Below are 56,596 nucleotides of genomic sequence, written 5' to 3' on the forward strand. Positions count from 1 at the left end.
CCTCGCCAACGGCAACACCACCGGCGTTACCTTCAACGTGACCACCCAGTTGGCGGCCGGTGAGGCCCTGGACTTTGTGATCAACCGGGGCGCCGACGGCAATAACTCGTACGACTCGACCGCCTTCGATCCCACGATCACCTTCTCCTCCACCACTACAACGTCCACCACCCCACCGCCCACGACCGGAACCGCGGCAGTCACACTCTCGTGGAACCGGAATACCGAATCGGACCTGTCATATTACCGCGTGTACTATGGCACCAGTTCGAGAAACTATTCGAATTCGGTCGGAGTAGGCACTACGACATCTACAACGATCAGCAATCTGATATCCGGCACGATCTACTACTTTACCCTGACAGCCGTTGACACAAGCGGTAATGAAAGCGCTCGTTCGGTTGAGGTCGCGATCAGCCGATAGAGCACCCAATGTGGTCGATCCTGGATCTCCTTCAGCGTCATCGCCCCGCGCCGACTTGACCCATGTGAGCTTGGCCATGTATAACCACGCCCTACCTCTTGCTGGCTGAGGGCCTTGTCCCTTTTTACCCAAGAGATCATGCGCCCGTAGCTCAATGGATAGAGCATCTGACTACGGATCAGAAGGTTACAGGTTCAAGTCCTGTCGGGCGCACCACTCACTCTTCGCGGCCCCTCCCCTAAATCCATCTCAATAGCCGATCACGGTGGTGATCTTCCTCATTCCCTATTCACGCTTCATGCTTTCTTCTGATCGAGTGATGCCTTAGGATAGACTTATGGCAACCCCTACCGCACTCAAGCAGGACGATCTCGAACGACTTATTGCCGGCACCCATTGGAACCCGCGTGCGATCCTTGGCCCGCATCCGACTACTCAAGCCCTGGTCATCCGTGCCTGGCTTCCGTTTGCCGAATCCGCCCAGATTCTGCCCGCCGGTCAAACCGCTCCGATCCAGGCCAAGCGCATCCACGAGGCCGGCCTCTTTGAAGCCATCCTCCCCCAACAGAAACATGCACACGACTATACGATCCGCGCACGGGCTGCCGACGGCACCATCACGGAAGGCCACGATCCCTATGCCCTACCTCCGTTGCTGACCGATTTCGAGCTGCATCTGTTTTCAGAAGGCACGTTTTATCGAGCCTACGAATCGCTGGGCGCACACGTTCGCACGGCAGAAGGCATCACCGGCGTGCATTTCGTCGTCTGGGCGCCGAATGCCGCTCGCGTCAGTGTGGTCGGTGAATTCAATCGCTGGGACGGCCGTTGCCACCCGATGACTAATCGAGGATCGACGGGACTTTGGGAACTCTTCCTCCCCGACCTCCCCGATGGAAGCCTCTACAAATATGAGATTCGGCCGCGCGGCCAGGATGCCGTCTTGGTGAAGGCGGACCCCTACGCGTGCGCCAGTGAACTTCGTCCTCGCACCGCCTCGATCGTACGTGATCTCTCTGATTTCACCTGGCACGACGAAGCCTGGATGAACGCGCGCGCGCAGTGGAATCCCTTGCGCGCCCCCATCGCCATTTATGAAGCTCATCTCGGATCATGGATGCGGGTGCCGGAGGAAGAGAATCGTTGGCTCACCTATCATGAGCTGGCCTCTCGACTCATCTCCTATGTGAAGGACCTCGGCTACACCCATCTCGAACTCCTCCCCGTCACCGAGCACCCCTTCGACGGATCCTGGGGCTATCAAGCCACCGGCTATTTTTCTGCGACCAGCCGCTACGGGACGCCGGAAGACTTCATGGCGTTTGTCGATGCCGCCCATGCAGCCGGAATCGGAGTCATCATGGACTGGGCCCCCGCGCATTTCCCTGACGATCCGCATGGCCTCGCGTTTTTCGACGGCACTCATCTCTATGACCATGCCGACCCGCGCCTCGGCTATCACCCGGATTGGCACAGCCGGATCTTCAATTATGACCGTCCGGAAGTGCGCAACTTTCTCCTAAACAGTGCGCTCTTCTGGCTCGACCGGTATCACATCGACGGAATACGCGTAGACGCCGTCGCCTCGATGCTCTACCTCGACTACGGGCGCAAAGCCGGCGAGTGGATTCCCAATCAGTTCGGCGGCAATGAAAACCTCGGCGCTGTGACGCTGCTCAAGGAACTGAACGTCCTCGTTCATCGGGACTTCCCCGGTGCCATGACCATCGCAGAAGAATCCACTTCCTGGCCGGGTGTCTCACGCCCCACCTATACCGGCGGCCTGGGCTTTACCTTCAAGTGGAACATGGGCTGGATGCACGACACGCTCGACTACTTCGCCCACGAAGCGGTGCATCGGAAGTTTCATCAAAACCAAATGACGTTCGGCTTGCTCTACGCCTTCACGGAAAACTTCGTCCTGGTTCTCTCCCACGACGAAGTCGTTCACGGCAAGCGATCATTGATCGGGAAAATGCCCGGCGATCCCTGGCAACAATTCGCCAATCTCCGCGCCCTCTATGGCTATATGTACGGCCATCCGGGAAAGAAAATGCTGTTCATGGGGAATGAGTTCGGACAGTGGCGGGAATGGAACCATGACACCAGTCTGGACTGGCATCTTTGTGAATACCCGCCCCATCACGGGTTACAGCGTTTTGTAGGGGATCTGAATCATCTCTACCGGCAGGAGCCGGCGCTGCACAGGGTCGACTACGAGTGGAATGGATTTCAGTGGATCGACTTCAACGACGCGGAGAATTCGGTCATCGCCTTTCTGCGAAAGGGCGAGGATGGCTCGGAATCCATTCTCTGCATAGGAAACTTTACCCCGGTTCCGCGGCATCACTACCGCGTCGGCGTTCCGACGGCGGGGCACTATCGAGAGCTGCTCAACAGCGACGCCGAACTGTACGGGGGCAGCAACATGGGGAACTCCGGCGGTGTGCGCGCCGAGGCCAGCCCCTGCCACGGCCTCCCCTATTCACTGAGCCTGACGCTTCCGCCCCTCTCCATGCTTTTCTTCAAACTGCAGCCGGAGTAGCGGCTCTCGCCTACTTGGTCTTGGCTTCTGCGCGGATCTCCAGAATTTTAACGTCGAAGTACAAGGTCTTCCCAGCCAATGGGTGATTGAAATCCAGCACCACGGAATCTTCCTTCACTTCCGTCACATGGGGAAACAATGACTGCCCTTCAGGCCCCCGCGCTTCCAATTCGGCTCCGACCTTCCACGCATGCTCCGGCACCAGGCTCTTCTTCACTTCCTGAATGGCTTTCTGATCCACCTCTCCGTAGGCATCCGTGGGTTTGACGGCGATGTGCTTCTTCTCCCCGACCGTCATGCCCTCCAGCGCTTTCTCCAGTCCAGGAACAATTTCTTCCGCGCCGTGCAGATAGGTCATCGGTTCACCACCGACATTCGATTCCACGACCTCTTTCTCGTTCAGCTTCAGCGTATATTCCAGCGAGACGTGCTTTCCCTTCGCGACGACGACCTTCGCGGCCCCGTTCGTCGTCTCAGCATGAATTACCGGCGCATCGACCATCGCACCCAGGAGCACCACCAGGCACACACATCTCAGCGTATAGAGACGAACGATCATACAATCCTCCTCCAGAATAATAAGTCGCTACAGGTGGGAACAGGACACGAGGATACCGCGATGGAGGCACAAAAACTACTGGCTCTTACCAGGACCGGAACGCCCCGGAATCCAGATGCACGAATTTCGAACGGGGATAATAGCCGATGCCGCCAAAGCCCAATTCAAGGGCGGCCTGTCGAATGACTTTGGGATGAATGCCAGGAATCTGTATATCGATCGCCTGACCCTGCATATGCAGGCTATTCTTCGCCGCACGCCGGCCGGCACGAACGAGTCGCGCGTTATACTCCGGAGAACGATAGCCGGAGATGATATGAATCTCCCGATCGCCGCCTAACTTCTTTTGCACCAGATTGACGTGTTCCAACACTCGCACATCAATCGCTGAGACTTCCCCGGTCGCATGGCAACGCAGGATATGATTGACGTCATCCAATGCGTCCAAATCATATTCACCGGCTTCATTGCGATACGTCACATCCAGCCGCTCATCGGTCCACACATTTAAGAACGTCAACCGAGCCTCCGGAAGCGCCTGCGCCGCCACACGCTGGGGCCGTAACCCCGGCAACACAGCGAGGGCTAAAGCCATCGCGGAAGTTTGCAGAAACGTACGTCGGGTCCAGGCCCAATGCGAATCAGTTGTCACGAAATACTCTCCGAAGAAGGTGCGTTGCAGAGAACCGGCAGCAGATGAATCGAGTTTTACCAAAAAGGATCGGATCGGTCAATGAATTTTCGTTCGATGAGTTCTTCGCTCATCTCCGTTCCAATCCCATACGCTGATTCGCGTGGTAGGCCCAGGTGAGACCGTCCCTATTCAGGCCGATCGCCAACCATTTTCTTCCTAGACACACAGCGGACAGACGGGTAAGATCGCACTCATAGATTAAGGAAAACCATGGCTACGATTTTGATTATCGACGACGAAGAGTCCATCCGCCATCTCCTCCGCGAGGTGTTGGAAAAAGCCGGACATCAGGTGCTTGAAGCGTCCAATGGACGCGAAGGGCTTGAGATCTATCAGAAGCACCCAGCCGACCTGGTCATCATGGATCTGCTGATGCCGGATACCGACGGCTTGGAAACCACGCTCCAGCTGACTCGTGAATATGTGGACGCCAAGGTCATCGCGATCACCGGCGCACAAGGCGATCGCAACTTCTTAGACGTGGCCAATCTCTTTGGTGCCAGACGGACGTTCCAGAAACCCTTCGATCTCAACAAACTCCTTCAGGCCGTACAGGAAGAACTGGCAGCCAAGTAGCCTTCCTTCCCCACCCACGAATAATCCCGGCACTGCCTCCTCCGATATCGTTTCCCGGTCGCACCCGATCCATTCCACCTCAAGTTGACAGTCTGTTGTGCCGATGAAGAAGGACAGAAGCCCCTTATCGCGAATCGGTATGCGTAGCACATTGAACTCAACTCCGGCAGGTTTGTCAGCATGGGATATCATCGAAAGAGTCCGCGATTCGACGTCAACTTCGGGAGCACCTTTGCCGGCGAAACGCTCGCGGGCCAGGGCACTATTACCAATCTGTCCGTAGGCGGCTGCAGTATCGAGTCGAAGATATCGCTACCGGCCCAAAGCGTGGTTGGACTGAAAATCCAGCTCCCGGATTCCCATTGGCCATTGGAAATCACTGAGGCTATCGTCCGATGGGTGCGAGGCACTACATTCGGTCTGGAGTTTCAAACTTTATCCGAGCCGGACGCCGCCCGGCTTCAGCAGCTGCTTTTTGACCTCGATCAGGGGCCGCTGGTGGTCATGCAACGTCCCGCACACTGACATGCGAACCAGGACCAAAATACTGATCGTCGACGATAGCCCGGACTTCCAACTGCTTGTGAAAGCGTTTCTCTCTGAAGAAAGCTATCTCGTCCTCTCCGCCGGTGACACGCTCCAAGCCACCGGATCAGCTCTCCGCGAAAAACCCGCGCTCATTGTGGTCGATATCGGCCTGCCGGGCGGAGACGGCTGGATGCTACTCGATCGACTCAAGACGAATGCCTTAACCAAACACATTCCCGTCATCGTTGTGACGGGACAAGGCAAGATCGGTCTCGAAGAGAAATCGAAATCTAAAGGAGCGGCCGGGTTCCTTAAAAAACCCTTCGAGAAAGCCATATTCATCAATACGATCGATGCCCTCCTCAACCCTTCAACTCCCAGTCCTGCTCCGTCAATCACCACAACCCATGCACCAGCGTAGCCCTTCCCACATGACATCCGGTCGGCTTTCTCTGAGACATGGAGGTCTCCGGGCTGCAGCACAGCAGACAACTCGCTCGTAAAACGCGCCACGACAGAAACAGTATTTACTGGAAGTCTTTCCAGAGGATCTGAGAGGATCACGGAAGCCGACAGTGATGGGACCCGCGATGTGGCAGGAGAGTGCTCGACGCTTATGTGGCTGACGTTCTGGATTCTGTACAGCTTCCTCATCCTCGCCAGTGGCGTTTACGGGTCCGACTTCGTCGGCCATTCCCATTGGGACTATGTCATTTGGATTCCACCGTTCGACGAGATACGATCACTTCAATTCTGGCTGGACATTATTGTGAACGTCGCCCTCTACGCCCCCTTGGCCGTCCTGTTCCTCCAACATCGGAATTCGAACAACCGATCAGCCCTCCTCACGGCCGTGATTGTGGGCTTACTCCTTTCCTGTACCGTCGAACTGTATCAAGTGTACTCCCACAATCGCCGCCCTTCGCCCTTGGATATTGTCTGCAACCTCAGCGGCACCATCCTCGGAGCGCTACTCTGGCAGGTTTGGCGAAAATCTCTCGGGCAACCCGCTCAACCCAAAGCGCCAGCTATTCCCATCCCATAGGCTCATAGCCGCGCTCCTGCAGGCAACGATTCACAAACTGCTTGAACGCCTGACTGGGCGGCGACTTCCGAAACAAGCCACGGAGCAGTCCGCCGGTTGCCCCGCTCGCCGCCCCGACCATCGCACCGCGCCCGGGATGTCCGACGACCGCCCCGCCCACAGCGCCGGCCGCTGATCCAATCGCGCCACCCGCCGTCGTACTCCCGGCCACGTGGCCGCTCTTCCCTTGGCTCGGCGTCGCTCCAGCTTCTTTGGCCATAGCAGAACAGTTCTCGATGTCCTGCTCCGCAGCAGACTCCCCGACCTGACGCAAATGGGCATTGGGATAGAGTATCGGCTTAGGCGCCGCGCACCCGGAAATCAGAAAGAGGCAGGAGCACAGCAACAACAACTGGCGTGATGGTGAGGTCATCTCATGAGCTTCAACGATCTGACTTGGATTCCGTTTACGACTCCACTAGCGTCCGCCCGATAGTTCTTTCCGTACAAGCCCCCGCATCATCACGGGATCGTTGTAGGCGACCTCGCTCAGCGCATCCAGGATGTGAATGCCCTTGGCTGCGGCCAGGTCCTTCGCCTTCAGGTAATTCTTCGCACCGAACCGCGCCACCGACGACTGGCCGTTCACAATCTGGCAAGCCAACACCTCCGCACCGACGTCCAACGTGCCGCCCTCTTCGATCAGATGCTTGGCTTGCGCCACCGCAATCCCGTGCAACTGCGCAAACTCCTCCAGTCCGCCCGTCTCGACCAGCCGTCCGTCCGGCATGATGCAGAGCCGTTTGAAGTGCGGCGACCAGTCCTTGCGGAAATCGATGTACTTGATATCGCCGCCCTTCGCCACGGCCCGATCGATCATGCGGTAGTCTAACCCCAGATTCTTCTGCTCCAGCTTTTCCTTCAACTCATCCGGCAACGTGCGATGGAAAATCTCATAGGCCGCCTCAGCCATCGAAAGCGACCGGGCACGAGCCAAATGCTCCGTCTCGGCAAACTGCATCAAATCCAGGACAAACGTTCGCTTCGGCAACAGACCCGTCGGATCGATCACACAGGCAAAGAGCCCGCGGGTCAAGAGTCCACCTTCCGCAGGATAGACATAGACCCCGCCCTGAGTCAGCAACTCCGTCATCGTCGCCAGCGGCACTCCATAGCTTTCGGACAGAATCTTGGCATGGCCGGGAAGATCTTCAGGAAGCGTCGTCGCACAAGCCGTGACGTTTCCAGGGGCATCGAATTCCGAATAGTCCTCGATGACGTTATAGAGGACCGGCAGTTTCGGCTTCTCGCTTTTCTTCTTAATCTTAAACATCCAAGACGTCCGTTCAAGCTATTGGTTTTACTGAATGCATGCCGCTATCGACTCAGATGGTGGTAGGCAGCCAATGTCATCATTCTGCGATCCTCCACCGGTCCGCCGATCGTAAAGTGATACAGCGATTGAAAGGACAAACCCTGCACGCCCAGCATCTCATGAACCGGGTCATCGAAGAAACAGCCGATCCCCGTCCCTCGCACCCCGGCCGCCTCCGCCTCCAAATACAATACCTGGCCAAGCAATCCGGCCTCCCAGAACAACCGAGGATAAAACCAGGCCCCCGCCTGACGCAAGCGTCCTTCAAACTCAGCCAACATGCCCAGCGAGAACGCGCTGTCCGCGGCAATCTCTTGATGGCAACTCACCTGCGCCGCCGCACGCTTAGCATCACCCTCGAGCAACCAATAGAGCGCTAAATCATCAGGGCATCCCGGCGGCTGCGTCCAGACCAGCTCCGGATTGAGCGACTGCTGAACCAGCGGCAGCTTCGCTCGATCCCGCACCAGGACATAGAGACCGGGCGCCAGCCCCTCGACGCGATGCACAAAGATCATCAAATGAATCGCCGAATCATGAGGCCACAGATCCCAGGGCATCGGCCGCTCCAACTGAGGACGTTCGGCGCGCGGCATTACCCGTTGCAGCATGCGAAAGAAGACCGCCGACGAAATCGATGTCCGTCCATCAAACGACACGGCGCTTCGACGCTGACGGATGATTTGGCCGGCCGGAGGCCCGGCGTCGCCCGTCACTCCTGAAGCGTCGATCGTCCCAGGAAGAGGACGCGACAACACCGGCTGCTCCTGCGACAACTTCCACGAAGCATCGGCGACCGCGTCGATCGCCTCCCAATGAACTCCGTGCTCCCCGCTCAGTCGATTCGCTTTCCCCTGCCAGGACACATTTGAGAGATCCTTGACCAGAGCCGCATCGAGAGAGAGGGGGATGTCTGAAGACCAGGGCTCCTCGGTCTCGCGTGGCCACAGCACACAGAGACAATCCGGATGCTCCGGTTCGACCTCGGCAAAATCATCCGGGCGATTCGTGCCTAACAACAAGGCCACACAGTTCTGCTCCACCCCGTCCAGCAGCGCCATGTTCCATCCCAGCGTCGCCGCTGCGACCCGCGCAGACCCAAGGGCATGCCCGATGTCGTGATTGCAGTAGCGAAACGCCCTCTCGCCATACTTCCAGGCTTCCCGCCAATGCACCGACGAGAGACCGAACAACAGTGCTTTGCGAGGAAACGGAGCGAGCAGCCGCGCGAGCAGCTCAGCCGGATATGCCGCCCGCCGCTCCAGCCCATGTTCTTTCGGCGCATAGTGGTAGAGCCCCGGCTGTATGTCGAGTCCGCCGATCTGCGGCAGGACCACATAGCCTTCCGTCGGATGGAGATTACCTGAAGAGGGATTGCTCCGCAGCGCCCATTCCGTCTCTCCGCCTTTCTTCCAGGCAGACAGGGCCAGGGCAAATTCAAAAAACCGGGAAAGCGAACGCAGGGTGACCGGCTGAGAGGGAACCGCCCCCTGCTGATAGATCGCGTCATAGGCCGGCGAGATGGGCTCCTCATCAGGCTTCAATAAGGGTAACGGAATCAGCTCCGCCCCGGCGAAGCGCCGAAAGGGATTAGGCTGATTCGCCCAATCCAGATACCCCATCGACCGGGCATAGCGATTAAAATGATGCTTCGTCTGGATGTGATAGCGGATAACCTGATCGACCGGATCAGTCGAAGCGAGATCCGCAGACGGAGGGAAAGATGGCTTCTCAGTACCCATGGTAATCGTAAAGGCAGTCTACAGAGCAGCGGGAAGGAAAGTAAACGCGCCGGGCCCTTGCCCTTCTTCGCTCAACTCATTACATAGGTTGGGCGCTGCCGTTTTTGTAAAGTGACAACCAGCCTTCTCTTGGACCATCGCCAGCTGCCATTCAAGACAAGATACCTAAAGACTTCTCCCTCCCCGTCCGATAAGGGTCTGTCGAATTCTATTCTATTCTCATCTCATGGAGGCTTTATCATGTCCGGACTCATTCAGGAATTGAAAGAACAGCATACCCAGCTTCTCTCGATCCTCCATCTGGCGAAAACCAACGGCTTCGCCACCCCCGAAACACGGGAGCTCTTGCGCTCGGCACGAACGGGCCTGCTGGATCATCTGCGCAAAGAAGACCTTGAACTGTACCCGGTGTTGCACACAGCGGCAGTGAAGAACTCCTCTATCAAAGAAACCTTGGACACATTTGCGAAGGATATGGCCGAGACGTCGAAACTAGCCATTGGCTTCTTCAAGAAATGCGATCAAGGCGGAACGGATCACGATCTGTCGAAGGAGTTTGGCCTGCTCCTGGCCAAGCTGCGCAGTCGCATTCGCCGTGAGGAAGAATTACTCTATCCCCTCTACGAACAGATCTCCGCTAAAAGAGCTGCATAGATACGGCGAACGGAAACGGCGTCATTTCGCTGCCCCTCTGACGGTTCCACCGCCACTCGCACCACGATGGCACGGACCCAGACTTCCATTTGATACTGCAACCGATACTGAGCTTCTGGTTGGAATCGACTGACTGACCGGCCACGACTGCATCGCTCGCCGGGGATCATTGACCTCCCTTTCTCTCCCCACGTATCCTGGCCCAATACAATGTGAGGTCTACCCATGCAATTCGATGCAGCTCTTGCCGCGCAGGCGGCGTTTGAAGAAGCAGAACCTGAACTCGGGTCCGACTGGGAGACGGCCACTGAACTCGAAAAAACCTTTTCATCCAACGCCGGATCGACCGCGCGCGAAGCTTATGAGGGATTGCTCTCGCTGGCGACCCGCTATCCGCAGGCCCATGCCTTTCAAGCCTTCTGCATCTACATCACCTGGCAACAGGTGACGGAACAAACGATCGCGCACCATTTCGAGACAGGCATGCGGCTCTCCGAATCCTACCTGGCTTCGCGCGACGGGAAAGATCAGCAACACCTCGGTTACGTCACCGAACTCCTGGAATCGTTTCGCGCTGGACTGGGCCTGGACGAGGAAGACGACATTGTCGTCGAGTTCAGAAAAGACACGCCGAAAGGCGGCGACTAACCTCAGCTCACGCCTTACCGCTAACACCTCACCGCGCAATCATGTCAGACGACGATAAACACCGGGCCAGGATTTTTCTCCACCGCGGGCAGTTGGCTCAAGCCAAGGCTGCCTATGAGCAAGCCGTTGCAGACGATCGCCTTGCCGACAATCCCCGCGAACTCTCCGCCTCGCTCGGCAATCTCGGCAATGCCTGCGCCTTGTCCGGAGACCTTGAGCAGGCAGAGACCTGCTATCGCGAAGTATTGACGATCCAACGGACCGAGCGCGACCAACAGGCCATCGCTCACACGCTGGTGAATCTGGGCAATCTCCACATCGGCGCCGGCCGCCCTGAGAAAGCCCGCCCCTACTATCTTGAAGCCCTCGATCTACTGAAACCGCTGCACGATGATCGTGCGCTCGGGATTCTGTATCACAACCTCGGCATGGAAGAGGCGCGGCAAACCCACTGGGATCAAGCCATCGCCCACTTCACTGAAGCGCTGGAATGCCATCGCCGCATCGGCAACGAAGAGGGCCTGGCGCTGACCTACAGCCAACTCGGCAACACCTTCCTCGATTCCGGCGCCTTGCGTCAGGCGGAGAAATGCCTGAACAATGCCTCGGAGCATTTCATCAAACTGGGCAACCCACCGGGGGAAGCAGCCGTCCTCCGGCTACTGGCCGCACTCTATGTGCGCGAACGCAATTCCCCCTCGGCGATTCGCTGCCTCGAACGCGTCCTGTCCCTCGATCAGCACTACCAGCTCCCGGAACAAGCCAGGGACCGCACGTTACTCACCGAGCTTCGTCAATCTATTTCCCATCCGTAGCCAGGCCCTCCGCTCCGCCTGCACTGACATTTCTCACATCTTTCTGGACAGATACAAATCCTCTGCTACCGTAGGATCGTCACAGCGATTGCATCAAGTTTCTCCCTCGCACAACCGACAAGATACTGACGTACACATGGAGAAGAAGGTGAGATCGTGCTGCTGCGTGCCCTTTGGTTGCTCCTCATAGTCGGCGCCATCGCCACTCCGGCACAGGCGACGGAATCCGTGGCTCCTCAGATCACGGTCGGCACCCAGGAAGTCGGCCTCTCCGCGGGCTACCTCCTCCCGCACCGCCTCACGCAAGATCACACGACCAAGCAGCAGGGCGTTGCCTTGATGCCGTCCTGGATGATGACCGTGACCGATCCCATGGGCGACAGCTGGTACCGCGGACAGATTTCACTGGGCGCCGAGGTGGTCTACATCCAGTTTCAAGAACCCTTTCTCACGCACGGCATGGGCTTTACGCCCAAGATCAAGTACACCATGGTCGCCCACGATCGTATTCATCCCTATGCTGAATTTGCCGGCGGTCCGTTCTGGACCGACCTCGCCGGCAAGATTCCCGAAGAATCCTCGCGGTTCAACTTTATTCTGACCGCGGGATTTGGCTGCTCGTTCTTCCTGACGCCCCAGACCTCACTCAACATCGGCTATCGGTTCCACCATATTTCCAACGCCGGCACGCGGTATCCCAACTTGGGGCTCAACTCCAGCTTGCCGTTCGGCGGATTTTCGTTTTACTTCTGACGAAGGGATTGTACATCATGACGCAGCGCACAGCTCCCGGAATCCTCGCCGCCTTGCTGGCAGTAATTACACTATCAACCGGCTGCAACCGTTGGATTGATGTCCTGCCGTCAGCCGCCTCCCGCGCCGACAGCGCAACCGCCTCCATCGCGAGCATCGACCGCGTCCCGTTGATCCTCGACCAGGTCACGATCCGCCACAACGGGGCGCCTCAGAATCCCTCCACGGAACTCGACCGGCGCTTGCTTGGTTCGTTGCAGAGCCTGAACCTTTTTTCTCAACTCTCTCTGGCCGAACAGGGAACGTCAACCGTAGCCGACAAAACGGTTGTTGCCCGCATGAGGATCGATGACGCCGTTGACTCTCACCCCGGGGAGGCCGCATGGAAAGGGATCGTCATTGGCACCTCCATGTTTCTCCTTGCTCCGGTTATGGAACTGCACTACGACTACGGCACCACTCTCACATTAGAGCTCGAACGCTGGGATGGAACCGTCAAGACCTATCATGCCGAGTCATCGGGGATAGCCCGATACAATCTCTTCAGCGCCAGCCCGTCGATGATTGCAGAACTGAAGGGCCACGTGATGGAAGCCGGCATCACTGACCTCATGAACCAACTCGTCAAAGACGCGACCTTCTACAATGCCAGCAGCGCCCCCGTCACCGAACGGACCATCCACAGCGTCAGTATCCGATCAAGGCGTCCCACACCGGCGGCGATCACGATATCCACGACCGCACCGAACGAACCTCGGTAAGCGCTGCTCGTCCCGCTCCCCCGGACAACCCGCACATCCCCCATCGGAGATGGCCTGGTCTCCCGCCGGTGCCTAATGCTATGATGCGCCCCTCACAGCGGAGCACACATGGACATTGAAGCCTTTCGTCAAATGGTCGTCAAAAACCCCAAGGGGTTCCTCGGGCGCTACGGCCTGGGCAATAAAATTCTGCAGGAAGGCGGCAATCTGGAAGAAGCCGTTGAACACCTGCGCGTCGCCGTGCAACTGGATCCGGTGCATGTCGCGTCCCACCTGGCCCTCGGACGTGCCCTGATCGGTGTGGGACGGCCGGACGAAGCCAAGCCCGTGCTACAAGCCGGTATCGACGCCTCCGCCTCCGGACGAGCCAATGGCGGGCGCGACCTCGTCCCTGAAATGCAGATGATCATCCAAGGGCTACGCTAACCACGGAGACCTCCTATGACGTTGGATACAGCCAAACAGCGCATCGAATCGGCCATCGCACAATTCGGACCGCGCGCGGCCCCCATGATCGATCTGGTGATGAATGAAGTGCGCTCAGATATGGGCGCAAAGGCGTTCAACGAACTCGTGGACGAGTTCGATCTGGAGTTGGAATACAACATCGCGCCGCTGGAGTCCGATTACTCCAACAGCTAACCCGTCACGAGCGACCCTTCTGTGCCACTGATCTGGTCAGCCATTTCCGCCCACGGCTACGGACACGCCGCCCAAGTCGTCCCCGTGCTGAACGAACTGGGCAAGCGGATTCCCTCGCTCAGCGTCATTCTCCGCACGAACGTCCCCCGTCACTTTTTCGAATCGCGCATGACCGTGCCATGGGAACTGCTGCCAGCCCAGATGGATATCGGGTGCCTGCAGCATGGTCCCCTCACGATGGACTGGGACGCGACCTGGCAGGCACATCGGACCTTTCACGCACACTGGGAAGCCCGACTCAAGGAAGAAACCCTCGCCATCCAGGAGGCTCGCCCGGATCTCGTCATCGGCAATACACCCTACCTGACCATGGCGGCCGGGGCCGACGCCGGCATACCGACAGTGGCGATCGCCAGTCTAAGCTGGGATGAGATCCTGCGAGACCATGTCGATCCGGCGCAGCCTTGGCACGCGGCCATTCTTGAGGACATCCGCCGCGCGTATGGACAGGCCCATCTCCTGCTGCGCCTCACACCGGGATTGCCGATGCCGGCCTTTCGCCACGCCATCGACATCGGACCGATTGCCCATCCGTTGCCTCCAGCACGAGCTCAGCTACGTGCACAATTGAATATCCCGAATGAGGATTCGCTCGTGCTCGTGGCCTTTGGCGGGATCCGTTTCGAAGCGCTCCCATTTGATCGCATGGAATCGATGCGGGGCATTCAATTCTTAATCGACGGTCCAGTTCCTCCCCATAATCGTCGCGTCCATTCCCTCTCCGTACTCTCAGAGCGGTTCAGCACCCTCCTATCTTCCGTCGATGTCATCATGACGAAACCAGGCTATGGGACCACGATTGAAGCAGTTGAGGTCCAGACTCCCATTGTCTACGTCCGCCGTTACAATTTTGCCGACGAGGACTCTCTCGTCACCTATTTGCATCGATATGGTCGCGGAGTGGAGCTCTCCCGTGCTGACTTTCTGGAAGCCCACTGGGAACCGGCCATTCAACAGGCGCTGGCGTTGCCGAAGCCAGCCTCCCTTCCGCCTGCCTGTACCGGCGCGGCTGATGCGGCCATGCAGCTCCTGCCGTTTTTGCAGCCATCAGGAAGATAGCCATGCGTCTCCTGGCCATCATCGTCACGGGATGCGCGAAGCTCGTGGGCACGCTCGCCGGATGGCTCGCACAGATCCACATGTTTCTGTATGGCATCCTCCCGGCGCTCTTGCCGCCCGATCAACTCAGCGCACTGATCCGTCGTTACTATGATCGCAGCTACGCGGAGGCCGGTACCCGTATTCCCCTCACCGGCTATTCCTGGTCGTTGGAGGCCTGGGAGGAACAGATGCTGGCGCAACATCTGTCGCGGCCCGATTCCATCCTCATCCTCGGGGCTGGGCTCGGGCGCGAGTCGCTCGTGCTGGCCCAACGAGGCTATTACGCATTGGCGCTGGACATTGCTCGCGGAGGATTACTCATCGGCGCCCGACGGGCCGCGTCGTTGAATCTTCCCGTCACATTCGTACAAGCGGACTTTCTCACACCCCCGGTTCGAGCCGCGTCCGTCGCATACATCCTCCTCTCCGGCGTCATGTACAGCGCCGTCCCAGGGCGTACACGACGACAGGAGTGGCTACGGAGCCTCAGAACATGCCTTGCGCCTGGTGGAAAGCTAGTCCTGAACTTCGTGATCGCCAGAGAACCGGACACGGCGCTCACCCGCATCATCCGGCGATGCACCGGCACTATTCTCTCCTGGCCGGGAACCAACCAGACCTATCAAGACGGCGATACCTGCACCAACGGCCACTTCATGCATGTGTTTCACGATGAGGAAGAACTGCGTGCGGAGGTCGCGGAAGCCGGCGCCACCCTGGTCGAGCTGAACTGGCCCGATGGCTATGCCGTCCTCTCCTGAGCCAGCCCTCCCCCGCCACCCGCGCCCTTTTCCAAGAAATACCGCTGGAAGCCCCTTAGAGGATTTGCTATCCTGCCAGCCATGAATCCTACGGCCGTCTTTGCGAAGCATCCGGATTATGTCCAGCGCGACGTGGCCGGAGAATGTATCCTCGTCCCGGTACGGCGCTCGCTCAAAGATTCCAACAGCATCTACGTCTTAAATGAAACCGGTGCAGCCCTCTGGCAGCGCCTCGACGGAACCTGCACCGTACGGGACATCTGCGCCGCATTTATCGAGGACTACGATGTTGCCCCGGACCAGTTGCATCAAGACTTCGACACCCTACTGGCAGACCTTCTCTCGATCCAGGCAATTCAAGAGGTGGCGGTCGCCCATGGTCCCACAGGTTAAACTCAGCCATCTGCCGGATCGTTACCCCCTCGCCTGCCAGTGGGAGATCACCTGCCGCTGCAATCTCCGATGCGTCATGTGTTACACGGATTGTCGGAACACACCGGAATCCGTTCGCCGCGAACTCTCTACGTCCGAGATCTTTCGCATCATGGATCAGCTGCTTGAGGCCGGGCTCCTTGAGCTCTGCCTGACCGGCGGCGAGCCGCTCGCACGGCCGGACTTCTTTCAGATCTACGACTACGCCGTCTCGCGCGGACTCCTGGTGACCCTCTTTACCAACGGCACACTCATCACCGAACCCATCGCCGATCGCCTCGCGGCTCTCCCGCCACATCGTATTGAAATCAGTCTCCATGGCACGACGACCGAAACCTTCGAGCGCGTCACGCAAGGAGTCGGCTCCCATGCGCGATGTTTGGACGCAATTCGCATGTTGGCCGCCCGACGACTTCCGCTTGTCGTCAAGACCACCGCGATGACCGTCAACCGTGACGAAGTACTTGCCGTCAAATCATGGGCCGCCTCGCTGGGACCGGGGGCCTTTCGCCTAGGGGAGGACCTACGCCCCGAACTTGACGGCGGGGCCGGACCGTTTCGTTATGCCCTCTCGGCACATGAGCTGGAGACATTGAACAGGCAGGACCCGGATCTCTGGAACGAAGCCTGCCGGAAATCCCGAACCGCTCTCCCGCCTTGCAACAGCGGCATGCAGCGCTTTCACATCGATGCCTACGGCGGCTTGCATCTCTGTTCGGGGAACCGGCGGCAGTCCTACGATCTACGACAAGGTTCATTCCGAGAAGGGTTTTATGAGGTGCTTCCGACGTTTGCCTGCGAATGGAAGACGCCGGCCTCGACGAGCCTTATTCAACCGGAAGCGCATCATGTCTGATACCCGCCCGTTGCCCATGATCCCCTACGGGACGTTCAGCCAGCATGTTCACGACCAAGCCGCCACCCGTCACCGGGTCATCAAAGCGCAACTCGAACTCACCTATCGCTGCAATCTCCACTGCCGGCATTGCTACACCGATCCGTATAACGACAGTGCCTACTTTCCGCGCGAGCTCACGTTGACCGAGATTCAACGGCTCCTCGGTGAGATGCGAGACATCGGGATCATCTGGCTGAACCTGACCGGCGGCGATATTTTCATGCGGCCGGACTTTTTCGACATTTACGAAGCTGCAATCGGTCACGGATTCCTATTGCAGCTCTACACGAACGGCACGCTCTTCACCCGCGCGATCATCGAACGCTTGCAGGCGCACCCGCCCTTTTCCATCGACATTTCCTGCCACTCGGTCGATGAATCGCAATTCGACTGGTTCACGCAGGTGCCGGGCTCGTATCGCGCCTTTCTTCGTGGAATCGCTCTGCTGCAGGCCGGCGGCCTGCCCTTTTCCCTCAAAACCAAATTGATGAACTGGAATGCAGGCGAGATGGACCAACTGCGCCGGTTCACCGAATCGAATGGTCAGACCTTCGGCTATACCACATCCCTCTCGCCCCGCCTGAACGGAGACGGCTCCTCTCTCGACTATCGCATCGCTCCCGATGCCATCCACCGACTCCGCTCGAATCGGGATGTGACCCACGAGACTGAGAATTGCCCCACACACGATCCCCTCTCTCCTCCCGCACACGAGCGCCTGTTTCGCTGCGGTTGCGGCACCGATACGATTCACATCAACGCCTGGGGGGAGCTCAGCACCTGCACGTTCCAATATGAAACACGCCTGTCGTTGCGCACTCACACCGTGCGCGAGGCGATCAAACAGACCTTTGCGGCAATACCCGGTCTGACCTACCAGACGGATTCCGCCTGCCGGACCTGTACCCTGCATACATTTTGCGACAAGCAGCCGACGCAAGCCCGATGGGAAACCGGCCATCCGGAATCCCCGATTCCCTATGACTGTGACGTCGCCTTCGCCCGCGCCGAGTCGACCCACCGGCAGCCATTGATTCATCCCCTGCATGGGCACCCCCGTCCTGCGACAGCCGCAACAGGAGTCTCGTCATGAACCAGAAGAAGCCTTATACAACGCCGCAGCTGTTTGAAGTCCCGCTCGATCAGGAGCAAGCCATCTTGACCTCCTGCAGTACCGCCACCATCGCCACATCAGCGGGCGGCACCAACGGCTGCCGTCCACCTACCGGATGTAGCAATTATCCCAACGCCAGTCTGGTTGGTTGCAAACGTTCGGTCATTCCGCTGACCTACATGGGACGAACCTGTCATGACAGCGGCCCCCGCGCTTCATAAGGAATCAGCATGCGCTTTACCCTTGAGATCGGCGGATACCGCATCACGGTCAATGAACCCCGAGACCACCCCGTTCTCCTGTGGCCGCTTCGTCCCTTCGATGCATTTCTGGTGGACAAGCACAGTCCAGCCGATATCGCGGTTGAGGTCGCGGTAGCCTCACCTCTCCCTGACCTTCCGACGGACCGCTTGCGATTCGATTCGGATCACGGACACTGGAAACTCTTTGAGTCTGGCGACCATCTCGTCCTCGATAGCCTCAGTCCGAAAACCGGCGCCTCACGGGCGCGCGCGCGGTTGTCGCCGGATTACCGGCATGTGGAGGTCTGGGTATTGCCGGATTTCCAGAACGGGCAAGTGGGCTGGTCGCCCATGCAGCTTTTCAATCCGATTCTCGAAGTCTCTCTGCTGTCTCTCCTGGCGCGGGATGGAGGCATCCTGCTTCACGCTTCAGGATTGGCCTACCAGGAGACTGGGTTCGTCTTTACCGGCGCATCAGGAACCGGTAAGTCGACGCTGGCCGGATGGTTTGCCGAACGGGGCGCCCGAGTCTTCAGCGATGAGCGCATGATTGTGCGCCGAACCCATTCCTCGGTCATGCTGTATGGCACACCCTGGATCGGCTCGGGAGAGTTTGCCGCCAATGCCTCAGCCCCGCTATTCCGGCTCTTCTGTATCCGCCATGGACAGGACCGGCATCGCTTCGAGCCCCTCCCGCATTCGCGCATCGTCGCGTTTCTCCTCCAACAAACGTTTCTCCCCTATTGGGATCGCACCGCCATGGACGCAACCGTGGACAGCCTGATCGCTCTGACACGACAGATTCCGTGCGTCGGGCTCGCGTGTCTCAAGCATCCGAATGTCGTCGATGCGATCATGGATCATCAGCGGACGACCCCGCTCACGACCGTATAATGCGACACCTCGACGCCCAAACTTTTCTCGACTCCATCTCAGCCCGCTCCGGGCAAGACCGCCGACCGGACAGCGCCGCTTTCGAGCTGACCTATGGCTGCAATCTTCGCTGTGTCCATTGTTTCAATCCGACTCATCGAGCCTTGCCCCATGAACTGACGACCGCCGAGGTCTGCACCATCCTCACTCAGATGGCCGAGCTAGGCGTGCTAACCGTCAGCCTTAGCGGAGGCGAACCGTCGCTACGGCCCGACATCGAACCGATCCTTCGCCACGCGCGCCAGGCCGGTCTGCTGATCTGGTTGTTGACGAACGCCACCCGCATGACTCCGGCGTTTGCGTCGCTCCTCACAGAGGTGCCCATCGCCCATGCGTTCGTATCCATCTACGGCGCGACGATGACCACCTATGAATCGATGACCGGAGTGGGCGGCTCTTTCGCCCATTTTCTTCACGGGCTCGATACGCTGAAAGCCTGTCCGTTCCCGGTAACCGTCCGGATGCCCGTGACCACGGTCAATTGGACGGAAGTCGATGCCTGCCAGGCTCTCGTGGAATCCCGAGGATTCAAGTTTCAATACAGCCTCGACATCCACCCCCGAACCGATGGCGACGCCGCGCCGCTGTCCTATCGGCTGTCTCCTGATCGGAAAACTGAACTCGACCTTCGGAAACTGGGGAAAGCGTCGCCGGATCTAGCTCCTGACGCCTGCGCCGCCAATGAACCCTTCATTTCCTGCGCCTGCGGCCGCAGTCGCTTTGCCGTGACGCCCTACGGGGAGATGAATCTCTGCGTGGCCTTTCCGACACCCAAGTATGATTTGCGAACCGGCACCTTGCGCGAAGGATGGGCCATCCTCAAAGAGACCGTCGACCGGGCGCAGCCCAATACCCGGTACGCATGTCCGACGTGCGACGTCAATCGATTCTGCCGCCAGGGCCGCAGCGATGCCTGGCTGGAGACCGGCGATATGAGTGCCTGCCTTCCGCACTTCAAAGAGTGGGCCACACTGGAGCATCATACCCATGCCCTCCTCGACCCTCGACGATCTCGCTGACGCCTACTCCCGCGTGAGCGCCGGCAATGCCGCTGTGTTCGAACAGTTCCATGCCTTCGCCACGCTCCTGGAACAAGCACACATTCCCTTTCTGGTCCTCAAAGGGCTCGATGTCCTGGTCAGGTGTTACGGAATCCGTGGGACGCGGCCACTGTCAGACATCGATCTGCTCGTCCATGAGACGGACCTTGTGTCGCTTGATAAGATCCTGACAGCGGCAGGCTATAGCAAACAGATCGATGGAAATCCCTGCTATGCGTCTCCAGGGAAGGGACTCGCCTTCGATATCGTCACCAGGCTCTGGTATCTCGACGACCAGAGCCTGGCCGAGTTATGGGCCACCGCCAGACCGCATACCCTCCACCCGCGAAGAGTCTCTCTGCTCGCCGCCGATGATCTCCTGATCCATCTGATCGCCTATGCGGTCATTCATCGCGGTGCGTTCACCCCGGGATGGGAGCAGGACATTCGCTTGCTGCTCTCACGCGAAGCACTCGAGTGGACGGCCGTCACCCGCAAGGCCAGACAGTACTCGCTCTCGATCCCGTTGCTCTATGGGCTCACGTACCTTCGTCACCGCATGCCGACGCTTCCCATTCCGGAATCTTTTCTCCAATCCCTGGCCCCAGGCGGAGGCTCTGACAGAGTCCTCTATTGGCTGCTCCAACGTCTGGTTACCACACAGCCTATCCCCGAACTCGGTCATTTCCTGATCTGGCTGACCAGGCCGGCGGGAAGCAAATGGCGCGACCTGCGCCAGACCTTCTTGCCGTCCAAGACGTTTCTCGGATACCGCTATGGAGCCGCCGCGACGCGCACACCCCTCATCACCCGCTGCCGCCGCCTGATCAGCCTGACCTGGGCCCTACTCACCCTGGCAACCGCAATTGTTCGGCGTCTCCTCCGATCGCCCATGCGGAGCCCCGCATGATCGTCACCCTCACGCCGCGCACCGCAACCCGCTTTGCCGGCAGCGCACTCCCTGAGAACTGCCAGGGAACGGCGTTGCAACATCTGCTGATCCCTCGTGTGGCGTCTTGGAGCATGTATCCCACACTCTGCAAAGGCGATCGCCTTGAACTGGGTCCGGCTGAGCCGCTCCATGTGGGTGACTTAGTGGTCTTCCGGAGACCGTTCGGACTGGTCTGCCACAGGCTGGTCGCACGGCAAGAGCAAGTCCTGCTCACAAAAGGCGATGCCAATTCCGGGGCTCCGGAACCGGTGATGCTCAGAGATGTGCTCGGCATCGTCGTCGCGGTGGTGCGTGGATCGACCCGCGTCCTCATGGCAGATCTGGCAACACTGCCCCCTCCGCCGCCGTGGCGCCGCATCATCGACCACCTGAGCGTAACCATTCTGGATCGCAGTCGACGAGGAGCCCGCCGCCTGATTCGACTGGGGTTACAGCACTCCTGGCTCGGAGAGTTCTTGGCCAGCCAGACGGTCCGATGGACCTCCGTTGAACGCATGACGGCAAGCCCGGTACAGTCGCTCCACGAGGCCCTTGCACCCAATCCAACGGAACCCCCATCAATTCAGGACGGTCGGCCCGATCCGAGGATGATCCTCGGAATTCGCCTTGGCCCGATTCGGCTGGGAACCTTTCACCAATCCACGGAAAGACTGGACATTCGGCCCATCCTGGCCGGCACCAGGCTGGAGTTCACCCTCCGAGAGGCGCTGCGGCATCAGTTGGGCTCCTGACGGCAACCATCCTCCCGGTAATCACTTTCAATTTTGCAGAGTTGAATCACACATCCTTTTGCCCGATCGCTCCGTAGAGTGTTATAGTTGGGGCGTGTTTCAGACCGACGTCAGAATGTTGTTAGCCAACTGATCCACTATGGACCCCTCGTCGCAACACGCCGCCTCAAACATTGACCCAAAGCTGCTGGCCCGGGTGGTCAAGGGAGACCACCAGGCATTCAGTCAGCTCTACGATCAATCCAGTACGCTCTTGTATACGATGGCACTGCGCATTCTCGGCAATCGCGATGAAGCGGCTGAACTCCTCCAGGATGTCTACCTGGAGGTCTGGCGCAAAGTCTCCCGCTACGATGTCGGACGGGGAACCCCTGTAGCCTGGCTGGTCACGCTGACGCGGAGCCGGGCCATCGATCGACTCCGGGCCCGGGCCTCCCGGGGCCTGAATAAGTCGACGGAATCTCTGGACAGCTCATCGGCCTCCCAGATCGCCGATCGAGGTCCCAACCCTTTTGACGCCCAAGCTGATCAGGAAATTCGAACTTTGGTGGGAGGCGCGCTGGCGGCGCTCCCGCAAGCCCAACAACATGCGCTGGAATTGGCCTACTACGAAGGGCTGTCCCACGCAGAAATCGCAGCCCGTCTGAATCAGCCGCTCGGCACGGTAAAGACCAGAATCAAGCTGGGCATGTCCAAGCTCCGGGAGTCGCTCCGGCGCTGTTGGGAACAGGGTGAACACGTATGACCCACGAAGAACTCGAAGAAGCCGTCCCGCTGTATGCTGCCGGCGCGCTCGAACGCTCCGAGCGGCAGGCGCTCGAAGCCCATCTGCTCTCGGGTTGCGTCTCGTGCCATACGGCGCTCAAGGAATTCCAGTCGGTAGCGGCCATTCTGCCGTTCGGATTGAGTTCGACGCCGGCTCCGCGGGCCCTGAAAGCAAAAATCATGGCCGCGCGGACGCCGACCGCCATCGCCGAAGATGCTCAAGACAAGGTCGACGTGAAGCCAAGCCTGGAACCGGGCGAATGGATGAACCATCTCTTCCCTCCGGAATCCGCAACCGCGCCGAGATCGTTTGGGTGGGCCTTAAGCTTCGCCGCATTGGCCATTCTCTCCATCGGAGGCTACCTCGCCTGGACCTCCTACACGCAAAACGTCACCGGCACCGCCGTTGTCCAGCAGCTCCAAGCGGCTTCGGATGACCAGACGAAGAAGGTCGCCGCGCTCCAGCAGCAACTGGACGAGCGGGAGCGCACGATCGTTCAAATGAAGGAAGAGTTGCAGCAACGCACAACCGACTCAACAGAACTGAAGGATCAGCTCATTCAACGCGAGGCGGAGCTCGAAGATCTGAAGTTCCAATTTGCTGCGCGCGGGGGAGTGCCGCCTGCCAACCGTGAACCGGAAGATGAGCTCGCCGCCCTACTCCGCGTTCCGAACGCAAAAGCCGTCTCACTCAATGGATCAGACATGGCCAAGCAAGCGTCCGGCATGCTCGTCTACGATGCCCGGACCAAGAAGGCCTGGCTCTACGCCATGAATCTTCCGGAATGCCCCAACGGCACCACGTATCAACTCTGGGCCATCAATGACAAGCCGGTCAGCGTGGGAACCTTCCATATGGACAGCGGTGAAACTGCGCATCTCCTGGTCAGCCGGGTCCCGGAATTCTCCAAGACCAAAAAGTTTGCCGTCAGCCTTGAGCCTTCAGGGGGCCGACCCACGCCGACCGGTCCGATCTATCTGGTCAGCCAGTCGTAAAGACGCCCGTCACACCGCCCGACCAACTGCACCACCCAGGCCTTGAGCGTCGACAAACGACTGCGCAGATGGAAGCCATACACTCATGACGATCGACCCCGCACAGGACGAAACATTCATGCGCATGGCGCTGAATCAGGCGGCGCAGGCTCCTGCACTAGGAGAAGTGCCAATTGCCGCGCTGCTGGTCCATGCCGGACAGGTGCTGGCGTTGGCCCATAATCTCCGTGAAACAAGGCAGGACCCGACGGCGCATGCGGAGATCCTGGTCATTCAAGAAGCGGCGGAAAAACTGGGGACCTGGCGGCTGATCGACTGCACACTCTATGTCACCCTGGAACCCTGTCCGATGTGCGCGGGCGCCATTGTCCAGTCACGCATTGCCAGGACTGTGTTCGGCGCCTGGGACCCCAAGGCCGGCGCCTGCGGCTCGCTGATGGATATTCCGGCGGAACCCCGGCTGAACCACCGGGTCACTGTGACGGGAGGGCTGTGCGAAATTGAAAGTCAGGCCTTACTGCGAGAGTTTTTTCGGCAACGACGCCGCGAGACTCCCTAACTCATTTTGTCCGGCTGCCCGGCTGTTTCCTGAGGTTCATCCGTTGCGCGTTGCGCAGGGATTGATCGCCCAATCGAATCCTTGCGCTGCAACCGCACCGACCCATCCGGGTCCGCAATCCAGGGTCTTCACGACCCAGGGTACTTGTGACTGTCCTGCGAGTCGCACGGGCACTCCGTCGCGATCCGATCCCTTTGACCAGTCGATTTCACAAGCCTGCAGCGAGGCTAATCCTACCCCTTCGGCTTTCAGGACTGCTTCTTTCGCAACCCAGTAGTGAAAGAACTCCGAACTGCGTGATTCGGATACAGTGGATTGCAAGAGCAGGTGCTCGCGCTCGGAGAAGAATCGCTCAGCCAGCTTGAGCACTTCTACGTCCTCCCTGATCATTTCCAGATCTACCCCAACATCTTGACCCTGCGCGACCGCGACCATGGCTTTCCCATGCGCATGCGAGAGATTGAAGCTCAATATTGCACTCTCCCGCCGGAGACCTCCTAATGTCGGCTTTCCAGTGGGAGTCGAACCGAACTCGATGCGGGCCGGGTCGAGGCCGAGATAGAGCCCTAAGATGAACCGCAACCCTCCGTGAGCCAGCACATACCGCTCGCGGTCCTGCCGTCGAAGAAATCTGGCAGCCCTTGCACGTTCCTGTTGGTCAAGCCAATCCAGACACCGATCGTACTCGATACCCTCACCGGCTAGAGCCAGTGGCCAGAGATCGATCGTCGCGGCAGGAAGCGACCGACAGCGTGCGACAGGCGCCGTGAACAGGTCTCGAATCGGGGAGAATTCCACGCTGACACTCGCCTGCATCCTGACCGATCGTGGGCTCATCTTGTTTTTCAGAGTCACACCCCACCGACAGATGTCAGGAGGATACGACTTTCCCGTTCTCCAGCTTAATGACCCGATCGCCGAGATGGAAATACCGGTCATCATGCGTAATGACCACCACACTCTTCCCTCTCGCACGAAGTTCCGGCAATAGCTTCATATAAAAGACGTCCTTGTACTGCGGATCCTGATCGGCCGCCCACTCATCGAACACATACACCGGCCGGTCTTCCAGATAGGCCGTCAGCAGAGCCAGGCGTTTTCGCTGGCCCTGGGATAAATCGATTGTCGAGAATTTGCGCTCTCTTACCTCCACCTTGTGGTCAAGCTGCAAGCTGGAGAGATACGCGGCCGCCGATGTCCGAATTCGCTCTTCCTCAATGCCTAACAGTTTCTCAAATAAGTGAAAATCAGAAAACACCACCGAGAAATGCTCGCGATACCAGTCGCGGTTGGCATCCGAGATCAAGATCCTATTTAAGGACACCTCGCCCGAGTGCGGAACATACAAGCCGGCAAGCAGCTTGACGAACGTCGACTTCCCGCTGCCATTTCCCCCGATCACAAACGACAATTCCCCGGGACACAGCTTCAGGCTGATGGGACCGAGTGAAAATGGGTCGTTGCCCCGACTGTCTGTCGCATATTGAAACGTGACTGACTCTAATGTCAGGGACTCCATCTTTCCTGCCGTCACCAGTGGAACGACGCTGTGGCGGCTCTCAGCGGATGTGTCCAAGGACACGCCCAATCTTTGAATATTCTCAAACGCGACCTGCCCCCGTTCAACGGTCGGCAAGATACCGATGATTCCCCAAATGGGAGACATCATGTACAGCAATACCACGACATACCCGATCAATGACTCCGTCGAAAGTGGAAACAGCAAGGGAAATACAAAAAGAATGACGCCGATCATGGAATAAAAGGCGAAATGGGACCAGGCCTCGGCAATCGCATATTGTCTGGAGGCATCGATACTGGTTCGCCGGTACAGATCGGCCGCTCCGTGGAGCTCCTGATCAATAAACTCTTTGCGCCTTTGCCTGTGAAGGGTCAACTCCTTGATCCCTTCCGTCAAAGACCGGAAATGTCTGAATAGCTGAGCTCTGGCCTCACGGGATGAGTAGATGGTCGAAAAGGCCCTGGTATGCAACCAATGATATCCCCACGCCCCCAGCAATGTGGCCGTCACGACGAGCAGAAACGTCGGCCAAGACAACCAGAGAAGATAGACCCCGCACCCGAGGACAATAGCCACATTCATCGCCAATTGCGGCAAACATTGGATCGACCACGCGAGCATGCTCACGTCGTCAGTCAGGGTGACCAGAATATTCGCATGACCGTACGCCTCAGTGCGTCGATACGGAGAGGTGAGAATCTTCTCACAGAGCGTCAGGGAGAGGTCGAGGGTCGTGTCTTGAGCAAAGCGCGCCAGGGTCAATTGCGACACAATCTGAGTGGCGAGCTTCCCTGCAACGACTGCGACAAACCCGAACGCCAGGAGAGCTTCCTGATCATGCCGCTGTTGCAGGACTCGATTGATCAAGGCCAGCACGCCCGCGCTGCAGAGTCCGGACAACACACCCACACTGACCATGGCGGCCATCACGGAACGTGAGCGCTGGAACAGAAACGAGACGAACCCTGGGAGGCGGATGTTCATGCGGACTGATTGTTGCGAGCCGGAGTTCCAACTCCTACGGCACGCTCCGGACTCGTCTGGAGGTAATTCTGCAAATGGCCGGCCAGTTCTTCAACAAACGGCGACACGAATAGACGGCCTGAATCCTCGGCTGGAATATGCACGGTGCAACTCGACCTCGCCCCTAGCTCCTGCCAGCGATGCCGAGTGTCCGGAATGACATCCTCGACATGCCGATTGGAAGCCACCACATTCACAACCTCCGCAGAAGTCGGCTCCACATGATACCGGGCCACTGCGAGGAGCGTGGCCTCCGTCAGGCGCTGCACTTGGAAATCCCTGTCCTGGATATGATCCGTGAGGGACTGTGAAAATAAAGACAGCGCGACCTGAGTCTTGCGTGTAAGAGTCACCCACCACTCGTTCATCGGTAGCCGCGAGATGCTTCGGATATCTCCGACAATCTTGCCCAGCACGATCATGGACATGAAGGCTTTCGCGACCAGACGATGCTTATACCTGCGGTAAGAATCAGGATGCCACGTGTCCATCATGAAAAGAGTGACCTGGCAACCCAGCGCTGTGAGCTGCCTGGCCATTTCATAGCCAATCAGCCCTCCGGTACAGACGCCCCCGATCAGATACGGTCCCTCAGGATACATGCGCCGCACTTCCTGCACATAGTGAGCGGCCATCTCCGACACCGAGATGAACGGCGTTTCCTTACCATCGAGCCCTCTCGCCTGCAGTCCGTAGAGCGGCTGGTCCGTCCCGAGAAGACGTGCCAGCTTGGCAAAGACCAGCACGTTTCCTCCAACACCCGGCACCATAAACAACGGCACTCCGGTTCCGCTAGGCTGTATCGCGACCAGAGACTGCCACGGGGGAACCCAACTCGCTTTGGTCAACACAGACGCAAGCTCGGCTATCGTGGGAGCTTGAAACAACGTGGCCAAGGGAAGCTGTTTTCCAAATACGAGTTCCAGCTGATAAAACAGCTGCGCGGCCTTAAGTGAATGTCCGCCGAGATCAAAGAAATTGTCGTGAATTCCGATGTCCTGCATCCCAAGAACCTGTTGCCACAACGCCGTCAGCTGGACCTCCATTCCATTTCGAGGCCCGACATAGGGCTGACCGGCCGTATGGCTCGTCATCTCCGGCGGAGGCAAGGCACGCACATCAATTTTCTTATTGGCCGTCAAAGGGAACGCGTCAAGAAACACAAAGAAGGACGGCACCATATACTCCGGCAGCACCGCCCGTAGGAAGGAACGCAGTTCTTCCGCTCCGGCCTCCTGCCCTTCCTGCAATACCAGGTACGCCGCCAACTGCTTCAGGCCGTGCTGATCGTCCCGTGCCGTTACAACCGCTTGCTTGATCTTGGTGTGGCGACTGAGGATGGCCTCGATTTCGCCAAGCTCGATACGGAATCCTCGGATCTTGACCTGGTGATCGATCCGGCCCAGATGGACAATTTTCCCATCGGTTCGATAGCGTCCGAGATCACCGGTCCGATAGAGCTTGGCAGCGGGATGAAGTGAGAACGGGTGAGGGATAAATCTGTCTGCCGTGAGGTCCGCGCGGCCATGATATCCCCGCGCCACCCCATCCCCTCCGATATAGATCTCTCCGGCTACACCGACCGGGACCGGCTGTAAATAGGGATCAAGCACATACACCTCCGTATTCGCGATCGGACGACCAATGGTGATTTCCGGAATATCCGAGCTGATTCGCTCGACGGTCGACCAGATCGTCGTTTCCGTCGGACCATACATGTTCCAGAGCGCCTTGGTTCGGTCACGCAACGCGATCGCAAGATCCTGCGGGAGCGCCTCGCCTCCACAGAGAGCGGTCAACGACGGACTCCCGGTCCATCCCGCCTCAAGAAGAAGCCGCCAGGTTGCGGGAGTCGCCTGCATGATGGTCGGCTGCACTCGTTCGAGGGTGTCACGAAGCTTATGTCCGTCAGTTGCGACCGCTCGACTGACAATCTCAACCCGCCCTCCGACAAGGAGTGGCAGATAGAGTTCCAACCCCGCGATGTCGAACGACAGAGTCGTGACGGAGAGAATGATGTCTTCCCGAGTACAGCCCGGCTGGCGCTTCATGGACCACAGGAAATTCATCAGTGAACGATGCCGGATTTCCACACCCTTCGGTTGCCCGGTCGATCCTGAGGTATAGAGTATGTAGGCAAGATCATCGGCTGAGGCCGAGGACGGCAGGTTATGCTCATCGTCTGGAGAAAAGACGTGCCCCTCGCGATCAAGGCACCAGGTACGACACGATTGACCACTGAAACGATCGGCTAACGGGCTAGTCGTGATGACGAGCGGGGCTCCGGAGTCTTCCACCATAAACCTGACGCGATCGCGCGGATAATCCGGATCCAGCGGGACATAACACCCTCCCGCCTTCATCACCGCGAGCAACACCGGAACCATATCCACTGACCGCTCCAGACACACGCCGACAGCCACCCCCGGAGAGACGCCGATTGCCCGCAAGGCTCGCGCCAACTGGTTCGCCTTCCCGTTGAGCTGACGATACGTGAGAACGCGCTTATCCATCGAAACAGCAACGGCTTCAGGATGGTCCTCAGCCTGTATTTCAATATGCTCCGGCAGACAGTCCGTGTGTGGATACTCAGCCGTCGTCCGATTCCACTCATACAGGATGCGTGACCGCTCTGTCTCCCCAAGCATTTTCAGCTCGGACACTCGAGCCTGCGGGTTCGACATCGCACTCTCGATCAACGCCAGATAATGTCCGGCAAAGCGCTCAACAGTCTCGCGCACGAATAGCGCTGAATTGAAGGTGAAGTACGCCTTCTTCGCGACTTCCAATTCGATAGACAGACTCAAATCGAACTGGGCAGAGCCAGGCTCGACCTCGAATGGCTCCCACTCCAACCCATAGAGTTGAATATCTCCAATCGGCGCATTGGCCATGTTGAATAACACCTGGACCAACGGGGCCATACTCGCATCACGTTCGATCTGAAGACTTTCCACCAGTTTGTCGAAGGGATAGTCCTGGTTGGCAAACGCACCCAACGCGGCATTCTTGACACGCTCTAGAAAACCTTCAAACGAAGGATTGCCGCTGACATCGACTCGTAACGCCAAGGTATTGACGAACGTTCCAATCAACTGCTCCATCAGCATATGCGTCCGGTTTGCAATCGGACAGCCGACGGCCAGGTCCACCTGTCCCGTATAGCGGCTCAAGAGCAGCTGGAAGCAGGCTAACATCGTCATAAAAGGAGTCACGTGTTGTTCGGCACTGAACTGTTTGAGTCGCTGGATCACGGAATCCGGAATATCTACCGCGCACAACCCTCCCTCGAAGGTTTGGACGGCCGGACGAGGAAAATCTGTCGGAAGGTGCAGGATAGGTAGATGCTCCAGCGTTTTTGTCCAGTACTGTTCTTGAGCCGCTAACACTGCATCCGTCATACACCGGCGCTGCCACACCGCGTAGTCCGCGTATTGGATGGGCAAGGTCATTTCGGGCAACGGTTGCCCCTGACACAACGCATTATAGTATGCGGCGAAATCGCGTCCGAGGATTCCAAAGGACCATTGATCCCCGACAATATGATGAAGATTGAGGACAATCAGATGATCTTCTTGATCGAGAGTGATCAGCGAGATTCTCGCGAGCGGCCCTTTCTCGAGATCAAACGGGCGAGCGCCTTCCTGTTCGGCAATTCGTCGGGCTTCTCCCTCGCGTTGATCCGCTGGAATTCTGCGGAGGTCGATTTCAACCAGGTGAGGAGACTCCCAGGACGCAATTCGTTGCTCCAACCCGGCCCCGGTCATCGCAAAGGTTGTTCGAAACGCTTCGTGGCGTTGGGAGAGCAAATTCACGACCTGCCGAACCACCGGTACACTCATCCCTCCCTTATGTCGAGAGACGAAGAGGAGATTGTACGCGGTCGCCTCCGGCGCCAATTGTTGAACAAACCACATGCGCTGCTGGGAGAATGACAGCGGCAACGACCCGTCACGCGAGACCGGCACGATCGGCGGCAATGGTGACGGAGCATTCCCTCGATGCTGTTCCACTCGAATCAACTCGGCGACACCGGCAATCGTTGGTGACTCGAACATCGAGCGCAACGGAAGCTCCACGCGGAACACTTCACGAATGCGCGAGATGATCTGTGTGGCCAAGAGAGAATGGCCGCCCATGGCAAAGAAGTTTCGATGGATGTCGATCGTCTGCTCTCCCAGCACCTCCCGCCAAATCTCAAGCAGGCCCTGTTCAATCGGATCGCGGGCCCGAACGGAGGCTGTTTCGCTCCGGTTCTCGCCCAGCATATGTTGTTGAAGAGCCAGACGATCAACTTTGCCATTGGGTAGGTACGGAATGGCATCGACTACAAACACGGCGGCAGGAACCATGTAGGAGGGAAGTGTCCGCTTGAGAAGCTCATGAAGATAGGGACTCGTTGATCCCGGCACCTGATCGGACATCACAAAGGCAATGAGGCTTGGCCCTGTCGTCATGTCCTCTCGTACCACCACGGCAGCGGCGCGGACACCCGGTAATCCGCTCAGGGCAGATTCGATGTCCCCAAGCTCAATCCGATACCCCCGCACTTTCACCTGGCTGTCCGCACGCCCGACATATTCGATATTCCCGTCCTGACGCATCAGCCCAAGATCACCCGTCTTGTAGAAACGGGCTCCCGGCACAAACGGATTCGAAAGAAACTTGGCACTCGTCAGTTCCGGAAGATTCAGATACCCTCGTGCCAAACTAGCCCCGCCGATCACAATCTCTCCCACCACCCCGACAGGAACCGGGGACAACCCTTCATCAAGCAAATAGATGGCGGCGCCGGCGATGGGCTTTCCTATTGGAATGCGCCCTCCCAACTCGGTTCCAGTCGTCTGGTACACAGTCGACCACACCGTCGCTTCCGTCGGCCCATACTCGTTATACAGCGCCGCCTCCTGAAGCCGTTCATAGTGCCGCCGCACCAGCAATACCGGGAGACTTTCTCCGGCGGACACCACCACCCGGAGTGACTGCAGTGTGGCTGCTGCCACGTCACGCAGCATCGCCTCGTATAACGACGGCACGAGCACAATGTGAGACACCTGATGCCGGGAGATCAGCGCACCGATTTGAAGCGGATCTCGATAATTGTCTTCCGTTGGAATAACGAGAGTCCCAGCGTGGAGCAGCGTCCAGAACATGCTCGTCACGGACCCGTCAAACGCAATCGGAAAGGTCAGGAGGCAACACTCGACGGGATCTTGATAATACTGCAGTCGTGCCAGAAGGGAATGCAGGAGCGCCCCGTGCGTAATCTCTACGCCCTTGGGCCGACCCGTCGACCCAGAGGTGTAGATCACATAGGCGGCATGGTCGATCCCCAATCGCGGCCATGCCACGTGTGCATCGTGACGCTGAGCTTCTCCTGCGAGCGACTCCAATTCTATAACCGGCCCACCACCGTATGGAAGCGTAGCCCGCAGATGCCGCTGCGTCACCAGGAGCGCGACACCGGCATCCTCGAGAATCAATCTCTGCCGCTGCTCCGGCGCACTGGCATCCAAGGGCACATAGGCGGCGCCGGACTTCAGAATACCAAGAATCCCGATGAGACTTGAGACCGATCGATCGACGCACAACCCTACCCGGACGTTTCTTCCTCCCGTGACTGCATACACCGCACTGGCAAGCTGATCTACACGCACGACGAGCTCGCGATAGGACAGCCGGTCTTCTCCGCACACCACCGCCGTCCTTTCGGGAGCTTGCTTGATGCGAGCCTCGATCATCGGCAGGATGGACGTGGCCTGCTGCACGTCGACCGTAGTCCGGTTCCACTCGACCAAGAGCTGCCGTCGTTCGTCTTGCGTCAGCAGCGGGAGATCGAGCAGCCGCGAAGCGGGGTTTGCAATCAGGCCGTACAGGATCATTTCGATTTGGGCAAGCATGCGATCGACCGTTCCACCGTCGAACAATGCTCGGTCATAGAGCATCACCAGCTCAAGCCCCTCGATCCCATTGACGACCAATAGCGTGAGATCAAGCTCGACCGCCACATCATCAAGCGGGACGTGTCTGACCGACAATCCCTCGAGATGCAACTCGCTGAGAGGATCGTCCTCCCACACGATCATGACATTGAACACATGCGGCGAGTCTGCAGCCCTTCGTCCCTTGAGCGCACCGATCACTCGTTCGAACGGAACATCTTGATGATCGTAGGCATCGCATACGGTCTGCCGAGCGCGACGGAGGAGCTGCTCTCCCGTATCGACATCGGAGAGGTCCATGCGCAAGGCCACGGTATTGGCGAAATACCCCACCACATCCTGCCAGTGCGATTGACTCCGATTCGCCACTACCGTCCCGACGACGATATCGGTCGTCCGGGTGGCGCGTTGGAGCCAGGCGCACAACGCGGAATAGACCGCCATGAATTTGGTCGTGCCCTGCCGGCTGCAGAACGCTCCCAGGTCAGCCACCATCGATTCGGGAAGCGCGCGGATTCTTGATCCTCCCTGGAACAACGGCACACGCGGGCGCGGGCGGTCAGCAGGCAGGTCCAGTACAGATGGCATGCGGTCCAACTGGCGCTGCCAGTATCCCAGCTGAGCGACGTATCGTTCACTCTCCAACTGGTTCCTCTGCCATTGGCTGAATTCAAGATACGATCGCGGCGAATGCGCGGGAATCATCGCCGGATCTTTAGGTCGCGACCTGTACTGTTGCGTAAGTTCCCGGCACAGCAACCGCAAGGACCACCCATCCGAGACAAGGCGATGAACGGTTAGGATGCAGAGGTGCTCCCTATCTTCTATCTCAAGAAGAAATGCTCTGAGCAAGGGAGGGCATCCCAAGTCAAATGGAACAAGGACTTCTTCCCGAATCCTCCGGCGGATTTCTGCGTCACGGTTTGAGGGAGAGAGATCGCGCAAGGAGGCCCGGGTGACCTTCGCGACGGCTTTGGTCGCAGTCGCCTGATAGGGAAGCTCCCCAACTGAGGCAAACCCCATCCTCAATATGTCATGCCGCTGTACAAGCTCCTGGATGCTGGCATCGAAGGCAGTAAGATCTAACTGTCCGGACAGCCTCATCCCGATGGAAATGTGATTCAACGCGCTGCCAGGCTGTACTTGCTCCAAAAACCATAACCGCTCTTGACTGCAGGAAAGCGGAGACCGACCCACTTCCCCGTCCTCTGCCTGGAGGCCTCTCCCCTCAGATTCCGGCCCGCCGGCCTGGCCACGCGAGCTCCGCTCTGGCCCGAAAGCGGCCTCCGAGAGAGCCGTCTGAAGATAGGCCGCGAGATCCCGCACAGTCCCCTGGCCAAATAACTGGCCGAATGAAAGTTCAACCCCACACTCCTGTTCAAGTCGATTCTTGACCAGGCTGGTACCGAGGGAATCCAACCCGATATTGACCAAGGGCATTCCCGCTTCAATTTTGGAGACGGGGAGCCCTGACTGTTCTGCGAATACACGCTGGACATAACTTTCAAGCCCTTCGCCGCGCTTCAACAGGTCGTGAACCTTTCGAGAGCCTTCAGCGATCGACCCCGAACTAGTCACGGCCTCTTCAGCCGGGAGCATCTGTGTGGAAAGCACGGCCAGCGACTGTTCCAGATATGCCTTTCGACAGGCTTGCCGTTGCACTTTTCCGCTTGAAGTCTTTGGAATCGCCCCATGCCGCGCCAGGACAACCCCCCACACCGGCACTTCAAACCGTTCCGCCAGAGTGACGCGAACGGCCGTCGCCACCTCTTCGGCCCGCAGCTCCTGTTGGCGATCGACTTCAAGCACCATAATCAAGCGCTCGACCTCGTCCACTTCGACTGAGAAAGCCACGCATCCACCGCTCCGTGCCATGGGGTGGCAGACTTCAACGGCTGCTTCCAAGTCTTGAGGATAGATATTCCTCCCGTTCAGGATGATCAGATCTTTGAGACGACCGGTAATGACGACCTGCCCCTCACTGAAGAACCCCAAGTCTCCCGTACGGAGAAAATGCTCCTCAGGCCGACCGGAAACCTGAGCGTTGAATGCCTCGATGGTCGCCTCAGCCCTCCGCCAATACCCTAAGGCCACGCTAGGACTGGACACCCAGATCTCTCCGACTTGGCCGGCGGCACATTCGAGTCCACTACCCGGTTCGACGATGATGACCTGCGAACCTGGAAGCGGACGACCACACCCCACAAGCTCGCGTACGCCCACATCATCCGGCCTTCGGACTTCGACCCGATGTGATTCAAGCGCAGCCGAATCCACCGTGATCATATGGGGTGCTTCAGCCCGCGCGGTGCTGGACACCACCAGGGTGGCCTCAGCCAACCCATATGCCGGCATGAATGCATTCCCCTTGAATCCGTGGGGGGCAAACACTTGGGTGAACGTATTGATGGTCCGGTGATGAATAGGCTCGGCTCCACAACTGGCCACCGCCCAGCGCGCAAGATCACCGGACCAGCCCGGCTGTTTTTGAAAGGCCTTTACACAAGCATCGTAGGCAAAGCTCGGAGCGCCGCTATGCGTAATACCCCACCGGTCGATGGCTTCAAGCCAGCGGAGTGGCCGCCGAAGAAATGTAAGCGGTGATAAGAGGAACGCCGGAATGCCCCCATATAAGGGTGCAAGAATCCCGTGCACCAATCCATAGTCGTGAAAATACGGGAGCCAGCACAACGAGCGGCTCTCCGCATTGACTCCTGCTGTCTGATGAATGGCTTCACATTGAGCCAGGACGTTGCGGTGACTGACCATCACACCACGTGGTGTCGCCGTTGAACCTGACGTATATTGCAAATAGGCTAGATCCGAAATCGGCGAACGGCGTTCCAGGCTCGGCCACCCCTCACCCGTTGGTTGATCAGTGGCGAGCCATTGGACCTGGCGATCCGGGGCCACGAGGGATTGCTCCGCACACAGGGTCTGGATGCCAGTCGTCGTCAGAACGAGCGCGGCTTGCGCATCATCCAGGATGGCCTGTAGGCGCGAGAGGCTGTGCTTGCGCCTGATGGGATCCGGCGCGGGAGCTGGAACGGGAACGAGGCCAGCTTGGATACAAGCCCAGAAGGCCACGACCACTTCGAGCCCAGGGGGATAAATGAGGAGCGCGCGAGTACCCGGCTCAGCGCGCGCCCCTAGAGCCATTGCAAGCACGTTCACTTCACCTGCAAGTTCAGCCCAGGTAAGTTGACGGTCTATCGCAACAGTATCTTTGAGATAGGCATAGGCCAACCCGCCGCCGGCCTGCTCACAGCGGTAGGCAAATAATTCGACCAGGGTGCGGATTGAACTAGGTACTGATTCGCTCATGCAGGCAAATAGAACAGCAGGAAACAATGAATCCGAATGACCCAATGTATAGGAAAATCCTATGCTGGATCAGAAGAATTTTCTACCGCTACGGAAGGATAGTACGGACCGCTGCATTCCAGAAGAGATTTCCTGTTCTGCGCACAAAACAGGCCCATGATACTTCACGCAACGTCATGATTCAGTGGAACAATTCATCCTACTTGGAGATTCCCAAGGCACCGTGATTCTTACCCCGATGATTTCGTGGTTAGATCGTCCACGATGAGAGAAAACTCATTGAAATATCATGCCTCTCACTGTAAGCTCCCCCCATAGCTTGATCGGTCAGGGGCGCGCGTCTTTCGGTGCCTCCCAATTCAGCAAGTTGCCAGGAGAGGTGCCAGAGTGGCCGAATGGACTCGCCTCGAAAGCGGGCGTCCTCGCAAGGGGACCGTGGGTTCAAATCCCACCCTCTCCGCCAAACCGCACTTCGTGCGACCCGCCCGCTCTGTATCGTCTTATCGCTATTGACGCGGGCGGATAAACACCTTCATATTTTTTTCACCTTCTCTCCCAAGACCCGCCGCAATTCGACCATCGCGAGCGTGTCGCGCTTGCAGTAGGCTAACAGTGCTTCCTGAATCCTGGCCCGCTCGATCCAGTCGCTCTCGACAAACACCATCTTGTAGTACTCCGATGCCGCCTGCCCGCCTTCACGAATGTTGAGATCGTCATAGTGCAACGAAGGCACCAGTGCCGGCAGCACCTCCTTCAGCGAGTACGATCCGCCGAACTCCGGATGGTAGTAATGCTCTTTGACAATCGGGTGGAGATCCCAAATCCGTTTCACCAACGCCTTGAGCGCCGTTCGTAGTTCAGGGAGAAACTCCGCCAGTTGCTCGATCACAGATTTCTCATACGGGGAATAGACACAAATACTCCCCTTGCCTCCCAGGGAATCCAGAAGGGATTCGGCCAATGACTTCCGGGGATCAGTCCCTTCTGTGTGGAGGAATTCGTGATGCACGAGTTCGCCGGAAGCCTGCTCGATATGATTCGACCATTGCACCGGCAGCGCTTGATAGGGGCGCGTGCCGGCAAAGCGAGGCACGGCCAGCATGACGGTCTCAAAATCCAGGTGATGGACGGGAAACCGCACGGTCTTGAGCGCGGCTTCCAGCTTCTCGGACACCCACTCCACGTTGTCTTTGACCTTGCGCTGGACGGCAGAAAGCTTCGTGCCATCCGGAATCTCATCAATGGTCACGATGCCCCGCTCGGCAAGTTGGCTGGTGATCTGCTTGGCGCCAGGCAGGTGAAAGATCCACCGCGCAGGCTTCTGACTCGTGCAATGAGCCCAGAAGGGACATTCATAGGGCGAAAAACAATGGCGATCCGGATCAACCACGGGGGCGGCCGGTGACAGTAACATGGTCTTCATCGCGGCTATCCGGTCCGGCACAGTCACTTGCCGCTCCAAGACAATTGAGGAGAGTTCATCGATCGCGAACAGCTCGTTCAACTCGACCTCGCCGCCGGCATAGGTATAGGCGGTATTGATGCGCATGAGATGACAGCTGACGATGTTGAGGCCTGCCCCCACGAGCACGTGGCGCTGCAGCGCCAGATCGTCCAGGTGCACATCCTTCACCTTGGTGGATGACTTGACCTCGATCAAGCGCCACCCCGCCAAAGCTCCGTCTTCGCCTCGCACCCGCTCCAGAATATCCACACGAACGAGGACGCCATCGGCCATGATCGCTGCTTCATAAATCGCCGGGACAGACTCATCCGCCATCAGCGCGTTTGTTTGGGTAAGCGCCGCCTCGGTCTGTCGATACCCGGCTGTTACGAGACGGCCGCCGGGGAACCGGCGGCGCGCCAGCTCACCGACCTCCGTCCCCATATCCAGGATCGCCTGCGTCCCCGCGTCAGGCGGAGTCGCAAGATAGGGCTGATGGATATCGAGATACAGGCGCTTATGACATTGGAGGCCTGAGATATATTTGGATTTCGATAAACGCGGCGTTTTCTGCACGCCGTCTTGCGGAAGATCTGTGGCTTGTTCAGTCATCGTGTGACCCTAACGAACGATGACGTATTTGTCTAGCTGGACATCGCCTCAGTTCTGTAGGATAGGCGCCCATGGGTTTCCGCATCGCCGACATCCGCAAATCTGTGCTCACCCTGGCCCTGCCGGTCACTGTCAGCAGCCTTCTTCAACGAACCGAAGGAATCGTCGCGGTCTTTCTGGTAGGGGGACTCGGTGCGACTCCCATTGCCGCCGTCGGCTTGGGGCAACTCCTGGCGTTCATCGCCACGACGCTGGTCTCGGGCCTCTCGGTAGGCTCCAACGTGATCATTGCCCAGCTGTGGGGAGCCAAACGACATCGGGACGCCGGAGAAGCGGCCCGCCACTTTCTCGGAATTTCCATTGCAGTCTCACTCGCGCTGGCGGCACTGGGGATGACGCTGAACCGGTTCGCGATGGAGGGGTTGGGAGCTGAATCCGGCGTCATTGCGCTGGCGATCCCCTACTCCACGATCATCTTTCTGGTGATCCCCTTCACCGTGCTGCTTCAGGTATTGTCCTCAATCCTACAGGGCACCGGCGACACTCGCACGCCAATGTATGCCATGATCCTGGTCAATCTGCTGCACATCGGCATCGCCTACCCCCTCGTCTACGGATACTGGGGCCTGCCCGCACTCGGCGTCAAAGGAGCCGCGATTGCCGTGGGAATCGCCGAAGCCATCGGCGTCGCCTTCCTCTGGTGGCGCAGTCGCCCTGTTTTGAAATCGTCCGCACACCTCCGACTCGATCTCATTCGAACCATGTGGCATGTCGGCGCGCCGGTTTCTGGCGAGCGGATCGTGCAGCAAGCGGGCATCCTCATCTATACGAAACTCGTGCTGCTGTACGGCACCGTGTCCTATGCCGCCCATCAGGTGGGCCTCTCGATCGAGTCGCTGTCGTTTTTGCCGGGCTATGGATTTGCCATCGCCGCCGCTACCATGGTCGGCCAGAGCATCGGAGCCGGGAAATACACCAGAGCGAAGCTGGAAAACTGGGAAGCCAATCGCCTGGCCATCGTCATCATGGCCAGCATGGGCGTCGTATTCTTCTTCTTTCCCTATCTGCTCCTGCGCGCCTTCACCACCGACGAAGCAGTCATCGAACTCGGTACGGTGTTCCTGAAGATCGTCGCCCTTCTACAGATCCCCCTCGCGCTCACGATGGTCATCGCCGGGTCGCTGCGCGGCGCCGGAGACACCCGGTTCATCATGGGCGCGACGATGGTGGGCATGTGGGGCGTACGTGTCCCGATGGCATTGATCGTTGCCCTCTGGCTCCATCTCTCGGTGTTCTATGTCTGGCTGGCGATGATCGCGGACTGGACCGTGAGAATGGCGTTGCTGCTCTGGCGTTACCGATCGGAACGGTGGAAAGCGATTCGGGTCATCAAGACAACGCGGATAGCATGAGCTGACACCCTCTCAGATTCCCCGCTCTAGCATTTCGTTCGCTCTTCAGCCGGAGGTCTCGTATCCTTTCCGCTGCCCACTCGCACTTCGATCCGACCCACGCCTTTCACATTGGCGCAGAGATCGCCGAGCCCCGGTGTAATCAGACGATAGGGCCCGCCCTTTCCATCGGGCAATGGCTCGCCGTTGAGCTCGTAAAGCAGGACGCCAAAATCTTTGGCCTGTTGGAGCGTGAGCGTAGCCGCATACTTTCCGTCAATTGAATGAAACGTCACATGATCGGCATCAATCGCCAGTGCCGGCACATCGAGCAGGCCCTTCACCTTGATCGCCTTCCCTGTCATACCCGGCATGACGGTGCTGACGTCTGCCACATGATGCTCCACCGGAAGTTGCCGGAGGGCCGCATAATCAAGTGAGACTGGCTGCACCACCGCCCCGTCGATTCGCACGACTCCAGAACCCTTCTGGCCCTGCTCAGTAATCGTCTTGATCATCGCCGTCATCGCCTCGTTCACGGGAGTCGGAATGCCCAACTCTCGCCCTTTCTGCACAATGTACCCGTTCAAATAGGCGATCTCGGTCTGCCGTCCCGCTTTCCAATCGTCGTACATCGACGTGTGAATATCCCGGATCTCCTGCGTAGCTTTGACGACCCGCTCCGCCATATCCGCCGGCAACGGCACCTTGACCGCCGCTGAGACCGCGGCGACTTCATCGACGATCTGATGGATCACCCGCAGCATTTCCGGATGATCCAAAGCCTTGGCCACCTTGTCGTCGATCAGCACCGTGATCGGATTGAAGACGCAGTTCCAGCACATCTTCTCCCACTTGCTCCGGCGGATATCTTTCGAGAGATGACAGGGAATACCGGCAGCCGTGAAAAGCTCCTTGATCTTGAGCACGCGCTCGCTCTCATGCCCCATCAATTCGCCGATCGCCACCGCGCCCTTTTTATAGTGATCGATCACCCCGGGCGCGGCAATTTTCGAATAGATGAAGGCCACGCCGCCGACGACGCAGTCACGCGAGGTGCGTGCGATGATCCGGTCTTCGGTATCGATGCCGTTCTGCAAGGTCAGGATGACGGTCTTCTCCGTCAGCACCGGTTCGATCTGCGCCATGACCTCATCAAGGTCGAACGCCTTCACACCGAGAATAACCAAGTCAGGCTGGGGCAATCCCCTGGGATCCGCCGCGGCCTGCGGATGGACCGTGAACGTCCCGCTCGCACTGCGGATCGTCAACCCGCTCTGCTTCACCGCTGCCAAGGTCTTCGGCCTGAGGAGAAACGACACGTGAGGATTATTCTTGGCGAGATGCGCGCCGAAAAATCCGCCCACTGACCCGGCACCGACCACTAGAATGTTCTTCATGTTCACTCCCTTATTTACGGAGAGCGTACTATAGCAGGCGACCGAACTAGGATAAAATAGTCCGCATGAGTTCCACCCCGCTGCATGAGGCGCAATCCCGCCTCGCATCCGCACAAACCATCACGATCTTGACCGGGGCAGGTGTCTCCGCCGACAGTGGCGTGCCGACATTTCGCGGGATCGACGGACTATGGCGCAATTTTCGAGCGGAAGAACTAGCGACACCGGACGCGTTTGAGCGAGACCCCAGGCTGGTATGGGAATGGTACAACTGGCGACGGGAATTGATTGCCACGAAACGACCCAACGACGCTCACGTCGCCATCGCATCATTGGAATCGCGCCACCTCGATTTCTGGCTCATCACTCAAAATGTAGATGGCCTCCACAGGCTGGCCGGATCTACCCAGCTCTCGGAAATTCACGGCAACATCTGGATGGTCCGTTGCACGGGATGTGGTGCGGTGACAGAGAATCACCAGGTACCGCTACCGCTCCTGCCCCATTGTGGACCGTGCGGAGGGCTCTTGCGTCCTCACATCGTCTGGTTTGGTGAATCCTTACATGAGGACGATCTTGCCCGCTGCGCACAACACCTACAGGCCTGTGAGGTGCTGCTCGTAATCGGCACTTCCGGCGTGGTCTATCCGGCAGCCGGGTTTGCCTCGATTGCAAAGGACGCCGGAGCCACGGTCATTGAAGTGAATCTCGACCAGACTCCCCAATCAGACCTTGTAGATATTTCCTTGCGCGGCCGCGCGAAGGAGCTCGTCCCGCTTTTACTACAGGCGGGCAAGTAGCGGTTGAAGTTGCTCAAGAGACCGAATGCGATGAATCCCCGGTGCGATTTCGGCCTCTGACCGGTCGATGAGTACGCTCGTGAGCCCGGCTTTCGTCGCGCCTTCCACGTCTTCCTTCAGACTGTCCCCGACATGGACTGCATCTTCAGGATCGACAGCGTGCTTCTCCAGCGCCAGGCGGAATATTTTTGGAGCGGGCTTCGCCGCGTGGGACAAACTGGAAATCGTGATGGTGTCGAAATACTGCTCGATGCCCAGCCCCCGCAACACGGGAAAGAGTCGCGAATCGAAGTTTGAGATAATCCCCAGCTCCAATCCCTGTGCCTTGAGCTGACGCAACACCGCTTCCGTCTCAGGGTAGAGCTTCCACGTTCTCGGATCCTCGAAGACCTGAAAGACTTCTTCGAAGAATTCGTCGAATCCCTCAAACATCCCCACCCGATAGAACACATTATGGACGATATCAAACCACCAGAGCCGCTCGCTTTGCTTGAGGGCTGCTGGCTCCGTCAGCGCAAACACAGGAGGCGACGCGTCCTTGAACGCCCGGCTAAAGGCTTGGGTGATAGACACGAGCGATGTCGGTGTCTGCCGAAACCCGTGACGTACGGCGTACTCCAAATAGATCTCGGCGACCGATCCGTTGATGTGAAATAAGGTCTGGGCTGCGTCGAAAAAAATGACTTGGTACGAGGCCATCACTACCGTCCTCTCTCAGTCCCACCATGGGTCAGAAAACGTGCCGGATTGTAAGGCGCTGATAACGTAGAGTCAAAACGAGACAGGATCCCCCGTTTTCTTGACAAAGAATACCCCCCCTGCTAGCTTCGTAATACTTCAATACAATTGGAGAGTTAGGTGTCATCTTCTATTTTCATCGTCGATAGCAGTCCGGCCGTCAGGCGTATGGTTGAGCAAATCTCGACCCCTGAAGGATTTGACGTCGTCGGATTTCAAGATGGTCCCGCAGCCCTCGAAGCGGCCCGGCGCATCAGTCCCGCGTTGATAATTGCCGACTACCACCTCGACAACATCACCTTCTCCGGTTTCTGCAAAGAAGTGAACAAACTCGACAACTTGAGCGAGACCTACCTGATCTCGCTGGTCAATCCAGCCGATCGCCCGGATGAAAGTCTCCTCCGCACACTCGGCGTGAAAGCCTTCTTGAATAAGCCGTTTCAATCAGAAGATCTTCTCGACGTCATCAAGACCCTGCAGCAGAAAGCGCAACCGCAGCAGAATGGCAATCGCCTCAAGCGTCGCGTCTGGCCGCCGGACTCCACATCAACCGATACAGACGATGACAACGCGGTGATGGACCAATTGGACGTCACCGATGAGCAGGAGGATCTCACCATGGACCAGCCGCCGGAATCTACGACCGCCACGAAAGCCGCGCCAGCCGCCGCCGGCCCTGAAGAGGCCATGAAAGGTCTTTTCGGACAGCTGTTGGAGTCCATGACCGAACGGACGGAAAAGCGGATCGCCGATTTGCTCCCGCAAGCGATTGAAAAAGAACTCACGGCCCGTATTCACTCGGCCGTGAAAAAGGAACTGGACGGACAACTGGGAGAAATTCTCTCACAGGAGCAGCTGACCACGATCGTCCACCCCCTGTTGATGCAGGAGCTTCCTTCGTTCATCAAGCAGGAAATGGCCGCCAGCGAAGTCCTGATCCGTCAGGCCGTGTCCGATATCGCCACTCCCGTGATCAAAGACGTGCTGGACCAATCAGTGCGCGAACTGGCCGAAGCCGGCGTGCGCAAACAACTCCCTGAGGTAGTACGGGAACACCTGGGATCAATCGATCTGCTGGTCAAAGAAGAAATCAGGCAGGCGACTCTCAAACATGCCCCGCTCATCGCCGACGATATTGTCCGAGCGACCGCGGAGCAGACCGTCGAACAGGCAGTGCAACGAATCGTTCCTGAACTCGCAGAACAACACATTAAGGCCGAACTCACCCGCCTTACGGCAGCGGAGTAGGCCCCAGGCCTACCCCGCCTTAGCTCTTCTTTCCGGTCCGCTTCCCCTTTTGGCGTGCTTTCACGAGCGCTTTCACACGCGTGACATTCTTGCGGTGCTTCTTGCGGGTCTTCCGATCTTTCTCGCGTCCTCGCGGCATGATGACTCCCTCTAAGGCTGAAAATGAATCGTTGGCTGCGGGCGATTGTATAACACAAGCCAGGCGCAGCCACAAGCTAAGCGGCCGCCCGTTCCCCGCCATCGGCAGACATGCTAAGATGCGCGCTCATTTTTTCACGAAGGACGGGCCATGGCCTCACAACTCGATAAGACCTATGAACCCAAAGCCGTCGAAGACCGCTGGTACCAGGAATGGATCCGTCGCGGCTACTTCCAGGCCTCGCCGCAAAACCCCGGGGCACCCTATTGCATTGTCATTCCTCCGCCGAACGTGACCGGTTCACTGCACGTCGGCCACGCGCTGAATAATTCCATACAAGATATCCTGATTCGCTGGCGCCGCATGCAGGGCCGGAACGTGCTCTGGATGCCGGGCACCGACCATGCCGGCATTGCGACACAAAATGTCGTCGAGAAACAGCTCATGCAAGAAGGCTCCTCACGGGAGACCCTGGGGCGCGACGCTTTTCTCGAACGGGTCTGGCAATGGAAGGCGACCTCCGGCGGCACCATCATCCAACAGCTGAAACGCCTCGGCGCCTCCTGCGACTGGAGTCGCGAACGCTTCACGATGGACGAAGGGTTATCGAAGGCGGTTCTGGAGGTCTTCGTCCGGCTCTACGAAGACAAGCTCATTTATCGGGGCGAGCGGTTGATCAACTGGTGCCCCCGCTGCCTGACGGCACTCTCCGACATTGAAGTAGAACACGAGGATATCAAGGGCAAGCTCTACTCCATCGAATATACGTTGGCTGAAAATCCCGACATCCGTCTGACGGTTGCCACCACGCGACCGGAAACGTTACTCGGCGATACGGCCGTGGCCGTCCATCCGGAAGATCCGCGCTACAATCATCTAATCGGCAAACAGGTCCGGCTGCCGCTCACCACGCGCGCCATCCCGATCGTCGGCGATGCAATCCTCGTCGACCGCGAGTTTGGAACCGGCGCGGTCAAGATCACCCCGGCGCATGACTTTAACGACTACGAAGCCGGAGAGCGCCATCAGCTGCCACGGCTCGCTATTCTGGATCATCAAGCGCTGCTCGATCCCGCCGGCATGCGGAAAGCCGGAGCCGAACCTGCCGTGATTGAAATGCTGCAGGGGCTTCCCGTGATCAAAGCCCGGCCGAAAGTGGAAGCGGTCCTCCGCGAGCGCGGCATCCTTGCCAAAGTCGACGACCACAAGATGGCCGTGGGGAAATGCTATCGCTGCAAAACCGTCGTCGAGCCCTACCTGTCGCCCCAGTGGTTCGTCGACATTAAGCCGCTCGCAGAGCCGGCCATCAAAGCCGTGGAAGACGGACGCATCCGTATCATCCCCGAAGGCTGGACCAACAACTATCTCGGTTGGATGCGTGACATTAAAGATTGGTGTATCTCCCGGCAAATCTGGTGGGGCCATCAGATCCCCGCCTGGTACTGCCTGGCCTGTAACTCCAAGCACATCGTCACGACGACTCATACCTCGCCTTCCGGAACCCCTGTCACCAGGATAACTATTCTGCAGGGCGCGATACCGATCGTCGGGAAATCTGCCCCAAGCACCTGCCCCACATGCACAGGACAGGATTTTCTACGCGACCCCGATGTTCTTGACACCTGGTTCTCCTCCGGCCTCTGGCCGTTCTCCACGCTTGGATGGCCGGAACAGACTCCGGATCTCAAGGCCTACTATCCGACGGCCACCCTGGTGACCGGTCTGGATATTCTGTTCTTTTGGGTTGCGCGCATGATCATGCTGGGCTTGAAGTTCATGGGCGATGTCCCGTTCCGCGACGTCTACATCCATGCCCTCGTCCGCGACGCCGAAGGACAGAAGATGAGCAAGTCCAAAGGCAATGTGATCGATCCATTGCACGTCATGGAACAATTCGGGACCGACGCCTTGCGCTTCACCCTCGCCTCCATGGCCTCTCCCGGTCGCGACATTAAACTGGCGGAAGAACGCATCGAAGGCTATCGCAACTTTGCCAACAAGATTTGGAATGCCGCCCGTTTTGCCCACATGTATCTCGACGGAGCGAAGGAGGCCCGACCGCCGAAAGACCGCTCCTTCCCCGACCGATGGATTCTCACCCGTTTGAACGACACCATCCGTGTCGTTGACCAGGAACTGGAGGCCTATCGATTCGATCGAGCCGCCAGTGCGCTCTATCAATTCTTCTGGCACGAATACTGTGACTGGTATCTCGAGCTGATCAAGCCGGTCCTCCAGGACCCCATGCACCCTGAAGGCCCTTCCACCCGTCACACGTTGTCGGAAACGCTGGAAGTCTGGCTGCGACTCTTGCATCCCTTTATGCCGTTCCTCTCGGAGGAGATCTGGCAAACATTGCCACACCAGGGCGAGACAATTGTGCTGCAGGCCTACCCGACGCCGCGGGATGAGTGGCATGATGACGCAGCCAATGAGGCCTTCCACCTCCTCGAACGCAGCATCGGCTTGCTGCGGACCGCACGCGTCTTGCTCAACTATCCACCCGGCAAGCCAATCAATTTCTTCGTGACGCATGATGACCGGAAGACCGTCTCCACACTGCAGACACTGAAGACCGACCTCGCCCATCTCGGGAAAGGATCGTTGACACTGACAGCCAACACCGAATGGCCGACGACCCAGATTCTTCGGCTCGTGACCGAAGGGCTGACCGTAGGGATTACCGTCGAGGGCGACGTCGATCTCAAGAAAGCGCTCGATCGACTCCTCAAGCAGATCGCCGAAGTCGAGAAAGAAGGGCAGCGAATCGAGGGCAAGCTGAAGAGCGCGGACTTCGTGGCCAATGCCCCGCCCGCGGTCATTACGGAGCATCAAGAGCGGGTGCGCAGTCTCACCCGTGATCGCGCCATGCTGATGAGCAGCGAACAACAACTCCGTGCCATGCTGGGAGCTTGATCGATGATCCAACTTCCCGCCGCCGATATCCGCCGGACCGTGCGTGCCGGACTCGAAGAAGACCTCGGAGAGGGCGACCTCACCACCACGGCCCTGTTCTCCAAACCGGTCCCGGCTCAGGCCTCGATCATCGCCCAACAACCGATGGTGGTGGCCGGACTCGCGGCGGCCGTACAGACCTTCCTGATGGTCGACCCCTCGCTCCGGCTCACGACGCATTCCCATGACGGCGACCGCATCCCCACCGGCGCGGCGCTCCTCGACATTGAAGGGGACGGCCGTTCGATTCTCCAGGCGGAACGGGTCGCGTTGAACTTTCTCCAACATCTGTCCGGAATCGCGACGCTCACAAACACGTTCTGCCAAGCAGTCCGCCACACCCCCGCTCGAATTCTCGACACCCGGAAAACTCTGCCAGGCTGGAGATCATTACAGAAATGGGCGGTCGCACTAGGGGGCGGCACCAACCATCGTTTCTCGCTCGGCGATGGCCTGCTGATTAAAGACAACCATCTCGCATTGCTCCAGAAAGGCACACAAGGCGTCCGTACAGCCTGCCGACTCGCCCATCGTGACACCTCCCGCACGGTCCCGCTGATCGTGGAGGTGGAATCGTTGGCGGAGGTTCGCCAAGCCGTCGCCGGAAAAGCCGACATCATTCTCCTCGACAATATGACCCCGGCGATGGTCAAACAAGCTGTTGCCCTGATCCGGCGGCGGGCCATCGTGGAAGTCTCCGGCGGCATTACGCTCAAGAACGTGCGGGCCATGGCGCAGGCCGGCGCGGATCGCATTTCGATCGGCGCCCTCACACATTCGGCCCCTGCCGCCAACATGAGTCTGGAACTGACGCCGGTCCGCCGTCCACGGCGGCGACGTAACTAAGCCGTGTCCGCCTCCTCTTCTCCTCTCACACTCGACGACATTCGCAGCACTCTTGCGACCAAACGATTGGGCCAGCAGCTGCACATTCACCAATCCCTAGCCTCGACAAATTCAGAGGCCATGTCGCTCGCACAGGATGGCGCAAAGGACGGCACCGTCGTGATTGCAGAGGCTCAATCGGCCGGACGGGGCCGTCATGCGCGAACATGGTTCTCCCCGACGGGATTGAACCTCTCCTGTTCGATCATCGTCCGCGGTCTGGGCCGAGGACTTTCCCTGGCGGACTGGCTCTCATGGGTTCCCTTGACGACGGCACTGGCGGTGGCCGAGGCCGTGCAAACCGTCGCCGCCACATCACTCGCGCTGAAATGGCCAAACGACCTCCTCTTGGACGAACGGAAAGTCGGCGGTATTCTCTGTGAAAGCTCGCTGGCTGTCCCAGACAACCCCATCGTGGTCATCGGAATCGGACTGAACGTGAATGTCCCGGGCGAAATGTTTCCCAACGAATTGCGGCCGATCGCGACATCACTGTTCGAATCCTCACACCGGCTCATTGACCGGAACAGGCTGCTTGCGCAGCTCCTCCTGGACTTGGAACAGAGCCTCGATGAGTTGCGTGACCATGGCCCATCCCGGTTACTGCAGGCCTACATACGTCGTTGCACGACCCTCGGTCGACAGGTTCGCGTGGTCCTTGGGGCCAATGAAGAACTCCTCGGAACCGCCGTCGCCATCACCGCCGACGGGACATTGCAAGTTAAACCCTCCGCAACCGCTGCTGGTATGGACAAGGCTCTCGTCGAGGTCCGGGCGGGCGATGTGATTCACGTCCGAAGCTAGCGAAACCGCCAAGACACGAAGTACAATAGGCAGCATGTTACTCGTCATCGATATCGGCAATACCAACGTCGTGTGGGGCATCTTTGAAGGCTCGACGCTGGTGGCCCATTGGCGGTTGGCGACGGATCCGAAGACCACGGCCGATGAGTATGGGGTGCTCTGCCTGAACCTCCTGGCCCGAAGCGGACGCACTCCTCAACAGGTCACAGACGCCATCATCTCCAGTGTCGTGCCGGCCCTCACCGGCACCTTTGACGCCATGGTCGAAACCTACTTTCACCGCACGCCTCTGGTGGTGTCGTCGGAAATGGATGTCGGCCTCACGCTCAAGTATGCCAATCCCAAAGAAATCGGCAGCGACCGCATCGTGAATGCCGCCGCGGCCTATCATAAGTACAAGACCGACCTCATCATCGTAGATTTCGGCACGGCCACGACCTTCTGCGCCGTCACTCAAACCGGGGAATATCTCGGCGGGGTCATCGCCCCGGGCATCGGCATCTCGGCTGAAGCGCTCTTTGCCCGGGCCGCCAAACTCAGCAAGGTCGAACTCGCCCGTCCCAAAACCGTCATCGGCACCGATACCGCCAGCAGCATTCAGGCCGGTCTGCTCTTCGGATATGCCGGACTCGTCGATGCGCTCGTCCGGCGCATGGAACAGGAACTCGGGCGGACATGCCTGGTCATCGCAACGGGAGGTCTGGCCTCGGTCATCGCTCCGGAGACGACCTCCATTAAACGCATCGAGCCGTTACTGACCCTTGAAGGCCTGGAACTCCTCTACCGCCGGGCTCGCGGAACCTCATCCTCAACGTGGGCCTAGCCGTCACGTTATCCCCATCATTTTTCTCAGAAATTTCTTTCCTCCCCCGTTGACTTCCACTTCCTTATGGATATCTGCACCCCTGTAGAGGAAGAATAATGAGCGACGATCAAGACAACACCAATACAATTGACAACTTAGAGAACGGAAGCACCACCGACCCAGGTCAGGACGGCGGGATGCAGGTCGTCCTTGCCGCCAAAGAAGACGAGTGTAAAGCGCTGAACGAAAAGTACCTGCGCCTCGCGGCCGAGTTCGAGAACTATAAGCGCCTGGCCCAACGAGACCAGCGTGAGCAGATCAAGTTCGGAAACGAACAGCTCTTGAAAGAACTCCTCCCGGTCGTCGACAACATGGAACGAGCCATTAAGGCGGCCCATGACAAGGGAAGCAGTGCGGCCTTAGTCCAGGGTGTGGATCTCACCTTGAAACAGTTGACCGGCGCCCTTGGCAAATTCGGCGTACAAGCCGTTGAGAGCGTGGGGAAGCCGTTTGACCCGGGATCCCATCAGGCCGTCTCTCAAGTGCCATCGGACCAGGTTCCCAGCGATCACGTTCTCGACGAATTTCAAAAAGGCTATCGTCTGCACGACAGAATTCTCCGCGCAGCGATGGTCAGTGTGTCATCTGGTCCGGCAGAGGCCGATAGTTAGCCTCCGGGAACGAACAAACCATCGGGTTTATTTAGACGCAGATATCGGGAAGGAAGGAGTTTACTCATGGGCAAAGTTATCGGCATCGACCTCGGCACCACCAACTCATGCGTCGCGATTATGAGCGGCGGCGACCCCGTCGTCATCGCCAATGCAGAAGGCGCACGTACCACCCCGTCCATCGTCGGCATCACCGAGAAGGCGGAGCGGCTCGTCGGCCAGATCGCCAAGCGCCAGGCTATCACCAACCCGGAAAATACGATTTTCTCCGTCAAGCGCCTCATGGGCCGCAAGTTCAAGAGCCGCGAAGTTCAGGAAGCGATGAAGCGGCTCCCCTACAAAGTCGTGGAAGCCGATAACGGCGACGCGCATGTCGTCATCCGCGGCAAATCCTACAGCCCGCCGGAAGTCTCCGCGATGATTTTGCAGAAGATGCGGCAGACGGCGGAAGACTATCTTGGAGAAAAGGTCACGGAAGCGGTCGTGACCGTCCCGGCCTATTTCGACGACAGCCAGCGCCAGGCGACGAAGGATGCGGGTCAGATCGCGGGGCTGAACGTCTTGCGTATCATCAACGAACCGACGGCCGCATCGCTGGCCTATGGTCTCGACAAAAAGAAAGACGAGCGGATCGCCGTCTACGATCTCGGCGGCGGAACCTTCGACGTCTCCGTCCTCGAAATCGGCGAAGGCGTCTTCGAAGTCAAGTCCACCAACGGCGATACCTATCTCGGCGGCGACGACTTCGATCAGCGCGTCATGGATTGGCTCGTCGACGAATTCAAGAAAGATCAGGGCATCGACCTCAAGAAAGACCGGATGGCCTTGCAGCGGCTGAAGGAAGCCGCCGAGCGCGCCAAGATCGAGCTGTCGTCTTCGCCGGAGACGGAAATCAATCTGCCGTTCATCACGGCCGATGCCAGCGGCCCCAAGCACATGGTCATCAAGTTGACCCGGGCGAAACTGGAGCAACTGGTCGACGACCTGATCCAGCGCACCATCGAACCCTGCCGCAAGGCTTTGTCCGATGCCGGCGTCTCCGCCAAGGATATTCAGGAAGTCGTGCTGGTCGGCGGAATGACCCGCATGCCGAAGGTCATTCAAGTCGTGAAGGAGTTCTTCGGAAAAGAGCCCCATCGCGGCGTCAACCCTGACGAAGTCGTCGCCATCGGCGCCGGCGTGCAGGGCGGCGTGCTCAAGGGTGAAGTGAAGGACGTGCTGTTGCTGGACGTCACCCCACTCTCCCTAGGCATTGAAACATTGGGCGGCGTCTTCACGAAGCTCATTGAACGCAACACCACCGTCCCGACCAAGAAGAGCCAGGTCTTCTCGACCGCGGCCGACAACCAGACCGCCGTCACCATTCGCGTCTTCCAAGGCGAACGGGAAATGGCGAACGATAACAAACTGCTCGGCCAGTTCGATCTGGTCGGTATTCCGCCCGCACCACGCGGAATGCCGCAAGTCGAGGTGACCTTCGATATCGATGCGAACGGCATCGTGCACGTCTCGGCGAAGGATCTGGCGACGCAGAAAGAGCAGTCGATCAAGATCACGGCTTCCAGCGGTCTCAGCAAGGAAGAAGTCGAAAAGCTCGTCAAGGACGCAGCCTCCCATACCGAAGACGACAAGAAGCGGCGCAAGCTGGCCGAAGCCAAGAACCAGGCCGATAACCTGATCTATCAGACCGAGAAAAATCTGACAGAGTACGGCGACAAGGTCGATGCGGAAGAAAAGACCAAGATTCAGGATGCCGTGGCGGCGTTGAAGACGGCTCTCGAAGGGACCGAACCGGACGCCATCGAATCAGCCACCCAGACCCTCATGACCGCCTCGCATAAGCTGGCGGAAGAGATGTATAAGAAAGCCGCAGCGACCGCCGCACCGGGATCGGGAGCCGATGCGTCAGCCTCGGCTGAGACCAAGACCGATGAAAAAGTCGTGGATGCGGAATTCGAAGAAGTAGACAAAGAGAAGAAGTAGTTTACAATAACGTCAGAAGTGACCGAGTTTCCTCACGGAGGGAACTCGGTCTTTCTCTGCTTTTCACCCGGTACGAACTCCTGTGTCAAAACGCGACTATTACGACATTCTCGGTGTTGAGAAGACCTCTTCCGACGAAGAGCTGAAGAAGGCCTATCGCAAGATGGCCCGTCAGCACCACCCCGACCTGCACCCGGGCGACGCCCAGAAGAAAGACGCCGAAGCCAAATTTAAAGAAATCAACGAAGCCTACGAAACGCTGAGCGACCAGGAAAAGCGCAAACGCTACGACATGTTCGGACATGCCGGCGGCCAGCAGGGACAGGGCTTCGACGGGTTCAACGCAGGCGGCGGATTCGGCGACGTCTTCAACGACATTTTCGAAGACTTCTTCGGCGGCCAACGCGGCGGCGGTCGCGCTGAGCGCGGGAACGACCTGCAATACAACCTCGAGCTCACCTTCGAGGAAGCCGTCTACGGGAAAGAAGCCAAGCTCAAGATTCCGCGTTGGGAAACCTGCGGCGATTGCAAAGGGACCGGCGCAAAATCGGCGGCCTCCATTAAGACCTGCCCCAGCTGCAAAGGGGCCGGCCAGCTCCGCTTCCAGCAGGGATTCTTCAGCGTCAGCCGCCCCTGCGGCCAGTGCGAGGGAGCCGGACAAATTATCACAGAGCCTTGCGGGACCTGCCAAGGCCGCCAGCGAGTCTATCGGGAACGCACGATCGCCGTTCACATTCCCGCCGGGATTGAAACCGGCATGCGTTTACGCCTCACCAATGAGGGCGAGCATGGCGCAAACAGCGGCCCCCCTGGCGATCTCTATGTCGCCGTCACCGTCAAGCCCCATCCGGTCTTCCAGCGCAAAGGCGTCGATATTCTCTGTGATGTACCGATCAACTTCATCACGGCCACGCTCGGTGGAAAGATCGAAGTCCCGACACTGAAGGGCAATACCGTCATCAAGATTCCAGCCGGCACACAATACGACAAAGTGATGCGCCTCAAAGGACTCGGGATCCCGAGCCTCAAGGGTGGGCAAACCGGGGACCAGCTCTACGCCATCAAAGTCCAAATTCCCACGAAGCTCACGGCTCGACAGAAAGAACTGCTGACCGAGTTTGCCAAAGAGAGCGGCATGGTCATGGAAGCCGACGGCGACGGCTTCTTCGATAAGATGAAGACCTTCTTCGAATAGCGCCGACGCACTCGGTTCGTTCGACCGACTGAGCCCTCCATGCCTGTGTTTTTCCTTCCCCCCGACGCCATCACGACGCCCACTATTACCGTGCCCCCGTCGCTCCAGACGCATTTGCGGGACAGCCTTCGGCTGGAGCTCGGCGAACAGATCTGGGTCTGCGACGGACAGGGCACTCGCTACCTGATGGAACTCACGCGCGTCACCAAGCAAGAGTTGACCGGACACATTCTCAGCACCAGCCAGGAACCGGTACGTACCGCTCCCCGCCTGCGCCTTGCCCAAGCGCTGCTCAAGGGTGAAAAGATGGATTGGGTGATTCAGAAAGCCACGGAGCTGGGTGTGAGTGAAATCATTCCGCTCCAGAGCCGGCACACCATCGTGCAACTCAGGCCGGAGCGCCTCGACGCGCAGCTCGCCCGCTGGCAACGCATCGCGCTGGAAGCCGCCCAACAATCTGAACAGTGGCACCTGCCTGTCATCGCCCAACCCCAGACTCTGGCTGCATGCCTGGCCAGCCACTCTGCTCCGGCACTCTCGCTCATCCTGACCGAACGGCGGGAAGGGAAAAGCTTAGACAGGATCGAGCTTCCTGAGGGCAACAACGAGTCTGTCTTGGTACTGATCGGACCTGAAGGCGGATGGTCGAAAGAAGAGGTGGCGCAGGCTGAACAGGCCGGCTCCACACTGATGACGCTCGGACCACACATTCTGCGGGCCGAGACCGCTGCCATTGTTACCGTAGGGATTCTACAGAGCCGCCTGGGAGCCCTGGGCTAGGAAACGTTTCTACTTACCAGCCTGCAGATGCACCACCGTCCCGTTCTCCCCGCTCGCCCAACCGTGGGAAGCATCGGAAAAGGTCAGACCAAACAACGAGACCGGCGCAATGGGCGTGCCGTCACTCCACGAATAGCCCGCGTCCGTTGTGCGATACATCATGCCCCGCTCGCCGACAATCCATCCATCTTGAGGACTGGTGAAGCGGACCTTCAACAGATCGATCACCTTGGTGCAGGTCTTCCCGCAAGGCAACGTGCGATCCACCCACTTGGCGCCGCCGTCGTTCGTTTGAAAAAGCGCGCCGGCATTGCCGACCGCCCACCCGGTCGATTCGTCAGTAAAGAAGACATCGAAGAGTGTCACCGCCCCCTGCGAGACCTGCGGCACCCAGGTACGGCCACCGTCGCGGGTCGCTAAGACGGTACCGAGCGCACCCACCGCCGTCCCTCGTTGGGCATCGAGAAACTGCACGGCGTACAGCGCCGCACTCGTCCCGCTCGCCTGTTCAACCCAGTGGGCGCCGCCGTCGGTCGTATGGAGAATCGTGCCCCCGCCGCCAACCACCCATCCGTGGGTCGCCGAAGGAAAATGAACCCCGTACAGCGGTTGCTGTGTTTCCAGCGGACGCCCAGTCCAGGTCTCTCCTCCGTTAACCGACTGCCTGAGCGTTCCAGCCGATCCCGTGACCCATCCGGTTTTCCCATCGATAAAGTAGAGACTCGTCAGCAACGCCGACGTCCCGCTTACCTGCTTCTTCCATTTCTTCCCGCCGTCAGTCGTGCTGAACAGCGCGCCGCCGGAACCGACCGCCCAGCCGAGCTTGGCATCCTTGAACTGCACAGCCATCAGCGTCATTGGCGTGTTGGTCTTCTGAAGAGTCGCAAGCACGGAAGGCTCCGCACTCAGGGCTAATCCCGGCATGAACAGAACAACCGACATGCAGACACAGAGGACGGTCCTCATCACACCTCGGTAACTTCCCACAACCATTCCCCTGTTCTCCATTTATTGGTTCGTGCTGGCATCGGGGCGGTTATTCTCCCAATAGCCTTTGTCGGGCAGTCCCTTCGCCTCGATCGTAAACGACCCGGCCTCAATGGTCAGCCATTGCTTCTGCGAGCAGCACGTGCCGTCCGGCAACACATCCCACGAGCCCCGCCGGACCACCAGCGGGCCGGTGGAGAGATCGTCGAAGAACGCCCCGCGCTTCCCGATCCCGTACAAATTGCGATGGGGGACTTTCACGACAATCTCGGTATCGGTCCAGGATTGGACGAGGGCCGCCGCGCCATTGAAGAGCACCTCCGTCCGCGAGACGTTGGAGATGACCGTGTTCCCGGAATCCGGCTCATTGATCTCCACATCCAGCCGCCGCTTATAGGCCTTCTGACTCAATTCCAGCCCGGTATGCTCCGCCGTCTTCAGGAACGTGCCGAACCCCTTGCCCTTGATCGTCACCAGATCGTCCAACCCGGCGGACTTCGGCGTATAGGAGTCCACCACCGGGGTGACCAGCGTAAAGGGGCCGGCTTCGGTGACGAGTTCGCCGCGCTCCTGACAGCAAGACCCATCGGCCTTCGGCTTCGTTGCACTGCGGTAGATTTTGACCGGACCGCTCTTCACACTGAACGGCACCCAGACATCGATCCGGTCGTCGTGCCACCGGTAGATCACTGCCGGCACGCCGCCGATCTCGACACGATTCTCGCCCTTGTTGAAGTCCATGAAACTGTAGGGCGTGGACCCGCTTTCGGAGTAGAACCCGAAATGCTCGCCATTGATCCGGAGCAGCGTGCCGATCGGGGCACTGGCCGGCGTCACGGGCAGGGCCTTGGGCACATGGACGGTAAACGTCCCCAGCGCCCGTTCTTTTCCCTGCCGTTTCAGCACCAGCGGCCCGGTGTCGGCTCCGAGCGGCACATGCGCCACGATCACATCGTCTTTCCACTGGGCGATCGTCGCGAGACTGCTGCCGATCACCACGGCATCCTCGGCCCCTTTGGTGCCGAATCCCTGGCCGAACAACACCACCTTGGTGCCGACCGGCCCGCTCATCGGATCGACCCGGACACTGGGCACCAGCGCGAGCGACACGGCATTGCTCGTCACATAGTCGACCGGCGCGCAACAGGAGCCGTCGGGCAAGGGATCGGAGGAGGCCAACCGCACGACGACGTCCCCGGGCGCGGCATTCGTGGGAATCTCGACCTCGATCTGGTCGTCTTTCCACCGGCGCGGCCGCACCACGACGCCGCCGATCACCACATCGTTCACGCCGAACATCGTATTCGGATCGCGCGCGCCGGCCGTGGCGCCGAAATGCTCGCCGGTGATCGTGACCAGCGTGCCCCGTTCGGCCTCGGTCGGGGTGATGGACTGAATACGCGGCGTCACCACCGTGAACGTCCCGGCGGAGAGTTTCTTCTTCCCGATCAGCATCTCGACCGGACCGGTCGTGGCCTTGAACGGCACCTTCACCTCGACCAGGTCGGATTCCCAGCGCTGAATCAGCGCCGGCATCCCGGCAAAGGTCACTTTATTGAACTGGACGGATTTGAACGCGCCCAACCCTTTGCCGCTCACGACCACCGTCGATCCGGGGGTCGCA

General features: G+C 58.7%; 50 protein-coding genes and 2 tRNA genes. 39 read left to right on the top strand and 13 right to left on the bottom strand.

The window, feature by feature from the left end; translation table 11 throughout:
- The 3 genes from Q8N04_03695 to glgB all read left to right on the top strand — a co-directional run.
- Positions 1-424, top strand: a 424-nt coding sequence (locus Q8N04_03695; protein MDP3089754.1) for a fibronectin type III domain-containing protein, incomplete at its 5' end; no start/stop codon positions are given.
- A 140-nt stretch (positions 425-564) separates the two neighbouring features.
- Positions 565-640: transfer RNA gene (locus tag Q8N04_03700), tRNA-Arg, on the top strand.
- Between the two features lie 121 nt (positions 641-761).
- Positions 762-2,969 carry a 1,4-alpha-glucan branching protein GlgB gene (gene glgB / locus Q8N04_03705; protein ID MDP3089755.1) on the top strand — a complete coding sequence of 736 codons (2,208 nt, stop codon included), beginning with the start codon at positions 762-764 and terminating at the stop codon, positions 2,967-2,969.
- A 10-nt stretch (positions 2,970-2,979) separates the two neighbouring features.
- Here the strand turns inward: glgB and Q8N04_03710 are convergent, their stop codons facing one another.
- Complete coding sequence (locus tag Q8N04_03710; GenBank protein MDP3089756.1) at positions 2,980-3,528, bottom strand: peptidylprolyl isomerase; 549 nt, start codon at positions 3,526-3,528, stop codon at positions 2,980-2,982.
- Between the two features lie 85 nt (positions 3,529-3,613).
- Positions 3,614-4,180: a DUF882 domain-containing protein gene (locus Q8N04_03715; protein MDP3089757.1), complete on the bottom strand. Its 567-nt coding sequence runs from the start codon at positions 4,178-4,180 to the stop codon at positions 3,614-3,616.
- 252 nt (positions 4,181-4,432) lie between these two features.
- On the opposite strand from Q8N04_03715, the gene Q8N04_03720 reads away from it, so the two are divergent.
- From Q8N04_03720 to Q8N04_03735, 4 genes are all read left to right on the top strand, one after another.
- A complete protein-coding gene (locus tag Q8N04_03720; GenBank protein ID MDP3089758.1) occupies positions 4,433-4,798 on the top strand; it encodes a response regulator in 366 nt (121 codons plus the stop codon).
- A 180-nt stretch (positions 4,799-4,978) separates the two neighbouring features.
- Entirely contained in the window at positions 4,979-5,323 is a 345-nt protein-coding gene (locus Q8N04_03725; protein ID MDP3089759.1) for a PilZ domain-containing protein, read from the top strand.
- A gap of 1 nt (position 5,324) precedes the next feature.
- Positions 5,325-5,747 carry a response regulator gene (locus tag Q8N04_03730; protein MDP3089760.1) on the top strand — a complete coding sequence of 141 codons (423 nt, stop codon included), beginning with the start codon at positions 5,325-5,327 and terminating at the stop codon, positions 5,745-5,747.
- A 195-nt stretch (positions 5,748-5,942) separates the two neighbouring features.
- Positions 5,943-6,371, top strand: coding sequence for a VanZ family protein (locus tag Q8N04_03735; protein ID MDP3089761.1), 429 nt, complete (start codon positions 5,943-5,945; stop codon positions 6,369-6,371).
- Here Q8N04_03735 and Q8N04_03740 read toward each other — a convergent pair.
- Genes Q8N04_03740 through Q8N04_03750 form a run of 3 tightly spaced genes read right to left on the bottom strand, consistent with a single transcriptional unit; the run spans position 6,355 to position 9,467 of the window.
- Positions 6,355-6,783, bottom strand: coding sequence for a glycine zipper family protein (locus Q8N04_03740; GenBank protein ID MDP3089762.1), 429 nt, complete (start codon positions 6,781-6,783; stop codon positions 6,355-6,357). The two genes, Q8N04_03735 and Q8N04_03740, sit on opposite strands and share 17 nt — an antisense overlap.
- Before the next feature lie 45 nt (positions 6,784-6,828).
- Positions 6,829-7,683: a hypothetical protein gene (locus Q8N04_03745; protein ID MDP3089763.1), complete on the bottom strand. Its 855-nt coding sequence runs from the start codon at positions 7,681-7,683 to the stop codon at positions 6,829-6,831.
- A gap of 44 nt (positions 7,684-7,727) precedes the next feature.
- Entirely contained in the window at positions 7,728-9,467 is a 1,740-nt protein-coding gene (locus Q8N04_03750; protein ID MDP3089764.1) for a SagB/ThcOx family dehydrogenase, read from the bottom strand.
- A 240-nt stretch (positions 9,468-9,707) separates the two neighbouring features.
- On the opposite strand from Q8N04_03750, the gene Q8N04_03755 reads away from it, so the two are divergent.
- From Q8N04_03755 to tadA, 20 genes are all read left to right on the top strand, one after another.
- The gene (locus tag Q8N04_03755) at positions 9,708-10,121 is read left to right on the top strand and encodes a hemerythrin domain-containing protein (GenBank protein ID MDP3089765.1); all 414 of its coding nucleotides are present in this window, start codon (positions 9,708-9,710) and stop codon (positions 10,119-10,121) included.
- A 225-nt stretch (positions 10,122-10,346) separates the two neighbouring features.
- Complete coding sequence (locus Q8N04_03760; protein ID MDP3089766.1) at positions 10,347-10,769, top strand: hypothetical protein; 423 nt, start codon at positions 10,347-10,349, stop codon at positions 10,767-10,769.
- Positions 10,685-11,584, top strand: a complete 900-nt coding sequence (locus Q8N04_03765; GenBank protein MDP3089767.1) for a tetratricopeptide repeat protein — start codon at positions 10,685-10,687, stop codon at positions 11,582-11,584. Before Q8N04_03760 ends, Q8N04_03765 begins: the two co-directional genes overlap by 85 nt.
- A 156-nt stretch (positions 11,585-11,740) precedes the next feature.
- Positions 11,741-12,337: an acyloxyacyl hydrolase gene (locus Q8N04_03770; GenBank protein ID MDP3089768.1), complete on the top strand. Its 597-nt coding sequence runs from the start codon at positions 11,741-11,743 to the stop codon at positions 12,335-12,337.
- A 17-nt stretch (positions 12,338-12,354) separates the two neighbouring features.
- A complete protein-coding gene (locus Q8N04_03775; protein ID MDP3089769.1) occupies positions 12,355-13,098 on the top strand; it encodes a hypothetical protein in 744 nt (247 codons plus the stop codon).
- 108 nt (positions 13,099-13,206) lie between these two features.
- Positions 13,207-13,524: a tetratricopeptide repeat protein gene (locus tag Q8N04_03780; GenBank protein MDP3089770.1), complete on the top strand. Its 318-nt coding sequence runs from the start codon at positions 13,207-13,209 to the stop codon at positions 13,522-13,524.
- A gap of 15 nt (positions 13,525-13,539) precedes the next feature.
- Entirely contained in the window at positions 13,540-13,740 is a 201-nt protein-coding gene (locus tag Q8N04_03785; protein ID MDP3089771.1) for a hypothetical protein, read from the top strand.
- 21 nt (positions 13,741-13,761) lie between these two features.
- Positions 13,762-14,859, top strand: a complete 1,098-nt coding sequence (locus Q8N04_03790) for a hypothetical protein (GenBank protein MDP3089772.1) — start codon at positions 13,762-13,764, stop codon at positions 14,857-14,859.
- 2 nt (positions 14,860-14,861) lie between these two features.
- Entirely contained in the window at positions 14,862-15,662 is an 801-nt protein-coding gene (locus Q8N04_03795) for a class I SAM-dependent methyltransferase (GenBank protein MDP3089773.1), read from the top strand.
- Positions 15,663-15,743: 81 nt separating this feature from the next.
- Positions 15,744-16,055 carry a PqqD family protein gene (locus Q8N04_03800; GenBank protein ID MDP3089774.1) on the top strand — a complete coding sequence of 104 codons (312 nt, stop codon included), beginning with the start codon at positions 15,744-15,746 and terminating at the stop codon, positions 16,053-16,055.
- Entirely contained in the window at positions 16,039-16,950 is a 912-nt protein-coding gene (locus Q8N04_03805) for a radical SAM protein (protein ID MDP3089775.1), read from the top strand. Before Q8N04_03800 ends, Q8N04_03805 begins: the two co-directional genes overlap by 17 nt.
- Entirely contained in the window at positions 16,943-18,085 is a 1,143-nt protein-coding gene (locus Q8N04_03810; GenBank protein ID MDP3089776.1) for a radical SAM protein, read from the top strand. The genes Q8N04_03805 and Q8N04_03810 overlap by 8 nt, the downstream gene beginning before the upstream one ends.
- Positions 18,082-18,327 carry a hypothetical protein gene (locus Q8N04_03815; protein MDP3089777.1) on the top strand — a complete coding sequence of 82 codons (246 nt, stop codon included), beginning with the start codon at positions 18,082-18,084 and terminating at the stop codon, positions 18,325-18,327. Before Q8N04_03810 ends, Q8N04_03815 begins: the two co-directional genes overlap by 4 nt.
- Before the next feature lie 9 nt (positions 18,328-18,336).
- Complete coding sequence (locus Q8N04_03820; protein MDP3089778.1) at positions 18,337-19,242, top strand: hypothetical protein; 906 nt, start codon at positions 18,337-18,339, stop codon at positions 19,240-19,242.
- Complete coding sequence (locus Q8N04_03825; protein ID MDP3089779.1) at positions 19,242-20,300, top strand: radical SAM protein; 1,059 nt, start codon at positions 19,242-19,244, stop codon at positions 20,298-20,300. Before Q8N04_03820 ends, Q8N04_03825 begins: the two co-directional genes overlap by 1 nt.
- Positions 20,269-21,231: a nucleotidyltransferase family protein gene (locus Q8N04_03830; GenBank protein ID MDP3089780.1), complete on the top strand. Its 963-nt coding sequence runs from the start codon at positions 20,269-20,271 to the stop codon at positions 21,229-21,231. The genes Q8N04_03825 and Q8N04_03830 overlap by 32 nt, the downstream gene beginning before the upstream one ends.
- Complete coding sequence (locus Q8N04_03835) at positions 21,228-22,004, top strand: S26 family signal peptidase (GenBank protein MDP3089781.1); 777 nt, start codon at positions 21,228-21,230, stop codon at positions 22,002-22,004. The genes Q8N04_03830 and Q8N04_03835 overlap by 4 nt, the downstream gene beginning before the upstream one ends.
- 139 nt (positions 22,005-22,143) lie before the next feature.
- Positions 22,144-22,749: a sigma-70 family RNA polymerase sigma factor gene (locus tag Q8N04_03840; GenBank protein MDP3089782.1), complete on the top strand. Its 606-nt coding sequence runs from the start codon at positions 22,144-22,146 to the stop codon at positions 22,747-22,749.
- On the top strand, positions 22,746-23,765 hold the full coding sequence (locus Q8N04_03845) for an anti-sigma factor (GenBank protein MDP3089783.1): 1,020 nt from the start codon (positions 22,746-22,748) through the stop codon (positions 23,763-23,765). Before Q8N04_03840 ends, Q8N04_03845 begins: the two co-directional genes overlap by 4 nt.
- Before the next feature lie 85 nt (positions 23,766-23,850).
- Complete coding sequence (gene tadA, locus Q8N04_03850) at positions 23,851-24,324, top strand: tRNA adenosine(34) deaminase TadA (GenBank protein MDP3089784.1); 474 nt, start codon at positions 23,851-23,853, stop codon at positions 24,322-24,324.
- Positions 24,325-24,360: 36 nt separating this feature from the next.
- Here the strand turns inward: tadA and Q8N04_03855 are convergent, their stop codons facing one another.
- Genes Q8N04_03855 through Q8N04_03865 form a run of 3 tightly spaced genes read right to left on the bottom strand, consistent with a single transcriptional unit; the run spans position 24,361 to position 36,135 of the window.
- Positions 24,361-25,161, bottom strand: coding sequence for a 4'-phosphopantetheinyl transferase superfamily protein (locus Q8N04_03855; GenBank protein MDP3089785.1), 801 nt, complete (start codon positions 25,159-25,161; stop codon positions 24,361-24,363).
- 34 nt (positions 25,162-25,195) lie between these two features.
- Positions 25,196-26,830, bottom strand: a complete 1,635-nt coding sequence (locus tag Q8N04_03860; protein ID MDP3089786.1) for a cyclic peptide export ABC transporter — start codon at positions 26,828-26,830, stop codon at positions 25,196-25,198.
- A complete protein-coding gene (locus Q8N04_03865) occupies positions 26,827-36,135 on the bottom strand; it encodes an amino acid adenylation domain-containing protein (GenBank protein MDP3089787.1) in 9,309 nt (3,102 codons plus the stop codon). Before Q8N04_03865 ends, Q8N04_03860 begins: the two co-directional genes overlap by 4 nt.
- 373 nt (positions 36,136-36,508) lie before the next feature.
- Here Q8N04_03865 and Q8N04_03870 point away from each other — a divergent pair.
- Positions 36,509-36,598 (top strand) — tRNA-Ser (locus tag Q8N04_03870).
- 69 nt (positions 36,599-36,667) lie between these two features.
- On the opposite strand, the gene Q8N04_03875 is transcribed toward Q8N04_03870, so the two are convergent.
- A complete protein-coding gene (locus Q8N04_03875) occupies positions 36,668-38,191 on the bottom strand; it encodes a DUF2779 domain-containing protein (GenBank protein MDP3089788.1) in 1,524 nt (507 codons plus the stop codon).
- A gap of 71 nt (positions 38,192-38,262) precedes the next feature.
- Here Q8N04_03875 and Q8N04_03880 point away from each other — a divergent pair, with 71 nt between their 5' ends.
- Positions 38,263-39,603, top strand: a complete 1,341-nt coding sequence (locus tag Q8N04_03880) for an MATE family efflux transporter (protein MDP3089789.1) — start codon at positions 38,263-38,265, stop codon at positions 39,601-39,603.
- A gap of 26 nt (positions 39,604-39,629) precedes the next feature.
- Here Q8N04_03880 and Q8N04_03885 read toward each other — a convergent pair whose 3' ends face one another.
- Positions 39,630-40,982, bottom strand: a complete 1,353-nt coding sequence (locus Q8N04_03885; GenBank protein MDP3089790.1) for a 2-dehydropantoate 2-reductase — start codon at positions 40,980-40,982, stop codon at positions 39,630-39,632.
- Positions 40,983-41,047: 65 nt separating this feature from the next.
- Here Q8N04_03885 and Q8N04_03890 point away from each other — a divergent pair, with 65 nt between their 5' ends.
- Positions 41,048-41,782, top strand: coding sequence for an NAD-dependent deacylase (locus tag Q8N04_03890; protein MDP3089791.1), 735 nt, complete (start codon positions 41,048-41,050; stop codon positions 41,780-41,782).
- Here Q8N04_03890 and Q8N04_03895 read toward each other — a convergent pair.
- A complete protein-coding gene (locus tag Q8N04_03895; GenBank protein MDP3089792.1) occupies positions 41,765-42,481 on the bottom strand; it encodes an HAD-IA family hydrolase in 717 nt (238 codons plus the stop codon). The genes Q8N04_03890 and Q8N04_03895 overlap by 18 nt on opposite strands.
- A gap of 159 nt (positions 42,482-42,640) precedes the next feature.
- On the opposite strand from Q8N04_03895, the gene Q8N04_03900 reads away from it, so the two are divergent.
- From Q8N04_03900 to Q8N04_03940, 9 genes are all read left to right on the top strand, one after another.
- Positions 42,641-43,768 (top strand): response regulator, encoded by a 1,128-nt coding sequence (locus Q8N04_03900; protein ID MDP3089793.1) that lies wholly within the window; start codon positions 42,641-42,643, stop codon positions 43,766-43,768.
- 289 nt (positions 43,769-44,057) lie between these two features.
- Positions 44,058-46,823: a valine--tRNA ligase gene (locus tag Q8N04_03905; GenBank protein ID MDP3089794.1), complete on the top strand. Its 2,766-nt coding sequence runs from the start codon at positions 44,058-44,060 to the stop codon at positions 46,821-46,823.
- Positions 46,824-46,826: 3 nt separating this feature from the next.
- Positions 46,827-47,708 (top strand): carboxylating nicotinate-nucleotide diphosphorylase, encoded by an 882-nt coding sequence (nadC, locus tag Q8N04_03910; GenBank protein ID MDP3089795.1) that lies wholly within the window; start codon positions 46,827-46,829, stop codon positions 47,706-47,708.
- A 3-nt stretch (positions 47,709-47,711) separates the two neighbouring features.
- Entirely contained in the window at positions 47,712-48,551 is an 840-nt protein-coding gene (locus Q8N04_03915; GenBank protein MDP3089796.1) for a biotin--[acetyl-CoA-carboxylase] ligase, read from the top strand.
- A gap of 34 nt (positions 48,552-48,585) precedes the next feature.
- Positions 48,586-49,374 (top strand): type III pantothenate kinase, encoded by a 789-nt coding sequence (locus Q8N04_03920; protein ID MDP3089797.1) that lies wholly within the window; start codon positions 48,586-48,588, stop codon positions 49,372-49,374.
- A 98-nt stretch (positions 49,375-49,472) separates the two neighbouring features.
- Entirely contained in the window at positions 49,473-50,027 is a 555-nt protein-coding gene (gene grpE, locus Q8N04_03925; GenBank protein MDP3089798.1) for a nucleotide exchange factor GrpE, read from the top strand.
- A gap of 66 nt (positions 50,028-50,093) precedes the next feature.
- A complete protein-coding gene (dnaK, locus tag Q8N04_03930) occupies positions 50,094-52,010 on the top strand; it encodes a molecular chaperone DnaK (protein ID MDP3089799.1) in 1,917 nt (638 codons plus the stop codon).
- Between the two features lie 82 nt (positions 52,011-52,092).
- Entirely contained in the window at positions 52,093-53,205 is a 1,113-nt protein-coding gene (dnaJ, locus tag Q8N04_03935; protein ID MDP3089800.1) for a molecular chaperone DnaJ, read from the top strand.
- A 39-nt stretch (positions 53,206-53,244) separates the two neighbouring features.
- A complete protein-coding gene (locus Q8N04_03940) occupies positions 53,245-53,985 on the top strand; it encodes a 16S rRNA (uracil(1498)-N(3))-methyltransferase (protein ID MDP3089801.1) in 741 nt (246 codons plus the stop codon).
- 9 nt (positions 53,986-53,994) lie between these two features.
- On the opposite strand, the gene Q8N04_03945 is transcribed toward Q8N04_03940, so the two are convergent.
- Together Q8N04_03945 and Q8N04_03950 are read right to left on the bottom strand one after the other, a co-directional pair.
- Positions 53,995-54,927, bottom strand: coding sequence for a YCF48-related protein (locus Q8N04_03945; protein MDP3089802.1), 933 nt, complete (start codon positions 54,925-54,927; stop codon positions 53,995-53,997).
- A gap of 66 nt (positions 54,928-54,993) precedes the next feature.
- Positions 54,994-56,596: IPT/TIG domain-containing protein (locus tag Q8N04_03950; protein MDP3089803.1), on the bottom strand; the 1,603-nt coding region annotated here is incomplete at its 5' end.

This window comes from Nitrospira sp. (assembly GCA_030692565.1).
Lineage (GTDB): Bacteria > Nitrospirota > Nitrospiria > Nitrospirales > Nitrospiraceae > Nitrospira_D.

What these genes read in the sequence shown, in the direction of transcription:
- glgB (MDP3089755.1), top strand. Translation starts at nt 762, where the DNA reads ATGGCAACCCCTACCGCACTCAAGCAGGACGATCTCGAACGACTTATT.
- Q8N04_03710 (MDP3089756.1), bottom strand. Translation starts at nt 3,528, where the DNA reads ATGATCGTTCGTCTCTATACGCTGAGATGTGTGTGCCTGGTGGTGCTC.
- Q8N04_03720 (MDP3089758.1), top strand. Translation starts at nt 4,433, where the DNA reads ATGGCTACGATTTTGATTATCGACGACGAAGAGTCCATCCGCCATCTC.
- Q8N04_03725 (MDP3089759.1), top strand. Translation starts at nt 4,979, where the DNA reads ATGGGATATCATCGAAAGAGTCCGCGATTCGACGTCAACTTCGGGAGC.
- Q8N04_03730 (MDP3089760.1), top strand. Translation starts at nt 5,325, where the DNA reads ATGCGAACCAGGACCAAAATACTGATCGTCGACGATAGCCCGGACTTC.
- Q8N04_03735 (MDP3089761.1), top strand. Translation starts at nt 5,943, where the DNA reads ATGTGGCTGACGTTCTGGATTCTGTACAGCTTCCTCATCCTCGCCAGT.
- Q8N04_03740 (MDP3089762.1), bottom strand. Translation starts at nt 6,783, where the DNA reads ATGACCTCACCATCACGCCAGTTGTTGTTGCTGTGCTCCTGCCTCTTT.
- Q8N04_03745 (MDP3089763.1), bottom strand. Translation starts at nt 7,683, where the DNA reads ATGTTTAAGATTAAGAAGAAAAGCGAGAAGCCGAAACTGCCGGTCCTC.
- Q8N04_03750 (MDP3089764.1), bottom strand. Translation starts at nt 9,467, where the DNA reads ATGGGTACTGAGAAGCCATCTTTCCCTCCGTCTGCGGATCTCGCTTCG.
- Q8N04_03755 (MDP3089765.1), top strand. Translation starts at nt 9,708, where the DNA reads ATGTCCGGACTCATTCAGGAATTGAAAGAACAGCATACCCAGCTTCTC.
- Q8N04_03760 (MDP3089766.1), top strand. Translation starts at nt 10,347, where the DNA reads ATGCAATTCGATGCAGCTCTTGCCGCGCAGGCGGCGTTTGAAGAAGCA.
- Q8N04_03775 (MDP3089769.1), top strand. Translation starts at nt 12,355, where the DNA reads ATGACGCAGCGCACAGCTCCCGGAATCCTCGCCGCCTTGCTGGCAGTA.
- Q8N04_03780 (MDP3089770.1), top strand. Translation starts at nt 13,207, where the DNA reads ATGGACATTGAAGCCTTTCGTCAAATGGTCGTCAAAAACCCCAAGGGG.
- Q8N04_03785 (MDP3089771.1), top strand. Translation starts at nt 13,540, where the DNA reads ATGACGTTGGATACAGCCAAACAGCGCATCGAATCGGCCATCGCACAA.
- Q8N04_03795 (MDP3089773.1), top strand. Translation starts at nt 14,862, where the DNA reads ATGCGTCTCCTGGCCATCATCGTCACGGGATGCGCGAAGCTCGTGGGC.
- Q8N04_03800 (MDP3089774.1), top strand. Translation starts at nt 15,744, where the DNA reads ATGAATCCTACGGCCGTCTTTGCGAAGCATCCGGATTATGTCCAGCGC.
- Q8N04_03805 (MDP3089775.1), top strand. Translation starts at nt 16,039, where the DNA reads ATGGTCCCACAGGTTAAACTCAGCCATCTGCCGGATCGTTACCCCCTC.
- Q8N04_03810 (MDP3089776.1), top strand. Translation starts at nt 16,943, where the DNA reads ATGTCTGATACCCGCCCGTTGCCCATGATCCCCTACGGGACGTTCAGC.
- Q8N04_03815 (MDP3089777.1), top strand. Translation starts at nt 18,082, where the DNA reads ATGAACCAGAAGAAGCCTTATACAACGCCGCAGCTGTTTGAAGTCCCG.
- Q8N04_03820 (MDP3089778.1), top strand. Translation starts at nt 18,337, where the DNA reads ATGCGCTTTACCCTTGAGATCGGCGGATACCGCATCACGGTCAATGAA.
- Q8N04_03825 (MDP3089779.1), top strand. Translation starts at nt 19,242, where the DNA reads ATGCGACACCTCGACGCCCAAACTTTTCTCGACTCCATCTCAGCCCGC.
- Q8N04_03830 (MDP3089780.1), top strand. Translation starts at nt 20,269, where the DNA reads ATGCCCTCCTCGACCCTCGACGATCTCGCTGACGCCTACTCCCGCGTG.
- Q8N04_03835 (MDP3089781.1), top strand. Translation starts at nt 21,228, where the DNA reads ATGATCGTCACCCTCACGCCGCGCACCGCAACCCGCTTTGCCGGCAGC.
- Q8N04_03840 (MDP3089782.1), top strand. Translation starts at nt 22,144, where the DNA reads ATGGACCCCTCGTCGCAACACGCCGCCTCAAACATTGACCCAAAGCTG.
- Q8N04_03845 (MDP3089783.1), top strand. Translation starts at nt 22,746, where the DNA reads ATGACCCACGAAGAACTCGAAGAAGCCGTCCCGCTGTATGCTGCCGGC.
- tadA (MDP3089784.1), top strand. Translation starts at nt 23,851, where the DNA reads ATGACGATCGACCCCGCACAGGACGAAACATTCATGCGCATGGCGCTG.
- Q8N04_03855 (MDP3089785.1), bottom strand. Translation starts at nt 25,161, where the DNA reads ATGAGCCCACGATCGGTCAGGATGCAGGCGAGTGTCAGCGTGGAATTC.
- Q8N04_03860 (MDP3089786.1), bottom strand. Translation starts at nt 26,830, where the DNA reads ATGAACATCCGCCTCCCAGGGTTCGTCTCGTTTCTGTTCCAGCGCTCA.
- Q8N04_03865 (MDP3089787.1), bottom strand. Translation starts at nt 36,135, where the DNA reads ATGAGCGAATCAGTACCTAGTTCAATCCGCACCCTGGTCGAATTATTT.
- Q8N04_03875 (MDP3089788.1), bottom strand. Translation starts at nt 38,191, where the DNA reads ATGACTGAACAAGCCACAGATCTTCCGCAAGACGGCGTGCAGAAAACG.
- Q8N04_03880 (MDP3089789.1), top strand. Translation starts at nt 38,263, where the DNA reads ATGGGTTTCCGCATCGCCGACATCCGCAAATCTGTGCTCACCCTGGCC.
- Q8N04_03885 (MDP3089790.1), bottom strand. Translation starts at nt 40,982, where the DNA reads ATGAAGAACATTCTAGTGGTCGGTGCCGGGTCAGTGGGCGGATTTTTC.
- Q8N04_03890 (MDP3089791.1), top strand. Translation starts at nt 41,048, where the DNA reads ATGAGTTCCACCCCGCTGCATGAGGCGCAATCCCGCCTCGCATCCGCA.
- Q8N04_03895 (MDP3089792.1), bottom strand. Translation starts at nt 42,481, where the DNA reads ATGGCCTCGTACCAAGTCATTTTTTTCGACGCAGCCCAGACCTTATTT.
- Q8N04_03905 (MDP3089794.1), top strand. Translation starts at nt 44,058, where the DNA reads ATGGCCTCACAACTCGATAAGACCTATGAACCCAAAGCCGTCGAAGAC.
- nadC (MDP3089795.1), top strand. Translation starts at nt 46,827, where the DNA reads ATGATCCAACTTCCCGCCGCCGATATCCGCCGGACCGTGCGTGCCGGA.
- Q8N04_03920 (MDP3089797.1), top strand. Translation starts at nt 48,586, where the DNA reads ATGTTACTCGTCATCGATATCGGCAATACCAACGTCGTGTGGGGCATC.
- grpE (MDP3089798.1), top strand. Translation starts at nt 49,473, where the DNA reads ATGAGCGACGATCAAGACAACACCAATACAATTGACAACTTAGAGAAC.
- dnaK (MDP3089799.1), top strand. Translation starts at nt 50,094, where the DNA reads ATGGGCAAAGTTATCGGCATCGACCTCGGCACCACCAACTCATGCGTC.
- Q8N04_03940 (MDP3089801.1), top strand. Translation starts at nt 53,245, where the DNA reads ATGCCTGTGTTTTTCCTTCCCCCCGACGCCATCACGACGCCCACTATT.
- Q8N04_03945 (MDP3089802.1), bottom strand. Translation starts at nt 54,927, where the DNA reads ATGTCGGTTGTTCTGTTCATGCCGGGATTAGCCCTGAGTGCGGAGCCT.